Here is a 56793-nt window from a genome sequence, read left to right on the forward strand (position 1 = left end):
GGCAGGGTGACCCCGGTGATGTACCGGGCTTCGTCCGACGCCAGGAACAGCACCGCATTGCTGATGTCCTCGGGCGTGACCCACGGGATCGGCAGCATGTGGAAGGTCTGGCAGATCGGCGCCAGATCGTCGGGTCCGGGATTCTCCAGATCCGGCCGGAACATGCGGTAGGTCTTCTCGTTCATCAGCATCGGGCTGTTGACGTGGGTCGGATGCACGGAGTTCACCCGGATCGAATGCGGGCCCAGCTCGACCGCGAAGCTGCGCATCAGGCCGACCACGCCGTGCTTGGCCGCGACATAGTGCCCCGTGAACGGGTAGGCCTTCGACCCGGCCACCGAACTGGTCAGGATGATCGAACCGCCGCGCCCACCCGCGAGCATGTGGGGCACACCGGCTTTCACCGTCTTCCACACCCCGCTCAGGTTGACGTCGATCATCTCCTGCCAGAGGTCCTCGTCCATCCGGTCCAGCTTCACCCCGGTGGTGCCGATGCCCGCGTTGGCCGCGATGATGTCGAGCCGGCCCAGCTGCTCGACGCCGCTGTCGACCGCTGTCTTGAGTGCGCTGAAATCGCGCACGTCGACCTCGGCGGTGACGATGCGTCGGCCCAGGTTCTTGACCAGATCGGCGGTCTCGGCGAGGTCCTCGGCCGTGGCGCCCGATGCCGGTGACCGGTCGAAGGTCGCGCAGATGTCCACGGCGATGATGTCGGCGCCCTCGGCTGCCAGCCGCACGGCATGGCTGCGCCCCTGCCCGCGTGCCGCCCCGGTGATCAGTGCAACCTTGCCGTCGACCCGTCCTGTCATTGCCCACCTTCGTTGCCGGGGCAGGTGCCACCGCACTGCCGAGATTGGGCGATCGCCCAATAATTACACTCAGGCCATGTCTAGCAGTCGTCGCCGCGCATGGTCAAGGGTGCGATGAGTACGCAAAAGGCCCCTTCCGGACGCGATTCGACCACCCGACGAGCGCTGATCCGGGCCACCGCCCAGGTCATGCTCGAAGAGGGATACGCCGCGGCGACGTCGCGGCGGGTGGCCGCGAAGGCCGGGGTCAAGCCCGCACTCGTGCACTACTACTTCCCCAGCATGGACGACCTGTTCGTGGCGGTGTTGCAGGCCGGCGCCGAGACGAACCTGAGCACCCAGCAGGAGGCGTTCGCCGAGGACTCCCCGCTGCACGCGCTGTGGGAACTCAACAGCGCGCAGGGTGCGGCGCTGTGGATGGAGTTCATGGCGCTGGCCAACCACCGCAAGGCCATCCGCAGCGAGATCGCCGGCTACGCCGACCGGTTCCGTGACCTTGAGGAGTCGGCGATGGCCTCGGCGCTGCGGGCCCACGGCGTCGACACCGACGAGTTCCCACCCGTGGTGATGTCGATGATCGTGGCGAGCCTGGCGCGCATCCTGGTGCTCGAGCAGGGCCTGGGCATCAGCCGCGGCCACAGGCAGGCACAGGATTTCGTGCGGCGATATCTGGACCGGTTCGAACTCCCCCCGGGTGGCCCGGCATGACCCTTCTGCATGAGTTGATCTCGGCGGCGGCCGCCGGTGCGCCTCAGCGCCGGGCCGTGGTGACCGACGACGGCACCACCGCGACATTCGCCGAGTTCGATCGCCAGATCCGTGGTGTCGCAGGCTGGGTGGCCGCCCGGACCGCCCCGGGCGACCGGGTCGCCGTGGTCGCCGACAACAGCGCGGCCTACGCCCAGCTGTATTACGCCGTACCGCGCAGTGGACGCGTACTGACGCTGATCAATCAGCGTCTCAGCCCGGCCGAGCAAGCCGCGCAGTTGGCCACCGCCGCGCCCGCCCTGTTGCTCGGCGACGAGCGCTATCTGTCGGCCCTGGCGGGCACCGGCGCTCCCGTCGAGCAGGCAATCGCGTTCGAAGACGAGCGGTGGCGGACCGCCCCCGCGGCCGATCTCCCCTGCCCTGAGGTCACGAACCCCGACGATCCGGCCTGGCTGTTGTTCACCAGCGGATCCACCGGTATTCCGAAAGCTGTTGTGCACAGCCACCGTTCGATCCTCACAGCGGTATGGGGGTCGGTCGAGGGCCGCTCCGTGCAGCCCGGCGGGGTGTATCTGCTGCCGTTCCCGATGTGTCACATCGCCGGATACAACATGCTGGTCCAGCATGCGGTCGCCGCCACCGTCGTGCTGTGCGCACAGTTCCGCCCGGAGGGTTTCGCACAGCTCGTCCGCATGCACGGGGTGACCTCGTGCTCGCTGGCGCCGACGATGCTGCACTCGCTGCTCGGCCATCTGAGCCGCACCGGGACCGAGTTGCCGAGCCTCCGGGCGATCGCCTACGGATCGGCCGCGATGCCGCTGGATCTGCTGCGCCGGGCCATCGAGATACTCGGGGTGGACTTCCACCAGGGCTACGGGATGACCGAAACCGGTGGGAACATCACGTTTCTCGGTCCCGACGACCATCGGGCCGGAGCCGCGGGGCGACCCGAGTTGCTCACGAGCGCCGGCTATCCGCACCGGGACGTCGAGATCGGGATCGCCGGCCCCACCGGCGGACTGCTGCCGTCCGGACAGGTCGGCGAGATCGTGGTGCGCGGCGCGCAGGTGACCCCCGGATACTGGCCCGACGGTGTGACTACCGAAGACGGTTGGCTGCACACCGGCGACATGGGCCGCACCGACGCCGACGGCCGACTGTTCGTGGTCGACCGGCTCAAGGACATCATCGTCACCGGCGGCGAGAACGTGTCGTCACGGGAAGTCGAGGATGTGTTGTCGGGCCACCCCGCGGTAGACCAGGTGGCCGTGGTCGCCGTCCCCGACGACTACTGGGGCGAGGCGGTGTGCGCGGTCATCGTCCTGGTGCAGGGACACCGACCTACTGCCGACGAGCTCGTCGACCACGTCCGGACAGAGATCGCGGGTTTCAAACGACCGCGGGTGGTGCTGTTCACCGACGCGCTACCGCTGACCGGCAACGGGAAGGTCGCCAAGGACCAGGTTCGCACCTTCGCTCGCGCTGCCGTGGACCGGCGCGGCGCCCAGGACGCGTAACAGATCGGGCCGCTGCCCAACCTCTGGCGCCCTGTCACTCGGGACGGTCGTGGCCTACCCCTCGAACGGCCCCGACACAGCGGACAATACGCCCGGTACGCGTGTTATCCAGGTTTTCTGAGAAATGCCCCGTCAAATTTAATGACCCGTCAACATATTCGCCGTTGGCGGGCCCCCGGCAGTGCTAGCGTTCCGCGTTATCTGAGATCGCATAGGGGGTCCCAAATTGACTGCCACAAATCCTGACTGGACCAAACCGGCTGCGATGGCCATCCCGCCGGAGGGGTACTTCGAACTCGAGGAGGGCCGCTACGGGCCCACCTACCCGAGAACTCCTGCCTGCCACGGCTTTTCCATCATCGCGAAGGTAAAAGAAGGCCGTGAAGAGGTGGTGCGCGCATACGGCAAGCAGATCGAGGAGGCGATCGCAGCCAGCCCGGACGTGCTGGCGCCGCTGCGGCTGCATTATTTGCGTTGGGTACTTTTCGACGTCGGCTCGGGACTGCATTTCCAATATCAGGGCATCTTCGACACCGACTTCGACAAGTACACCGAGGACGCGGTGCAATTGTTCAGCGCCACCGGCATCACCACCGTGTTCACCAATCTGGAGGGGTTCCCCGAGGACTGGAAGGAGAACCCCCAGGCATTCATCGAGTTCGTCCGGGCCCATCAGGTCCCGAGCTTCCTGGAGTACGGCGAATACCCGTACGTGACTGCCGACGAGATCAAGAAAGCACTGCGGCTCAAGGCCGCCTTCTCCACCATGCTCGATCAGATGCAGTAGCCGGCCGTGCTCGAGTTCGACGAGATCCAGCACATCCTGCTGACCCGTACCCCGGCCATCACCGGGCGCTACGAGTTCCTGACCTTCGACACCCCGGAAGGCGGCCGGGCCTGGCTCACCGAGCTGCTGGACAAGGTGCAGTCTGCGTCGGACGCGATGTCCACCATGGACGAATCCGACCGGTGGGTGACGCTGGCGTTCACCTGGACCGGACTGCGGGCACTCGGTGTCGGTGAGGAGTCGTTGGCCACGTTCCCGGATGCGTTCCGGCAAGGCATGGCGCAGCGTGCCACGATCCTTGGCGATACCGGCGAGGCGGCTCCCGAACACTGGTTGGGCGGTCTGGCCGGGGAGGATCTGCATGCGATCGCCATCCTGTTCTCCCGTACCGACGAGCAGTTCCACCGCTCCATCGAGGAGCACGACAAACTCCTGGACCGAACCGCCGGGGTGCGGAGCCTGTCCTATCTGGACCTGAACGCAACCCCGCCGTTCAACTATGCCCACGACCACTTCGGGTTCCGTGACCGGTTGTCCCAGCCGGTCATGAAGGGTACCGGGGAGGAGCCGACGCCGGGTTCAGGTGACCCGCTGGAGCCCGGTGAGTTCATCCTCGGCTATCCCGATGAGGATGGATCTATCCCCAATCTGCCGGAACCGGAAGTGCTTTCACGCAACGGCAGTTACATGGCCTACCGCCGGCTCGAGGAGCACGTCGGGTTGTTTCGGGACTACCTTCGCGAGCGGTCGGATTCGCCGGAGGCCGAGGAGCTGCTGGCCGCGAAGTTCATGGGCCGGTGGCGCAGCGGCGCTCCCCTGGTGCTGGCACCCGAGCACGATGATCCCGAGCTGGGCGCAGATCCCATGCGCAACAACGATTTCAACTACAGGGAGATGGACCCCTTCGGCTATGCCTGCCCGCTGGGGTCGCATGCGCGCCGGCTCAACCCACGGGACACCGCGCACTACATGAACCGGCGCCGGATGATCCGGCGCGGCGCCACGTACGGTCCGGCCCTGCCCGACGGTGCACCCGATGACGGAGCGGATCGCGGCATCGCCGCGTTCATCATCTGCGCCGACCTGGTGCGCCAGTTCGAATTCGCGCAGAACGTCTGGATCAACGACAAGACGTTCCACGAACTGGGCAATGAGCACGACCCGATCTGCGGCACCCAGGACGGAACCCTGGACTTCACCATCCCCAAGCGGCCGATACGCAAGGTGCACAAGGGAATTCCGGCGTTCACCACACTCCGGGGTGGCGCCTACTTCTTCCTGCCGGGCATGTCGGCGCTACGGTTTCTGGCCACCGCGGGTGGGGAGGCAGCCTCATGACCGGTGCCCGCACCTACAACCAGACGCATGTTCCGCGCCGGCACGACGGACGCCGCCGGATCAGCATCTACTGGACGTGGAGCTACCCGTGGGAAGCCCAGCGCGATCCGGCGGCCATGGAGAACCGGTTCTCCACGATGACCGAGGTCCGCAATGTGCTGTGGCCGGCTTACGAGACACCGGAATACGATGCCGCCGCCTTCCTGCAGGGCATCGCCGGCACGCTGGAGTTGTTCCACCGTTCGACGCTGGCTTTCCAGGAGTTGGCCGGTGACGTCACCGGGCATCCGGTGGCAGTGTTCCAGCGGATCGATCAGGCCGGATACCGCCTTCCGATCGATGAGCGGGTGCTCGACGATTGCGACACCCTGATGGTGTTCGGCCTCGACCACATCCTGTCCGAACAAGAGGCCGACCCGGCCGAGGTCGCGGCGATCCGCCGCTGGCTGCAGCGTGAGGGCACCTGCCTGCTCCTGGCGCCGCATCACGATGTCGGTGACACCGACGACTACGCCCGGCGCCAGGTGGAGTACCTGCATCACGGCGATCCGCTGGTGCCGCGGCAACAGCGCTTCGGGCAGTACACCCGCTCGCTGATGGCGGCGCTGGACGTCCCGGTGCACAACGTCTGGGGATTGCGCCCGGCAGTCGTGGAAGGCACCACCGAGATCGCGCCGTTGACGGCACTTCGCGATCTGGACTCCCCCGGACTGCTTGCCGATGTCACCACCTTCAACTTTCACCCGCACCTGCCGCATTACGAACTGACCGCGCCGGAAGGCGCTGCGCTGCGGGTGCTGGGGCGCCAACTGGTCGACCCCAACCGGCCGCATCCGTTCACCGAGGCGGGCAACTCCGAGTTCAACGCGCTGATCTGGATGCCGCCGGCGGCCGGCCGGGCCGGCGACATCGTGCTGGTCGATTCCACCAATTTCACGACGTTGTTCGGCGGCACCGACAGCCTCAGGCATTTCTGGAACAACCTGGCGACCATGCCGTGATTCGGGCGGCGGCTCCCCGCTAGGGCATCGCGCCGAGGAACCACAGGTCCGCTGGTGCGGGTGCGGGTGCGGGTGCGGGTGCCGGTGCGGGCAGTGGCACTGACGCGGGGCCGGGCGCCGGGTCTGTCGCAAGGTGCGGCTCGACCGCTGGTGGCCCGACGATCGGCCCGGTGACCGTCGCCGGGATGTGCTGCACCGGAGCGGCGCTCACTGGAACGGCAACCGGGACCGGCTGCTGGAGCTGCCTCGGGTCGACCGGCACCTGCGCGACGACCGGCACCGCCCCATGCGCCACCGGAATCGCTTGGGGTGCAGCGTTTTCCGCCGCAGCGACAGGCTGGACGGCCACCGCGGGCGGGGCGATTTCCGCCGACAGCGTCGACACCAACGGTTCGGCCGGTTCGGTGATCGGTGTCCGGGCGGCCCGCTCAGCCACGGGCTGCTCGTCGGGCAGCGCCACCGATCGTGCTGCCTCGCGCGGAGTGATCACGGTGACGAGCTGCGGTTCTGCGGCCGCAGAAATGTCAGCATCGTCGGTGGCCGGGACCGGTACCGGTTCGACGTACTGCGATCCCACTGTGAGCAGCCCCGTGGCAACCGCCGCTGCCGTGGCGGCCAGGGCGCGCGCGGCGGCGTACCTGCGGGGCGCCGGAGGCCGGACCGCGACCGGCCTGGGCGCCCTGACAACCGCGTTTGTCGCGACGGCCAGTGCTGCGGACCGCGCGGCCCGCAGCTGCGTGTCCGTCCCGGGGTCGTCTGCGTCGGTGGTGTCGGACGAATCGGGGACGAGCCGCACATCGTGGAATCCCGCGGCGGCAAGCAGGTCGAGGAGTTGGACCACGTGATCGTCGGCGACCGGGCCGACGGCCGAGACACCGATCGCGGCCACATCCTGACCGCTGGAGGCGGCGATCGCCTGGGCACTGCGGGCTGCGGCGGCAGCCCGGGCGGTCAGCTGGTCGGCGGAGTCGACATCGAACGCGTCGTCATCGAGCAGGGTCGCGTCCGCGCAGCGGCCGTCGACGAGTGCCCAGGCGATGCCGTGTGGAGTCACCGACAGCCCCAGCACTGCCTTCACCCTGCGACCTCGATTCCCCTCGTGCGGCCGACACCCGACCGCGACGAGCGTAAGTCGCCCCGCCTGCATCGGCATCTCGTAGGAGGGATCGGTAACCGCTTGGGCACCGAGAATTCATCTGGGTCAGATCGCGGGCTCTCCGGCCACGCCGGCGATCAGCAGCCGGTGTGCTGCCGGGTCGCCGTTGAGCAGGCGGCTGGACCGCCGGGTGATCTGCCAGTGCCCTTCTTTGCGGGCCAGTTCGAAGTGATTGGCCGTCGCCCGCCACACCACATATTCACTGGACCCCTCGGGGGTCTCGCGGCGGACGAGCACCAGCGACTCACACACGGCCACCGCGGTGTCGGCGTCGACGGTGACGACGGCGGGGCCGAGAAAGTGACTGCAGCCGGTGGCCACCAGGGCGCGGTGGGATTCCGAGCTGACCATCGCGTGGACGTCTGCCCGGCTGGCCATCGCCCAGCCTTCGACCTCATAGCGACCGTCGGTCGCCCACAGCGCTGCGGTTCCGTCGGCGTCGGCGGCGTCCACGTGCGGGCCGTATGACGCGATCAACCGGGCGATGTCGCGTTCGTCCTCGAGGCGGCGCAGTCGCGCCTCGAGCGCAGCCACCTCGGATGTCATTGCGGCGCCCGCTGATTGATCAGGTTGCGGATGGCGGCATCGGACTTGAGCACCACCTGAGCCCGGTCCGGCGCACTGTTCATCTCGGCGCGTTTGGCGTTGCCGCCTGCCACGTGAACCGGCCCCGCACCGAGGTGGTCCAGCCCTTCCCGGGCCACCTCGGCCGGATCGTTGATCCGCATTCCGGGTGCCTCGAAGTTGAGACCGGCGCGCTCCATCGCCGGGGTGCGGGTCACGCCGAGCACCAGCTCCAGCACGTCGACGTTGTACTCGCGCAACTCCAGCCACAGGCTCTCGGCGAACAGCCGGCCGTACGCCTTCACCCCGCCGTAGACGGTGTGCCGCATCGACCCCGCGTAGCCCGCCAGTGAACCCACCAGCAGGATGCCGCCCCGGCCTCGCGCGGCCATCGGCCGGCCGAAGTGCTGGACCAGCTCCATCATCCTGGTGATGTTGAGGTCGACGACCTTCTGGAAATCGGCCAGCGGCGCGTCCAGGAAACGTTCGCTGCAGGTGTTGGCGCCGGCGTTGTAGATCAGCAAGCCGACCTCCAGGTCGGCGGTCGCATCGGCGATCTCGGAGACCGACGCATCGTCCACCAGATCCACCGCCATCGTGCGCACCCGCACGCCCAGATCCCGGCAGCGCTGCGCGGTGGCTTCCAAGGGGCCTGGCTTACGCGCCAGAAGCACCAGGTTGAACCCGTCTTCGGCGAGCATACGAGCGAACTCTGCGCCGACCCCCTCGGAGCCGCCGGCGATAACAGCCCACGGGCCGTATTTGGGAAGGTCGGTCATGTCTCGGATGCTATCTTTGGCCGCCGAACTGCCCCACGGTCGGGCGGCAAGGAGGCGATCATCGGCACATACGCGGTTACCGGGTCCGCATCCGGCATGGGATTGCAGGCCGCCGAACGGCTGCGAGACCTCGGGCACACCGTGATCGGCGTGGACCTCAAGTCCGGTGAGGTGGTGGCCGATCTGTCCACCCCGCAGGGGCGCCGGGCAGCGGCCGATGGCGTGCTGGCGGCGTGCGACGGGGTGCTCGACGGGGCGGTGCTGGCCGCCGGGCTGGGCCCCGGACCCGGCGCTGACCGGAACCGGTTGATCGCCGAGGTCAACTTCCTCGGCGTGGTGGAGTTGCTGGATGCCGTGCGTCCCGCGCTGGCCGCCGCTGACCGAGCCAAAGTCGTTGTGATTTCGAGTAATTCGACGACAACCGTCCCGATCGTTCCACGCCGGACGATTCGGGCTCTGTTGGCGCGTGACACCGACAAGGCGGTGCGCTCGTTGCGACTGTTGGGTCGCAACGGGTCGGCCCTCATGTACGCGGCCTCGAAGATCGCCGTGAGCCGCTGGCTGCGGACCACTGCGGTCAGCACAGGGTGGGCCGGTGCCGGGATCCGGCTCAACGCGCTGGCTCCGGGGGCGATCCTGACCCCGCTGCTCGAGGCCCAACTTGCGGATCCGCGCGAAGGTGCCGCCGTGCGGCGGTTCCCGGTGCCGGTCGGCGGCTACGGCGACGCCGGCCACCTGGCCGACTGGATCTGCTTCATGCTGTCGGACTCGGCCGATTTCCTCTGCGGCAGTGTGGTGTTCGTGGACGGAGGCTCCGACGCGTTCTTCCGCCCTCGGGACTGGCCGACGTCCGTGCCGGCGCGCGGTCTGCCGCAGTACCTGTGGCGGTTCGCCCGCGGCGTAAGACATGAGTGAGACCGGCCCGGCGCCGCTGGTCGCCGTGCCGCCAAGGAAAGCCGGTGGGCACGGGCCGCGACGGGCGTGGGCGGCGGTCGCGCTGCTGACACTCGTCGGGACCCTCAACTACGTCGACCGGTTCCTGCCTTCGGTGCTGGCCGAGCCCATCAAACACGACCTCGCCCTGTCGGACACCGCGATCGGGGTGATCAACGGCTTCGGCTTCCTCATCGTGTACGCGGTGCTGGGCATCGCGGTGGCCCGGGTCGCCGACCGCGGAACGTACGGCGCGGTGGTCGCTACCTGCCTGACGCTGTGGGGCACCATGACCATGCTCGGCGGTGCCGTGCAGTCCGGATTTCAGCTCGCGCTTACGCGGGTGGGTGTCGCGGTCGGCGAGGCGGGCAGCACCCCGGCCGCGCACGCATACGTGGCCCGCAACTTCGCCCAGGACCGCCGGGCCGCGCCGCTGGCGGTGATCACGCTCGCGATCCCGCTGGCCAGCGGCGCCAGCCTGATCGGTGGCGGACTGTTGGCCGAAAACCTGGGCTGGCGAACGGCTTTCGTGGTGATGGGCGGGCTCAGCGTGGTGTTCGCACCGTTGGTGTTGCTGGTGGTCGGCTCACGTCAGGCGCTGCCGGATGCGACACCCCGGGAACAGGTCGCGACGGTCAAGTGGTGGGCACTGCTGCACAAACGCAGCTTCCTGTCACTGGTCGGCGGCACGGCGTTCATCGCGGCGGCCGGCTACTCGCTGACCACCTTCTCCCCCGCCTTCCTGATGCGAACCCGCTCCATGTCGCTCAGTGAGGTCGGGCTGGAATACGGCCTGGCCACCGGACTGGCCGGGGTGTTCGGGCTGGTGATCGTGGGCCGATTGGCCGACCGGCTGGCCGTGCGCGACCCGCGCTGGCTGCTGTGGATCGTGGTGCTGACCACGGCCCTGCTGCTTCCCGCCTCGGTGTTGGCGTTCACCGTCGAAAGCCGCCTGGCCTGCGTGTGGTTCCTGGCCCTCAGCTACGTCATCGGCACCGCGTACATGGCGCCGTCGATCGCCGCCATCCACCGTCTGGTGCTGCCCGAGCAGCGGGCCACCGCATCGGCGATCTTCTTGTTCTTCAATGCCACCCTGGGCGCTGTCGGCCCGTTCGTCACCGGCCTCATCAGTGACACGCTGACCCCCGATCTGGGCGCCCACGCGCTGGGCCGGGCACTGCTCATCCTGGTGCCGGTGCTGCAGCTGCTGGCCATGGGCTGCTATCTCATGGGAACGCGGTGGTACCGCAGCGACATCGTCGAGGCGGGTTCTTAGATCGACCTAGCCCGCAGCCGGGCCGGTCGCACGCTCCCGGCGGCGGGTGGCGCCCCACAGCCCCACCGCGATGCCGACCACCGCACCTCCGAGGCCGATGACCTGCTGCGACCGCGGCAGCTGGTCGTGTACCGCCATCCCGCCGAGCAGGTCGGCGGCGTCGGCGCCGCCGGAGGCCAGGAACCACCCGCGGGTGTTCTTGCCCCGCAGTCCCGCCGCCAGCAGCAGGCCGCCGATCAGCGCATCGCGATATCCCATCGACCGCCACATCAGCTGCGCGGTCGCATCTGGTGTTTCCCTTCCGCCCCATAACCGGTCGGCCCGCTTCGGGTCGACGAGAAACGAGACGCCCGACGCGAATCGGATGGCACCAGCGGCCAGCGCGGCCCGGTCGATCGACATGGCGTGCAGCCTAGAACCTCGAGCCACGGTGGGTGGCGGTCCTGAGAAATCTCCCAACCGGCTCCGGTGTCACGACTTGCCAGCAATGATTGGGGTACCCGAGTTCAGGAGCGCACCCATGGCCACCATCGAAGCCAACGCACAGACCAACTCGTCGTTCCAGGAGGATGTCGAGGCCACCCAGGTCTACATCGACAGTCCTCGGTTCGCAGGCATCACCCGGCTGTACTCAGCACGTCAGGTCGCCGAGCAACGCGGCACGATCCCGTCGGACTATCCGGTGGCCCGTGAGGCCGCCACGGCGTTCTTTCTCTACCTTCGCGATCTGTTCGCCCAGAAGATGAGCATCACAACGTTCGGGCCCTATTCACCGGGTCAGGCAGTGGTGATGAAACGGATGGGGATCAGAGGGATCTACCTCGGTGGATGGGCCACCTCGGCCAAGGGGTCGATCAGTGAGGATCCCGGGCCCGACCTGGCCAGCTACCCGCTGAGCCAGGTGCCCGACGAAGCGGCCGGGCTGGTGCGGGCGCTGCTGACCGCAGACCGCAATCAGCAGTATCTGCGGCTGCGGATGACCCCCGAACAGCTCGCGGCCACCCCGGCGGTCGACTACCGGCCGTTCATCATCGCCGACGCGGACACCGGTCACGGTGGCGATCCGCATGTGCGTAATCTGATCCGCCGCTTTGTCGAGTCCGGGGTGCCGGGTTATCACATCGAGGATCAGCGTCCCGGCACCAAGAAGTGCGGACACCAGGGCGGCAAGGTGTTGGTGCCCTCGGATGAGCAGATCAAAAGGCTCAACACCGCGCGATTCCAGCTGGACATCATGCGGGTGCCAGGCATCATCGTCGCGCGGACCGACGCCGAGGCCGCCAATCTGATCGACAGCCGCGCCGACGAGCGCGATCAGCCGTTCCTGCTGGGGGCGACGAACCTGTCGGTGCCCACCTACAAGTCGTGTTTCCTGGCGATGATGCGCCGGTTCTACGACCTCGGTGTCACCGACCTCAATGGCCATCTGCTCTATGCGCTGCCTGCCGGCGAGTACGCGACCGCCGAGGCCTGGCTGGAACGCGAAGGCATCATGAGCACCATCGCCGAGGCCGTCAAGGGCCACCGCGCCGGACATTCGGTGGATGCCATGTTCGACAAGGTCGAGTCGGCGTTCGTCGAGGCGTGGCAGGCCGACGCCGGTCTGAACACCTACGGCGAGGCAGTTGCCGAACTTCTGGAGTACCGCGCGAAAGAAGGTGAGCCTGTCGCGATGAGTGCCGCGGACTGGCGTGCCTTCGCCGCGCGGGCGTCCTTGTACACGGCGCAGGAGAAGGCCCACGAATTGGGCGCCGACGTGGCCTGGGACTGTGAACGGGTCAAGACCCCCGAGGGCTACTACCAGGTTCGCGGCGGCATCCCGTACGCGATCGCGAAGTCGTTGGCGGCCGCGCCGTTCGCCGACATCCTATGGATGGAGACCAAGACCGCAGATCTGGCCGATGCCAAGCAGTTCGCCGATGCGATCCACGCCGAGTTCCCCGACCAGATGATGGCCTACAACCTCTCACCGTCGTTCAACTGGGACACCACCGGGATGACCGATGACGAGATGCGTGCCTTCCCAGCCGAACTCGGCAAGATGGGATTCGTCTTCAACTTCATCACCTATGGCGGCCACCAGGTCGACGGCGTGGCGTGCGAGGAGTTCGCGACGTCCCTGCAACAGGAGGGCATGTTGGCGCTGGCCCGGCTGCAGCGCAAGATGCGTCTGGTCGAATCTCCTTACCGCACACCGCAAACACTGGTCGGTGGCCCACGCAGCGATGCGGCGCTGGCCGCCTCGTCGGGTCGCACCGCCACCACCAAGGCGATGGGCGCCGGCTCCACGCAACACCAGCATCTGGTGCAGACCGAGGTACCCAAGAAGCTGCTCGAGGAGTGGCTGGCGATGTGGGGCGACTACTACAAGATCGGCGAGAATCTGCGCGTGCAGCTCCGGCCGCGCCGGGCCGGGTCGGACGTACTCGATCTCGGCATCTACGGCAACGGTGACGAACCGCTCGCCAACGTCGTCGTCGACCCGATCAAGGATCGGCACGGCCGCAACATCCTGACGGTCCGCGACCAGAACACCTTCGCCGAGAAGCTGCGCAAGAAGCGCCTGATGGATCTGATCCACGTGTGGCTGATCCATCGGTTCAAGCCGGAGATCGTCTACTACGTGACGCCCACCGAGGACAACGTCTATCAGACCGAGAAGATGAAGGCCCACGGCATCTTCAGCGATGTGTACCAGGAGGTCGGCGAGATCATCGTCGCCGATGTGAACCAGGCCCGCATCGACGAACTGCTGGCACCTGATCGCGAGGCACTGGGACGGTTGATCCGCAAGGAGGACTGATTGGTTCGCGGGTTCGCAGAATCCGACGCACGGTTGACAACAGACCGGTGCAGCCCACATTGAGGACCAACGTCCCTGTTGGCAGCGGCGGCGCCGGTACATACTGACGACAGCCACACTCGTTCAGGAGGGCCGCAGACATGACCGAAGCACCTCAACCCCGAACCGACGAATCCGTCAGCCGGCCCAACCGGCTCGGCCAAGCGGCTGCCGTGGTGGGCATCGTCGCCGGCATCCTCTTCATCGTTGCCGTCATCTTCTTCAGCGGACTGATGATCGGTGCGGGCCAGGGCTATCACCACGGCGGTTACCGCGGCATGTCCGGTGATCGGCCCACGAGTTCCTGCCCGATGATGGATCACGACGACATGATGGGTCCGGGCGGCATGATGGGTCCCGGCCATAATTCACCGATGATGCCGAGCCCCGCCCCCACACCGCGACCCTGATATCTGCCACCGACGCCCGCCTGCCGGTTGGACCGGAGGCGGCGTCGGAGCCCGCCGTGAAAAGCGCCTAGGGGTTGTCTTTTTCGGGTGGGTGGAAGAGGTCTTCGGGGTGCCAGTAGTGGTTGACGCGGTCTTGACCGGTGTCCAGTAGTGGGGGTGGGATCCATTCGACGCGGCCGTCGTCGCGGATGCTGGTGCGCCAGCCCTTGTCGTGGACGAGGCGGTTGCTTTTCGGGCAGGCCAGGGCGAGGTCGGTGATGTCGGTGCGCCCGCCTTGGCTGAAATCGGCTTTGGCGTGGTGGACTTGGCTACGGTCGGTGGGGCAGGTGCAGCCCGGCCGGGTGCAGCCCCGGTCGCGGTTGTGCAGGACGAGGCGTTGGGCGGGGCTCGCGATGCGCTTGCTGCGACCCAGATACAGCGGCACTTGGCGATGATTCTCGTAGACCACGAGGTAGTGGTGAGCGTGGGCGGCCATCCGGATCACATCGCTGATCGGTAACCGGGTGCCGGAGGTGGTGGTGCCGATACCGGCGGCCGATTCGAGTTCACGCAGGGTGGTGGATACCACGATCGTGACCGGTAATCCGTTGTGCTGGCCCAGTTCTCCTGACGACAGCACGCTTCGGCCGATGGCGACCAGGGCGTCGTGGTTGCGTTGGGCGGCGGTACGGGTATCGGCCGCGATCGCCTCTGCGCTGGGAGTGCCGGTGGTGCAGGGGTGTTCATCGGCGGGGTTGCACATGCCGGGAGCGCCGTAGCGACTGAGGATCGGGTCGAGGGTGGCGCGGGCTTCGGGCGTGAGCCGGCCACGGATTTCGCTCGTACCGTCGGCGTTTTGGGGCCCGATGATGATTTCCCCGTGGCTTTCGGGTTGTTCGTCACTGGGTGCGTCGCCGTCTTGATTGAGCAGGAAGGCGATGCGGTCGGCGCACTGTTTCAGAGTTTCCGGGCTGTTGCCGGCGGCGATGCGTGCCAGGTCGGCGTCGATCTGGGCGTGGGTGGCGGCATCCAGCGGCACGGGGGGCTTGGCGAAGAACTTTCGGATGATCGCGACGTGGTCGGTGTTGATGTCACCGGCAGCCTGGGCGGCGGCAGTGGCCGGCAATACCGGCGCCATGGACTGTCCGGTGACGGTGGTGCGTGGGCCCAGGTTGGCGGCTTCGGTGATGCGGCGTTTGGCTTCTCTGTTGCTGATGCGTAGCCGGACGGCCAGGACGTCGGCCCAGCTTTTCGCACCGATCTCGCCAGGGGTGGTCCGGGTTTGGATTTCGGTCAACAGGCGGTGGTCCACCGCAGGCGCGGACCGGACCTGATGTTCGCGGCGCGACTGCAGCTCGAGAAGCTCAGGCAGGCTCAACGTCTGATAGTTGAGGGCGGCCACTTTCGCGCAGACGGCGTCGTACTCGGCGTAGGCAGCCAGCACCGTCTCCCGATCAGAGACGATGTTCGAATGCATGTTCGAATTCTATCGCCGATCGCCGACTCCCAGAGAAGTTATCCACAGCGCGCGATCCATCCACAGATCGTGCCGCACAGGGCAATTAGGGCTTGACAGCCCGGCCCGCACTGGCCCGCGCAGCGATGGCCGCGAGGACAAATCCGCCGAGCGCAGACCAGCCCAGCACACCGTCGAGGCCGTTCTTGGCCATCAGGGTCAACGCGGCGCCCGCGACACACAACAGCACGCCGGTAACCACCGACTGGGCGCCGCTGATCTGGACCCGGTCGTCCCACCACGGCAGCGGGCGGTGCTCCAGCGGTGACAGCAGCCGGAAGGCCGCCGCCATGAGAACGGCGAAAACCACTGCGCGCAAGGCCAGATGGGCCCAGAAGCCCGGGGCGTGCGGGTCGAACGCATCCAGGCCGAGGGCATGCAGACTGAACGCGGCGATCGCGATCACCGGGATGTGCCACAGGTACAGCGTCATGGCTCCCCCGTTGCCCGTCGCCACCACGTACCAGACGCGCGGGCGCGCGGCCCAGCGCCGGATCGGGTTCGCAGCGGCGATGAACAGGCATGGCATCCACGTGCAGTGCAGTGCCAGCAGAAGGGTCGGCGGTGACACGTTCGATACGCGCTCGGTTCCGGTGACGACGAGGGACACGTCGTAAATGCCGGTGAGAGCGAGGATCACCTGCGCGGTGAAGGCGAGGACCGCGATCGCGATCGCCCGCCGCGCGCAGATCAGGTGGCGCGCGTAGGCCACCCCGATCACCACGGGAATCAGCCAGACGATGATCAGGTTGGCGGTGCCCGCCTCGGGGGTGCCGGCCGCGAAGCGGATGGCATCCACCACTCCGGACGCGACGATCAGTCCGGCAACCACCAATGCCAGTGCCCGGCCCGTGTGCAGGCGCATCAGTGCCGGGACGAAGGCGAGCACCATCAGGTAGACACCCAGGAACCACAGCAGGGCCACGCATTCGCGCCCGAGCGCAGCGGCGGACTCGGCCCCCATCGTCGCGTGCACCACGACCAGGACCACCGACCACACCGCCAGGTACCAGAACACCGGCCGGCAGAGGCGCTGGGCACGGGCGAGTAACCACGCGCCCCACGAGCGGCCGGAATGCCAGCTGTAGGCACCCGCGGCCCCACCGGCCAGGAAGAACAGCGGCATCACCTGCAGCACCCAGGTGATCGGGGCCAGTGCGGGCAACGCGCCGAGGATGTTGCCGACCCGTACGCCCCCGGAATCGATGGTGGCCAGCAGCAGGGCGCAGTGCCCGAAGATGACCACGAGCAGGGCGCCCAGGCGCGCGACGTCTACCGCGCGGTCGCGGTCGGGTTTGGCGTTGCGGGTCACGGCGTCTGCCGACGGCACCACATCGGGACTTGGCATGGGTTCAGTCTGCCGGGCGGTGGGCCGGGTAGGGATGCGTAGTCCTACCTTGTTTTCCGAGTTTTAGTCGGTTTCCGGGACGCCGTGTTCGTGGCCACAACGCCAGGGTCGCCGCAAGCAGCAACGCCGAAGGCACGGCCCACACCACAAACCACGGCGACCGCCCCGAGCCCGCATTCACCGCCACCTCACCCGCGGGTACTGTGCGCGCCCAGACGATGAACGCATCACCTACCGGGAGCGCACCGAACAAGTACCGCGTGGTGCGAAAACCCACCGGCACCCCGATCAGCTCGACCTGCCGATTCAGCCGACCGGCCAGGTCCCGGTCGCCATTGGCTCGCGCTGCCGCCAACCCGACCGCCGACGCACTCAGGCTCACCCCGAAGATCAACGGACCGCTGTCGACATCGGCGTCGCCGCCCGTACCGGACGGATACTCCAGAATGCCGACCAAGCCGGCCTTGCTGGTGACGAACCGGTCCGAAAATCGCTGCCACTGATCACCTTTGACCCCTACCACGGCATCGACCGCGGGCCAGAACGTCTGAATGATGGCCTGGGAAGACCCCCGTGGTCCCGTCAAGGCGCCGGCCCGGTCATCGACCTGATGCGGCAGCAGGCCCGTGTCCGGATCGGCGGCAGCCAGTGCCCGCTTCCGCCAGTCGGCGAGATCCTCGTGCCATGGCAGCTCGAGCAGCGAGATCGCCTGAGCGAGCGCTCCCGCTGCCACAACCGAATCACATGGCCAGTATTGGCCCGGATAGCTGGCCGGGAACGGTGAATCCGATTGCCTCAGAGCTGAATGCACGACGTGAGCGCGCTCCCGCACCGCTGCACGGTCCGCATCAGAGTCCGAAGCCCGCGCGATCGCGACAGCCAGAGCAAGTGACCAGCCCGCCGCGAAGATCCCGTGTTCCGGGACCATTCCGCTGCCGAAAACCGCCACGGATTCCGGGGTTTCGATGGCGGCAAGCCGAGTCCGGGCTCGGGTGAGATACCCGGCGGACCGAGGGTCCGCCCCGAGCTGCGCGGCGACCTGGGCCTCGGCGAGACCGGTCAGCACCCTGGTGAAGTACTCGCCCTCCGGGAACAGGCCCTGCATCTGGGTGTCGCGACCGGATGCCAGGGCTGCGTCGAGGAATCCGAGTTGACGTTCAGCGCGGTCAGGCAGTGGGCCGAACCCGATGTAGAGCACATGGACCAGGGACGCCAATCCGAGCACAACTACCAGCGTCGCGGCCACCATCCGCGCCCGAGTGAGCATCCCGGCAGTTTAGGAGCCGCAGGTCAGCACGGGCGTCCGGAGACCGCCCTGGAGCTAGACCCCGACGATCGGCCTGGCGAGCTCCGACCGCGCCCGCCTCTCCACGAGCAGCGGCACGAACTCGCGAATGGGACTGGACTGGAAGCGCTCCTGGGCGCGGTGGACGCATCCCGTGATGTCCTCGTCGGATGCGTCTGGATAGGCCGCGCCAAGGCGGATCAGCAGTTCGGCGATCATGATTTCTTCGCTGATCCTCACCATGGCTTCAGAATCCGCTGGACGTGCCCCATAGTCAAGATCTGGGGAAGTGAGCGGAATGAAGACACAGGTGGCACGATCCGTAACGTGAATCACTCCGCCGACACTGCGCAGGCGCAGTCCCTTCTGGGTGAGTTGTGGCGCCACGTGGAGGACGTATCGACACGCCTGGAGAAGGCGGAGCGGCGCAAGCGCCGATCGTCGGCATGTGATCGCCGCGAGGTCAGCAAGTTGCGTGCCGATCTGTACGAGACGCATCACCTGATCGACGCCATTCACCGGAGGTTCCCCGAAACCTGCCCGCACCGCCTGCACGCAGAAACCGCACCGGGCGGGTCCTGACGGCCGGAATTCAGCCAACTCAGGGTGCCGTGGAGACAGACATCAGGTTGCCGGACGCGGTTCCCGTCCCGTCGGACCAGCGAGCGCAGTAAATTGCTGCCGTGGGGAAACGACGGTTGGCCGACGGCAGGGGCCGGTTGCTGGCGCTCGCGGTCTCGGTCACCGTTGCGGCGGGCATGGTCTACGTCCAGAACACCGAGGCGAAGTGCTGCGCGGAGGTCCCCGCAGCGACGCCGCCCGCAGGCCGGCAACAGCCGGTGCCGGCGGCTCCGCAAGCCGCGTTGGTGGCGGCCAGCGCGCCCGTAGTGGCCCGCGACTTCCAGTTCTCCCTACCGAAGGGCCCGGCACCCGAGGGCGGCCTACAGGTCAAGACCATCTGGGTGGCCCGCGCCATCGCGGTGATGTTCCCCGAGATCACCACCATCGGCGGGTATCGGCAGGATGCGCTGAAATGGCATCCCAACGGTCTGGCGATCGACGTGATGATCCCGAACTATCACTCCAAGGAAGGCATCGAACTCGGTAACCAGATCGCCGGTTTCGCCCTGGCCAATGCCAAGCGCTGGGGCGTGCTTCACGTGATCTGGCGGCAGGGCCTCTATCCGGGGATCGGCGCGCCGCATTGGACCGCCGACTACGGGAACGAGACCCTCAACCACTTCGACCACGTGCACATCGCCACCGACGGCGGCGGCTACCCCACGGGCCACGAAACCTATTTCATCGGCTCCATGGCCCGCTAAGCCCCCCAGTCAGGCTGCGCTGCTCACGTGCACTGCCGACTCGCCGATGTTGGCCGCGCTGTCACCGATGATGGTCTGCAGCAAGGCTTGTTGCTCCCGTCGGCCTCGCGTGACGGCGCGATCCATGCCACCGGGCAGCGCCATCGCCCCCACACTGCGGATCAGATTGACCGGCAGCTTCACCACCGGATACCACGGCGGCATGTAGGCGGGCAGGCCCAGAACGCGCATCGCGCCAGGCCCGAGGAATGCGCTGGTGATCGACAGGTGCTGCGCCCATGCCAGGCGGCGACGCAGGCCCCGGATGCCGCGGTAGTGCCACGACAGCGGGTCGGCGGCCATCGGCACCGAGAGCTGCTGCGTGGTCTCATCGGGGACGGCCAGTGCGGTGGACGTGTGGTGCAGCACGCGGATGCTCTCGCGGAAGCTACGGGGCAACCATTCGTCCTCGACGCCGATCAGCCAGCCGACATAGCGGGTCAAGTGCGCGATGGCGTCGAGTTCGCCTGGCGCAGGCAGGATTCCCATGGCGAGCGAGGCCACCGGCGGCGCCACGAGCGCACCCACCAGCGTCGCGGCCATGTCGGTCTGATTGACGGGTAGACCCCATTCATCGGCGCGCCAGTCCGGCAACTCTGCCACGTGCCGGCGCACGAATGCGTGGATCAACCGCACGTGCAGGGTGGACCGGTATCCGACTCCGAGTGGGTCGAGACCGCCGTCGGAGATGACGTCCATCGCCCACTGCATCGTCTCGGCGAAACGCTTGTTGGAACCTTTCTCCAGGGCTCCCGTGCGCAGCAGGGTCTTGTTGAATCCGGAGAACTGGTAACCACCGAGCAGAGACACGTCCCGCGCGATCGACATGCCGTCGGAACCGCCTCGAAGCAGTGCCCGCTGTCCTTTGCGCAATTTGTCCCGGTCCACCCACGCCGGGGCCGTCTCCACACCGATCAAGAACTCGCGCAACGGTTCCGGCGCGTCGGGCACATTGTCGATTCCTTCGGCGAGCGCCTTCTCGAACAACGGCCGCATCTGCGTCATCCCCGCTGACGACATCCACGCGACCAGGCGGTCCATCGGCTCGTCCCCGACGGTCAGCCGCTCGCCGAGCCGCCGCCACTGCTGTGCGTCGGGGTTGCGAACGCCGAGCATCATCGCGAACGTCCGCATTGCACCGGGAACGGCAAGTGGCCGTTCGGGATGGCGAGCCGGGATGTTCAACGGTGACCTCCTGGGCAGAACGGACCGAAACGATTGACTACGTCCGTAGTCAGAATTTAGGCGCCGGGTAGGGTGCTGTCAATGAAGCGCGTACAGGTGGTGCGCGGCTACGGCGGCGTCAGTGCGGCCGACCGCCGCACAGAACGACGAGGCAAGCTGCTCGCCGCCGGCCGCCAGATCTGGGGCGAATCGGGGATCACCGAGGTGACCGTGCGCGCCGTCTGCACCGCCGCCGGGCTGACCTCGCGCTACTTCTACGAACAGTTCGAGAGCCGAGACGCATTGCTGTTCGCCATTTCCGACGACGTGCGGGACCAGCTGCTCACCGCGCTGGTGAACGCAGGCGTCGGCGACCCGGGCACGCTGACCGACAAGCTGCGGTCAGCGCTCACCGCGTTCCTCGACATCATCGCCGCCGACCCGCACATCCACCGCATCGCCACCGGCGATGTGAGCAGCGTTGCGGGGCTGACCGAACACCGCACACACATTCTGGGGATGATCACCGGTCTGATCGTCCAGCACGCGCCGGATGTTCTGCCTGCGGTGTCACCGAGCCCTGCCGAATTGCGCCGCGGCGCACAGTTCATGGTCGGTGGCGTGAACCAGATCATCGAAGCCTGGCTTGCAGATCCGACCGAGAGCACCGAGGATCTCGCGGCCGAATGCGCCGACCTGTGCGTCGCGGTCGTGCGAGGGGTCACCCGGTCGGGCGAGTAGTTCACCCGCCTGGTGTGGCCGTCACATCCGGGCAGAAGTTGTGCAGAGCGGCGGTCACCACGAGCGTGGCCTTCTCGAACGGGTAGGCCGACCGGGCCTCGGCGATCTGCATCGCCAGATCATCGGGCCGCATCGCCGGATCTTCGTGGGCGGTCACACACGCCTGCCGGCCGAGCTGCAGCACAACGTCCCGATTGTCATCGGAGACCGGCAAGCCCAACGAGGACACCTCCGCGAGATAGCCCTCATCGTCGGCGAAAGCCGCCGGGGCCGACGCGAGCCCAGCTGCAACCGCCAGCACGGAGATCATCAGCGCCTTCATGCTCGCCACAATGACAGATCTCCGCCAGGATCCCGCGGACGCGCGCCGTCGGCGCAGCCCGGAGCTCACCGCGCCGACCTCACATCCAGCTCGGCGGCCTGATCGAATTCGCCACGTCGACAAGCCGGTAGCGATGACGCCGCCGTGGCGAGTGCCTGGCCAACTCCCGCAGCACCTCCTCGATGCCGACGCGCAGACCCCGTTGGTCGAAGGCGTGGTCGAGTATCGGGTCGCCGGTGGAGGTCGCACCGCCGGACCGGAGCCAGTCGAGGGCGACGCCGAGGACGAACGCGCGAATCTGCAGAACGCGCGGTTCGGTCTCGGGTAGACCACCCACGCGCCGTGCGGCATCGCGCAAGTCTGCCTCGGTGATCTCCGCGCTTGTGCGCCCGTCGAGCAGCATCACCACCGACGTCAGTTGGGCCTCGCCGTAGTGGCGTGAGGTCACCGGCACCTGATCGAGCACATCGATCGCTCCGGTCCGGTCGGCCTGCCCGGCGAGAAGTCGGGCCAGGCCGAACGCGGCGCTGACCATCGCGTGGTCGGTGCGCCACAACGTCCGGTAAGACCGTTCCGCCAACTGCCGCAAGCGTTCCGCCCTCGGCGCGTCCGCGGTGGCGAGCAGCAGTTCGGCAGTCGCAGCCGTTGCCAGCTTGGGCGCCGCCTCACCCGGAAGCAGGGCGACGACCCGCTCGAAACATGGCAGGGCCGCCCCCAGATCGCCGGTCTGCAGGCCGGCGATCCCATCGGCCCAGTCCTCCCGCCATTCGTCGTCGGCTTCCTCGACCGGTACCGGCTCCGGCAGGGCATGTGCGACATCGCGAGCGTCCAGCGCAACGGTGCGCCGGCGGCCGTCGACGAACACATCGGTGCCCTGCAACGCCAGATCGGCGCCGAATGTGGAGCGTGGCACGCTGAAGAGCGTCGACGTCCGGGGACTCGGCGAGCCCGTCTGCTCGGCGAGGATTTCGTGCAGTACGCCCCGGCACTGGTCGGCCATGTCGTCGACGGACGAGAACCGTTGCGCCGGACGGGGATTTGTCGCGCGGGCCAGCAACTGATAGAAGGACTCATACCGCTCGAACAGGGGCGCCTCGTCGCGGGCGGGCAACGCCTCGGCGTAGCGATCGTTGGGCAGTTCGACGGTCAGCTTGGCCAGCGTACGGCCCACCGTGTAGACATCGGTGGCGATGGACGGTCCAGTCCTGACGATCTCGGGCGCCTGAAATCCCTTGGTGCCGTAGATATATCCGAAATCCCCGACGCCCGATACTGCACCCATGTCGATCAACTCGATGTTGTCCTCGGTGAGCATGATGTTGTCGGGCTTGAGGTCGTTGTAGACAAGGCCGAGTGAGTGCAGATAAGACAGCGACGGCATGACGTCGAGCAGGTAGCCGAGCGCCTGCTCCACCGGCATCATCTGTGTGGTTGCCCCTGACACCGCCTGCTGCTTCGCCAGGATGGCTTCCAGTGTGGTCCCGCCGATGTACTCCATCACGATGTAGCCGACCGGACGCCCATCGAACCCCGGGTGTTCGACGAAGTTGTAGATCTTGACGATACCGGGGTGGTTCACCATCGCGAGGAACTGGCGTTCGGCGACGACGATCGCCTGCGCCTGTTGCGCTTCGGGCTGGAGCAGCCCCTTGAGCACCACCCACCGATCGCTGACATTGCGGTCGACCGCCAGGTAGATCCAGCCGACACCGCCGTGGGCGATGCAGCCCTGGACCTCGTACTGGCCCGCCACGAGCTCGCCGGTCTCCAGTTGCGGTGAGAACGAGAACAGTGCGCCGCAATGCGGGCACACCCCTTCGCACGGCCCGGGTTTACCGGCACTCCCCCGGCCCACCGGTCGCCCGCAGCCGCTGCACTCCCGTTTGGACTCGGCGACAACGGGATTGGTGAGGATCGCACCGGCCGGCTCGATATCCTCCCGAACCGGGATCTCGACCAGGCCATCCCCGATCCGACGGCGCCCGGTACGCAACCGCGGACGGGTGCCCTCGACCTTGACCGGTGACGATTCGGTCACCAGGACGGCCCGCGTTCCCTCTTGTCCCGCCATGTCAGTCCCGGTACCTCGGCGGCGGCGGACTCGGCGGCGGGCCGAGCACGGTGAGCCATCTCCGGTACAGCGCCAACCATGTCCCGTCCCGGCGGATCCGTTCCAGGCTCGCGTTGACGGCCCGCACAAGATCCTGGCGGGACTTGTTCATACCGATGCCGTAGGGCTCGTCCTCCAGACTGGGACCGACGAGGTGCAGGTACGGATCCTGCACAGCCATCCCGGCCAGAATGGAGTCGTCGGTACTGACCGCATCTGCCTGCCCCTGCTGCAGCGCCACCAGGCAATCGTCCCAATTCTGAACCGCCAGCAGGATCGCCGCCGGCGCCACCCGGGCGACCGTCGCCAGCGATGTCGTGTCCACCTGCGAACACACCCGTTTCCCGGCCAGGTCAGCCGGCCCCCGTATCGGCGAGTCCTTGGGCACGAGCAGCCGTTGGTGTGCATCGAAATACACCGTGGAGAAAGCTATCTGATCGGCACGAGCGCAGGTGATCGTCATCGCCTTCACGACAATGTCGACGGAGCCATCCTGCAAGGCCGTGATCCGCTCGGGCGATGTCAGCAGGCGGAACTCCACCATGCCGGGATCACCGAGCAGGTCGCGAGCCACCTCGCGAGCGATATCGACATCGAAACCGGTCAGTTCACCCGACACCGGATCGCGAAAACTCATCAGATTGGTGCTCTGGTCGATACCGACCACCAGCCGGCCCCGCTGCCGGATCGCCTGCACTGCCGGTCCGGACACTGCTGACGGGCGCAAACTCGCTGTGGCATCGCAACTCTCGACCGGCACACCATGAACCCCCGACGCGACAACGGCGCCGCTCGGCGTCGGCAGCGTGGTGAGCGAGGCCGGCACCTGGACAAGCGGTTGCGTCGTGGAACATGCCACCGCCACGGTCGCGGCGAGGACGAGGAATCCGGCTACGGCCCGCATCAGTGGTACTCGCTCAGTCTCGGCGCGACACCCGCGGCAACGGCAAGCGCAGCCAGCACACTGATGGCCGCAGCGCCGGCGGGCAGCGCATTCAGCGCGGCGTACGCACGGGTGATCCCGTCACGCTGCCGGTCCCGCAATCGGGCAATGTCGTCTCCCAACGTCTGATCCAGCCGGGTGAACTGCGCCGTCGCCCCTTGCGGACTGTCGCCCCGCGCAATCGCCACGGCGCCCGGATAGTCACCGCTGCCCAGCTTGCCGCGGATCTCCGTATGCGCGGCTTTCCAGCCCTGCAGCGCATCCTGCGCCCCGTTGACCGCATGCCTGTCGAGGATCCGGCCGACCTGCGTGGTCCGCTCCTCGAATCGGACGTCGGAGAGCGTGTCGGAGCCGCGTTTGAGCAGCCCGAGGATTTCGTCCGCGCGGGCCTGCTGCACCAGGATCCGGGCGGTCACCGCCGATTCCAGCGGTTCACCTCCCTCGGTGCGGGCACCGTTTACGGCGTGCGTCACAACGAGTCCCGCCACCGTCAGCCACACTGCGAGCACCGTCATCAACACCGATGCCAGCACCAGGCCGGGGTTGAGGCGACGATGGCTGCGCCTGGCGAGGAAGACCTGCGCGAATACCAACAACCCCACCGCAAGCGCGGCTCCCACGATCAATGCGGGCGGCGCGGCCGCCGCCCGTCCCGATGCGGTGACGGCCTCGGCCTGCGTCCGGTACAGCTGCTCGGCATCCGGAAGCATGGACTGTTGCAGCAGCGTGGACGATTCGCTGAGGTACGCGACGCCGATCGGGCGACCGTCGCGATTGCCCGCACGGGCGGTCGCCACCATGCCGGTGTACACCGCCAACTGGTTGGACAGGTCGGTGAGCAACGTCAGCGAGTGGGTGTCGTTGGGCGACACCCCATTTGATGCGGTTACCAGGCCGGCTGACGCCTCTCCGACAGCGGCGTCGTAGCGATCACGGATATCGCGCGGTTCGACACCGCCGGCCAGAAACGCGGTGGCCGCGGTCGTATTGGCGGACGAAAGTGCGCTGTAGATCCGTTGCGCGGCATCGGCCAGCGGCTCGGTGTGCAAGCGCAGAGTCTCAAGCTCGCGTTGCCGATTGGCCGCCGTCACCGATGCCGCCACGCCCACGGTGAGCACCGCCGCGATCAGAATGACGGCCAGCACCGCTATCCGGCCGGGTGTGGCTCGCAGGAAGTCGACGACCGGGCGGTCCTGTTCCTCGGCATCGGCCAGCACGGACTCGTCGAGCGTGAGTGCCTGCCGACTCTCCAACTCACCGCTGTGCACTCGACATCACCTCGTCGCAGGCTGGCCCGGACCAGCGATACCGGACTCGATCGAACGCCGACGAATGCACGGTAGCCCCCGCAAACGCGCTACGTGGGCTTTATTACGCGGCTACCACGCTCTCGGCTGCCATCACCTCCGCGGCAGCGCGCTCACCTGACCGGACCGCACCATCGATCCAGCCGCACATGATGGCCGAACTCTCCGTACCGGCCCAGTGGATCCGTCCGCACGGGGCCCGCAACGCGGGCCCGAACTCGGTGAGCACACCGGGCGGGGCGTGACTGATCATTCCGCCACCCGAATACCGTTCGACCGTCCAGTTCTGCTCGTGGTAGCTCACCGGTGATGCGGCCTGCGGACCGAACCGGTCGATCAACTCACCGATCACCACGGCTTTGCGCTCGGCCGCGTCGAGCAGCCCGAGCCGACGGGCGGCGGGCCCTTCGGTGATGACGCACATGATTCCCGGCGTACCGGTGTCGGTACAGGCGTCGATGGTCAGCGTCGCAGGGCTGCCGGGCGCGGCGGACTGGCCGCACAGCCCGTCGGCGCGCCAGAATGCCGATTCGTATACGACCGAGATCTTGAAGACCGCGCCGCTGGGCATCCGCTGATGAAGAAACATGCGGTCCACGGGAAGCGTTGGCTCATAGATGATCTGGCTCGCCACCGCCAAAGGGACGGCGACGATCGCCTGCCGCGCTCGTACGGTCATGTCCTCGGCGTGGACCGTCACGTAGTCGTCGTCGTGCGAGATAAGGTGCACCGGTTGCGAAAGGTGCAGCGCGCCACCCAGTTCGGCTGCCATCGGCCCGTAGACGGCACCCATGCCCCCGTGCACCCGCGCATCCTGGGCACCGCCCTTGTTGGAGATGACGAAGACCGGCCCGCCGCCTGATCCCATCTGGTGAAGGGCCCACAACAATGACACCTCAGATCCTGCCGAGGTGTAGATGCCGGCGAGCGCCATGTCGAGCATCTCGCGCGCATGCTTGGAGCGCATGTGACGGTTGATCCACTCCCCCAAGCTGATCCGGTCCCACTCGACCGCCCTCTTCGCTTCCCACGGGGCGTCGAACGGAATGGTCCTGCACATGAGCTCCACCTCGAGCAATCCGGCGCCGAGGTTGGCGATCGCCCAGGGGCTCATCGCCCAGGGAATCGTGCCGGAATAGCGGTGCTGTTTGCCGTCGAGGATCATCATGGCGTCGCCGTCGACGTACTCCTTGTACTCTTCGACGCCGAACTCGGCCATCAGGGCTTTGATCCGGTCCTGCCCAGGTCCGATCCAGGCACCGCCGCGGTCGATCCACGTTCCGTCATCGAGCACCTCGGTGAAGGTCCGGCCACCGACCCGATCACGAGCCTCGAGCAGGGCCACGGAGTGACCCGCCTGCTTGAGCCGCAACGCCGCGGTCAGGCCGGCAAAGCCCGCGCCCACTACGCAACAATCGACGTCTTTCATGGGTCGCCCCTCCCGTTTTTTACGGGCCAGATTCGCTCAAATTACGCCGTCGTCAACCGCTCCGTGGGCACTGTGGACCGACCGGTGTGGTAAATGCCATAAATTTTGCCCACCCGGGCACAGGTCACCCCGATCGAGTCGACTTCGGCCGGCCTCGAACATCGCGCCCGCCCCCTGATATCCGTACCGGATGTCGGGTGTGCGATGATTTCTGACCTGCCGATTCGCCGGGGTGCGCCCATTGTTCACCGCGCGTTCGCCGGGCACCCGCGCCCGTCAAGCCTCGGTTGACGCCGGACCGCGAAAATGGTTGCCATCGACAGCACCAGACAACTTCGTGATTCCGGGGATCGTTCACCCCGCCGGTAGGGTCCGGTCCTCGTGGGTAGAGACCAGTTGAAAAAGGATCGGTGCCGCCGATCTGCAGTCATGGCTGCGGTCGTCGTGCCTGCCGCCGCACTCCTCGTCGTCGGCGCAGACACCGCGCCGGCCCCCCAGAGCAACGCCGAGGCGGTAGCCGCCCCCGTCGTCGCGCCGGCCGCCGCGCCCGCAGCACCGGCCGTACCCGCCGAGCGCCCCGTACGACGGAACATGCGGTTCCCACTGCCCGCCGGCCGGGCCTCGGAGAAGGGCCTGCAGGTCGAGACCATCCTGGCCGCCCGGTCCGTCAGCGCGCGATTCCCGCAGATTCTGGACATCGGCGGAGTCCGGGCCGATTCCATGAAGTGGCATCCCAATGGTCAGGCGATCGACGTGATGATCCCGAACTACGGCACCCCGGAAGGTAAAGCGCTCGGCGACCGGATCGTGGCCTATGCCCTCGACAATGCCGATCGGTTCGGCGTGAACCACGTGATCTTCCGCCAGCAGATCTACTCCCGCGACAGGGCTCCCCGAATGATGTCGGACCGCGGCGGGATCACCGCCAACCACTACGACCACGTGCACATCGCCACCAACGGCGGCGGTTTCCCCACCGGGCACGAAACGTACCTGACCTAATTCAGGCCGTAGCGGTTCCCTTACGGCTGCCTCCCCACCGGCAGCAGCGTGCTTCATCGACCCCGTTCACAGGCGACGCACAGCATTATTCCCGAGCCACATGGTTGTGGTGTCCGGCCCCGTGCCATACCGTGTCAACCTAGTTGATTAGTAGTCCTAGGGGAAAACTCCCACGGTCCGCGCCTGCCACCGCGCATTGAAAGGGTCACGGATGCAGCGGTTTTCGATCGGACGCCGGCTGATCCGACGCTGGATGTATCTGGTGGCGGTGGTGGTGATCGCGCTGGCCGGTTTCCTGGTGTTCCGCCTGCATGGCATCTTCGCATCCGAGGACGTCACGTCGACCCCCAGCGGCTCCGGCAACGACATCGTTCCGTTCAACCCCAAGCACGTGGTCCTGGAGGTTTTCGGGCCTCCCGGCACGGTGGCAACCATCACCTACCTGGACGTCAACGCCCAACCCCAGCGCGCCGACGCCGTCACGCTGCCCTGGACCTACGACACGACCACCACCCAGCCCGCCGTCGCGGTAAACGTTTCCGCGCAGGGCGACAGTGACTCGATCGGCTGCCGGATCAAGATCGACGACGTGATCAAGGACGAGAGAACAGTGAACACCGTGAACGCCTTCACCTACTGTCTGGACAAATCCGGATGAGCAGCCAGCGGGTTCCGGATCTGATCCGGCGGTTCTCGGTGCTCATCGCACTGTTCTGGCTGGGCCTGGCGGTGGTGACGAATGTTTTTGTGCCGCAGCTGGAGACCGTCGCCGAGTCGCACAACGTGTCGCTGAGCCCGCAGGATGCGCCGTCGCTGCAGGCCGCAAAGCGGATCGGCAAGGTGTTCGACGAGTTCGATTCCGACAGTTCGGCAATGATCGTCCTGGAGGGCGATCAGCCGCTCGGCGCCGACGCGCACCATTACTACGACGGCTTGGTTCAAAAGCTCCGGCAGGACACCAAGCACGTCCAGCACATCCAAGATTTCTGGGGCGATCCGCTCACGGCGGCCGGCTCGCAGAGCGCCGACGGCAAGGCAGCGCTGGTGCAGGTGTACCTCGCCGGCAACCAGGGCGAGTCGTTGGCGAATGAGTCCGTCGATTCGGTGCGTCGCATCGTCGATGAGACGCCGTCGCCGCCCGGCGTCCGGGCCTACGTCACCGGCGCCGCTCCCCTGGTCACCGATCAGTTCGAGGTGGGCCGCCACGGCACCCTGAAAACCACGCTGATCACCCTCAGCGTGATCGCCGTGATGCTGTTCTCGCTGTATCGCCGTCTCACCACAGTGTTTCTCGTCCTCTTCACCGTGATGATCGAGCTGACAGCATCCCGCGGCGTCGTCGCCGTGCTCGCGAACGCGGGCATCATCGAGCTGTCGACATACTCGACCAATCTGCTGACGCTCTTGGTCATCGCGGCCGGAACCGACTATGCCATCTTCATTCTCGGCCGTTTTCACGAAGCGCGTCACGCCGGTCAGGACCGCGTCTCGGCGTTCAACACGATGTATCACGGAACCGCGCACATCATCCTGGGTTCGGGCCTGACGATCGCCGGTGCGGTGTTGTGCCTGACGTTCACCCGGCTCCCCTACTTCAACAGTCTTGGCGTGCCTGCCGGAATCGGTGTCCTCGTCGCCGTGGTCGCGGCACTGACCCTGGCCCCGGCGCTGCTGGTGATCGGCCGGCACTTCGGCCTGTTCGAGCCGTCCCGTCCGATGCGCACCCGCGGGTGGCGACGCATCGGTACCGCCGTGGTCCGCTGGCCCGGGCCCATCCTGGTGGTGACGATCGCCATCGCGCTGATCGGTCTGCTCGCCCTGCCGAGATACTCCACGAGCTACGACGCCCGGCCCTACATGCCGGCCGGCGCCCCGGCCAATATCGGTTATGCGGCAGCGGAACGTCATTTCTCGCAGGCCCGGCTGAATCCCGAACTGCTGATGGTCGAAACCGACCATGACCTACGCAATCCCACCGACATGATCCTGCTGGAGCGCGTCGCCAAGGCGGTCTTTCACACCGACGGCATCGCTCAGGTGCAGTCGATCACCCGCCCGCTCGGCACGCCGCTGGACCACACGTCGATTCCGTTTCAGATAAGCGCGAGCAGTGCGGCCCAGATCAACAATCTGCCTTTCCAGCAGGCCCGCACCAACGATCTGCTCAAACAGGTGGGCGTGATCAACAACTCGATCGAAATTCTGCGGCAGCAGTATGCGCTTCAACAGCAGTCCAGCGCCATCACCGACGAGCAGAGCAAGGCGTTCCAACAGACGGTCGCCACGACCAAGAACCTGCGCGACAAGATCGCCGACTTCGATGACCAGTTCCGCCCGCTGCGCAATTACTTCTATTGGGAGCCACACTGTTTCGACATCCCGATGTGCGCGGCACTGCGGTCGGTATTCGACGCCCTCGACGGCATCGACGCGCTGACCGAACAGCTGGGCAACGTCTCGGGCAGTATCGCCAAGCTGGATGCGCTGCAGCCGAAGTTGCTGGCGCTGATTCCGCCTCAGATCGCCAGCCAACAAACCAACCGTGACCTGACGATGACGAACTACGCCACCAATTCGGGACTCAACGACCAGAGTGCGGCGGCATTGCAGAACGCCACCGCCTTGGGCCAGGCATACGACGCATCGAAGACCGACGACTCGTTCTACCTGCCGCCGGAGGCGTTCACCAACCCTGAATTCCAGCGTGGACTCAAGCTTTTCCTGTCACCGGACGGCAAAGCCGCCCGCATGATCATCACCCACGAGGGCGATCCCGCTACGCCCGAAGGCATTTCGCACATCGACGCCATCAGGCATGCCGCGCAGGATGCCGTCAAGGGCACTCCCCTGGCCGGGTCCAGGATCTACCTGGCCGGTACTGCCGCCACCTACAAGGACATCCAGGACGGCGCCAGGTACGACCTGATGATCGCGGCAATCGCGGCACTCAGCCTGATCCTTCTGGTGATGATGTTCATCACCCGCAGCATCGTCGCCGCGATCGTCATCGTGGGCACTGTGGCACTGTCCTTGGGCGCGTCATTCGGGCTGTCCGTGCTGATCTGGCAGGACATTCTCGGGATCGACTTGTACTGGATCGTTCTCGCGCTGGCCGTCATCCTGCTGCTGGCCGTGGGGTCGGACTACAACCTGCTGCTGGTGTCCCGGTTCAAGGAAGAGATCGGCGCCGGCCTGAACACCGGCATCATCCGGGCGATGGCCGGCTCCGGTGCCGTGGTGACTTCCGCCGGTCTGGTGTTCGCGGCCACCATGGCCTCGTTCGTGTTCGCCGACTTGCGGATCCTCGGTCAGATCGGCACCACGATCGCCCTCGGTCTGTTGTTCGACACGCTGATCGTGCGCTCGTTCATGACGCCGGCGATCGCCACCCTGCTCGGGCGCTGGTTCTGGTGGCCGCTGCGGGTGCGTCCCCGCCCCGCGAGCCAGATGCTTCAGCCCTACGGATCGCGTTCGGCGGTACGTCAGCTCCTGCTGTGGGAGGACGGAGACCCGATCGCTGGGTCGTCACGCCCCAACAAGGCCTGAGCCGGAACTGTCCGAGAGACTGAAATAGCTTGTCCTTCACCGAAACTGCACTCAGGGACAGAAATTGTGCCGATTCTGACCCTGAGTACAGTCTCGGCGACGATCCGGACGTCCGGTTCAGGTGCCTACCTGCGCCACCGGTTCAGAGACCAGCGTCGGCGCTGACGGCAGCTTTCCCTTCAACGCCGCGACCCGGCGCAGCTGCGCGGCGATGTTCATCGACGTCAGCATCGGGATCCCCCCGATGAACGTCCGGAACGAGGGGTTGCCGCCGTGGACGTGGAGTTCGTACAGACAGCCGACCACGTAGAAGAATCCCATGCTGAACAGGACGGCGGGCATCGCGTACGCCAGCGGGGATCTCGCGTCATTCACCAGTTCGGTCGCGTAGTCGAACTCGTCCTGGGACATCGGCTCGCGCTTGCGCAGTTTGGCCAGCACCGCCTTGTGCGCGCCCACCTTTTCGCCGAGCGATGCGGGGGTGCGGCGCTCCAACCGGCCGATGTACACGAAGACGCACGCGGCGAACGTCGCTGCCATCACGCCGGCAAGAATCGTGAGATCACCCCAGACGCCGAGATCCACGTGGCCGCTCCTCTGCTTGCTGCCCGGACGTCGCCATCGGCCCGAAATGCGACAGCGCCGGATTACCTAGAGCCGCTAACAACGCTACCGCAGGTTCGACTCGCGCAGACAGCGGAAACAGGCCTTTCGCAGGAAAGTCGGCCGGGTGCTACTCGGTGTCGTCGAAGGCTTCGAGGCGCTGGCCCACCCGAGCCAGCGCCTCGTCGAAGATCTCGACCTTGTCGCCGCGCTTCTCGTTGGCCGGTTGGGCGGCGCCACGGGCGCCCTCGGCCTCAACTCGGGCCGCACCCTGTCGCCGCAACAGGCTGAAGTTCTTCTCACGTACTTGTCTGAGCCGGCTCTGCAGGTCCTTCAGCGACTTCTCGTCCATGCGTGCCAGAGCCTCGGGATGGCTCTCGGCGATCAACGAGCTTTCCTGCTGGGTCAGGTTCACGTGGTTGCTCACCATTGATTCATAGCGCGCCCCGGCTACACGGGGAAGGGATTAGCCATGTGAGGCAACACTAGGCCGTGGAATTGCAGATCTTCGGCGCGCCGGAACCGGCATCGGACGCAACCGGCGCGATGATGCAGATGTGGTTGATGATGCGAATGTGACAAACGTCGTGCCGGCGCCCCAGACATCCGGGCCGGAGCCTGACGAGGGGCGGGTTGAACCACAGACGGTTGCCGGCTCGCAGTCGCAGCAGCAGCGCGTGTGGTCGATGCCCAAGCCCGCGGTGACGCGCAAGCAGGCCGACGAGGTGGGACGAATCGCGCGCAATGCCGCCACGGCGGTGATCCGGTTCGTCGCCGACATTGCTCGATATGGCGCCCAGGCCGTGAGGCAGTTGTCCCGCGCGATCGAGGCGGTGCCGCCGACCGTCCGCCTGCTGACCCTGGTGGGTGTGACGATGCTGCTGGGCATCGTCGGCGCAATCGCACTGCAGAATTCACTCGGCCTGGCCTGCATCGTCGTGGTGGTCCCGGTGTGCTCGATCACCCTCGGCGCGCTCGGACACCGTTGGTACAACGGACTCGGCATCCAGCCCGTGGCGCGCGAGGAAAACCCGGCCGCCGCAACCTCGGCGCCGGAGCTGCAGCGTTCGGTCGAATATGTCGACAAGAAGCTCACCGTCGCCCTCAACGCATTCAGCGCTGACCGTCAGCAACACGCGATGATCGCGCTGTTCCAGGCCAAGACGGCCATCGAACTCACCCTCGGGACGGAGCCGGACGCGGCGAGCGACATCGACGCGCTGCTGCCTGCGGAAGACCACGATCCACGGCCGCGCATCAGGGCAGGCTCCGCGCCCAAATCCTTGCGAGAAAGCAATTCCCTGGCGGCGTCATGACCGACGGGCACACCCTCTCCGGCCAGGTCGCGCTGATCGAGGACGACTACACATTGGTCATCAATCGCGGCGCCCAGGCAGGTGTCGTGCCCGGCATGATCTTTGCCGTGCACTCCGAGTCGGGTCAGGTGATCACCGATCCCGAATCCGGCCGGGAATTGGGCAGACTCACGCGCGAGAAGCTTCGAGTGCGAGTGTTCGATGTACAGCCATTGTTCTCCCGCGCACACACATTCGCCAGGACCGATGACTTCTACGGACTGTTTCAGGCGACGGCCGTGGTCACGGTAGACGTCGGCGACAGCCTTGAACTGGTGGTAGACGAAACCGGGTCCCGTCGGGCTGCTGCGTCCGGGTAGCGCGCGAGTTGCCTCCCTGCGGGCATCCCAAAACCCCTACGGCCACGGCAGGAGAGTGGGATCGTGCAGACATGCGATCAACAGAGATCGTCACCGCGTTCTGGAACGACGTCTGGAACGCCCACGAAGCCGATGCCGTCAGCCGGTTCGCCGCCGCAGACATCGTCATCGAAGCAGGCGGTCAGAAAATCTCGGGGCTGGACAACGTCAAACACTGGGTGCAGCAGTTCCTCGACCACGTCAACGACTTGCACGTCAACGCACTCGAAACCTTTCAAAACGAGGATGGCACCCGCGTGACCTCCCGGTGGGTACTGACGGGGACCAATAACGGCATTCTTGGCACCGAACCCGACGGTAAACCGATCGCCTTGACCGGCACAGCCGTCTGGTCCGTGGCCGACGGCAAGCTACAGCACGGTTGGGTCGAACAGGCCTCATTCGAGCTGTACCACCTGTTGCTCTCGAAGTAGCGCGCTGTGCGGGCACGACTCGGGCGGCGTGCGATGGCAGCGAGCGCGCTCGCGCTGTCCGCCATCATCGGCGCGCCGAGCGCCTCGGCCGAACCGATCGCGACCTGCACCAGCGACGTTGTCGATGGCGTCGAGGTCGATTACTGCGTCGGCAACCCGAACGCGAACACGGACACCGTAACCGGGGTGCCGGGCGTCAACGTCGACTTCGAATTCGGCTTGGGAATCAACCTGGGCTTCTGAGCTGCCCAACTCACCTCGCGCGACGATCGAACGATTTACGACGTTGACCCGAACCCACCTCGGAGCAAGCCGCTCGCGATTCAACGGAGCTGCACACCGCGTCCGCGGATCGGAGTGTTTCGAATCATCCCGATTTTTGCCCGTATCAACGACGTTGGTTTTCGCTAGCGTCTAGCGATCGTCGCAATGCGGGAGGAACACGGTTGAGATCAAGACACACGGGCAGGTGCCTTTGATGTGTTGCGTGGCTGGCGCAGAGGTCCTGCCGGACCCCCACTAGATGGAACGCCGCCTCAATTCCTCGCCTTTGTTCACCGTTTGAAAACTCGACCCATCGATGCGGCAGTCCCCCTCACCACAGGGATCCCAAAGCTCTATGTCACTCCCCAAATCTCAACCACGAGAGGCGTATTAACACGCATGTTGAATCGTTTCGCCACCCTGGCTGCCGTCTGCATGTTGGCACCCGTAGCGTTGGCGCCCCTCGCGTCGGCCGACCCGCCCCCGCCGCCGCCGGACCCCGCAGCGCCCGTTGCCGCGCCGGCCGGTCCGTCGCCGGACACCGGCGCCGTGCCGTCCTCACCCCCAGGAGTCCTGGACACCCCCGACGGCTGGCACGTGAGCGTGGCCGGCTCCAACGAGACCCTGCTGCCGGTCGCACCACTGACCACCGCGGTGTCCTCACGCGAATACCTCGTCGGCGGCACCTTCACCGGGAAAGTCTCCGGCGGCGGCAAGACCAAGCTCACCGGCGGCACGCTGGAAGCCGGCGCCCAGATCGGTTGCGGCATCATCACCGATGAGACCGAAATCAACCCCGGCGCCAGCTTCACCCCGGGTCTCAGGATTCCGTTCACTGGCTCGGCCAGCGACGGCAGCCTGGGTACCGGTATCAGCTTGCAGGGCAAGGTCTATCTCAAGCCGGGCACCGTCACCATCGTCCCGATCGACAAGAAGTCGTTCAAAGGCACCGGAACCCGCGTGACCATCACCGGCGTGCGGATCAAGTTCGACCAGTGCGCAGGCCAGTCGTTCATTCGCACCTACGCGACCCTGACCAGCTCCACCGACAACACCGACGACGTCATCACCTACCTCGGCGTCACCAAAGCCGTCTGACCGTGACGATGATTCGCCCCGCTGACCACGCTGATCCCTCGGATTCGAAACCCATGAGAGGCACAAGTTCCCGCATGATGAATCGCTTCGCCACCTTGGCCGCCGTTTGCCTCTTGGCCCCAGTTGCGTTGGCGCCCTTGGCGTTAGCCGACCCACCACCCCCACCGCCGGAACCCGCAGCGCCGGCGGTCGATGCCGGGCCGCCGCCAGACAACGGACTGGTCGCCTCCGCCGAACCAGGTGTCGTCACCACCCCCGACGGCTGGAAACTCACCGTTTCCGCCAAAGACGAGAGCCAGCTGCCGGTCGCACCACTGACCACCGCCGCCTCCTCCCGCGAATACCTCGTCGCCGGCACCTTCACCGGCACCGTCACCGGCGGCGGGTCCACCTCGCTGACCGGCGGCACACTCGACACCGGCTACCAGATCGGCTGCGGTATCGAACTCGGCCAGGTCCGCCTCGTCGGGTCGATCGGTCTGAGCACCTCGGGCTCCACCCTGGCCGGCATCATCCCGACCGGCGTGAGCATGCCGATGTCGGGCACCGTGGAGATCCACCCCAAGCCCGGCACCGTCACCAACATCTCGGTGAACAAGAAGTCGTTCAAGGCCGCCCCGGTGCGCGTCACCCTCAAAGACGTTCACATCAAGGTCGACGGCTGCGTCGGTCAGTCCTTCCTGCGCTCCTACGCCACCCTGACCAGCTCCACCACCGACACCGACGATGTGGTCGCCTACTACGGCATCACCAAGTCGGTCTGACAGGCTGATGTGAAAGCGAAACACGAAGGCATGAGCGAGAACCCGTCCGGCGCGTCGACCGTCAAGAACGCGATGGCCAACCTCGCCACAGCTGGTGATCAGCTCCGCAGGCGTCGCGAAGTACCCGACCCCGATGGGTCTCCGTAGACATACCAAAGCTCGCGCCGGCCGCGGCATCGTCACGGCGTTCTGGGATGACGTCTGGAACGCCCATGAAGCCGATGCCATCTGCCGGTTCGCCGCGGACGACTTCGTTATCGAACAGTGCCGACGGTCCAGACGTGTTGTCAGCTGGCGAGAACCAGAACAGCTCCGCGTGTCATTACATTGCTTCGGCCCACGCGATATGGCCGTCGAGGCCAAGCTTTTTCGCCATGTCGAGGTGGCGGGCCCGCAGGTCCGCGTAAGCCGTGGCATCCCCGCGAGCCCGCGCGAGACGCGCACGGAGCCTCAAAAGCCAGATGTCGCGCATCACAAAATGCTGTTCAGCTGGTGCGGCCGCTACCCGGTCGATTGCTGCCTCGGCCTCAGCTACATCACCATCGCGTCCGCGATCAAGCAGTGTCTCGACCAGTACATCGGTTGCAACGATGCCCCACCCCTGCAGCCATCCGTCCGGGAACAAGTGATCGACGGCGGTACGCATGAGCGACATCGCCTCATCACACTGTCCATGCCGCGCCATCTCACGGGCGGCGTAGACGTTGACGATCGGTAGATCACCCAGGTTGTGGCTCCCGCTTACGAACATTTCGCGGACTTCCGTCAGTAGCTGCCGTCCGCGGTCGCGCTCCGCAGCCGTCGGGCGATGCATCAACGCAAGGCCCAACGTCCACCGGGCGAAGGCCAACGCTAGGTCATCACTGGATCGTTCGGCGATCCGCAATGCATCTTCGATCTCGCACATCGTGCGATCGTCGGGCCTCAACGCGCCGAAGGGAATGCCCGGGAGGTAGATGTAGGTGATCACCGTGGTGTAGGACATGGGGTCGGCGCTGCGGGCGATGTCCAGACTGTGTTGCAGGACGTCGCGCCAACCCGTAAGGCCCAGGCAATACCGGGCGAAAGCCAGCGACGTGTATGCAAGGGCTAGCGGTGATCCGAAGATGAAGTTGCCTTTCGACGGATCACCGTCGGCCAGGTCGATAACCTGCTGTGACCAGCGCAGTACGTCGCTGACCTCGGCGCACTCCATCTTGACGTAGATCGCGGGCCAAGATAGCCCCACTGTCAACGTCGCGTCGCCGATTGACTCGATAAGGGTCATGGCTTCGGATGCCAGCTGCGACGCGTCACGTATCCGGTCCTGAAACGCCAGATCGATCACCAGTCCTGCCATGGCGATGGCCAGCGACGCTTTGTCTCCGGCGGCACTGCACAGCTTGTGCAATTCATCAAAGCGGTCGCCTGCCACGTTGGCATGGACGCGATACGCGGTTCCGCACAACATGGTGCGAGGAGCGATACGCATCGCCGCTCGGTACGGATCGTCGACCGGTAGCGCGTCGGCGATCTCTACGGCTCGCTCCCAGCTTTGCCGCGCCGCGCCGATGTCACGGTTGGTCGCCCAGGTTGCTGCCCGCATGTGCCAGCCGTAGGCGGTCTGCAGATCACCGCTGGCCTGTAGGTGTTCGGCGATCAGCGCTGCATTCTCATCGGCCGCTGCCGGGTCCCGGGATTCGATCGCGGCTGCGACTCGCCGATGCAGCTCTGCTCGATCGGATTTCAGCTGAGCCTCGTAGGCCACCATGCGAATCAGCGGATGGTGGAACACATACTTGGGTTTCCGGGTGAAGCTGACCTGATCGATGAGCTGAGCGGCCAGAAGATCGTCGACGACAGCTTCGACGCCCAGCGCAGTGAGCAGGTCCGGGCCAAACCGCGAGCCAATGACCGCTGCCGCGCCGAGCGTGCGCTTGGCTTTTGGATTCAATCGGTCCACGCGAGCGGCGATGGCGGCCTGCAACGTGGCAGGCACACTGATCTCTCCACCCGTTGCGGTCGATACGTATACGCCGGTCTGTCCCAGCAGCACGCCCCGCTCGGCCAGTTCGCGCACGATTTCCCCGGCGAAAAATGGGTTGCCGGCCGCCCGCTCGCCGATCTTTTGGCCGATCTCGCCTACGGAGGGGTCCTGGCCGATCAACTCGAAGACCAGCTCCATGGTTTCTGAATCACTTAGCGGTGCAAGGGCGACGGTCTGGGCCCCAGCCACGCGGCTCAAGACGCCGTGGTATTCGGGTCGGTAGGTAACCAGCACCAGCGAGGGGGTCTGCGGGATCACAGTGAGGAACTCGGCCAGCATCGATTCGCTGACCTCATCGATCCAGTGGGCGTCTTCGATGACGTAGACCGTTGCGGCCTGGCGGGCCAGGGATGCACCATTGACCAACGCAGTCAACCGCCTGCGCCGCGCGTCCGGGTCGATGTTCGGTAGCTCGATGTCGGGATCAGCGATACCTAGCAGGTCCTCGAAGAGCGTCAGGTCCTCGGGGTCGGCGTCGCGAACTCGCGTACGAATATGGGCGCGGGCCACGTGTGCGGCAAGACCCTCAACCCCGGTGGCGGCGCGCAATAGTCGGGCCACCACACGAAACGGAACGTCAGTGGCGTGCGATTCGCAGAATGTGGTGAACACCTCCACGTTGCGGCTTCGAGCTATCGCGGCAACGTCGCGTACTAAACGGCTCTTACCGATGCCAGGTGAGCCCACCACGCCGACCACACAGCCATGGCCTTCGATGGCGCGGTCCAACAGACCTTCGACGGTGGACATCTCCCATTGCCGTCCAACGAGATTCGACTCAGTTCGCCGGACAATGTGACGGCCCTCCGGCACGCCCAGGAGACGTTGGGCACGCGCTGGTCGATCGGTGCCTTTGATGTCGACACGCTCAACTTCACTGACGGTCGCCGCGCCGTCGACCAACCGCGCGGTGGACGCGCTGAGCATCACTCCGCCGGGCGGGGCCACCGATTCCATTCGTTGCGCCATCCCGACTTGCTCACCGATCGTGGTGTAACCGAATGGTCCTCGACCAAGTTCACCGGCGATCACCTCGCCAGAGTTCAGGCCCACTCGCAGAGCCAGTTCCACGCCGTCGCGGACGTCAATGTCGACGGCGAGCCTCTTCGCCTCCTCCTGGATGCCCAGCGCCGCGAGACAGGCACGAAGAGCGTGATCCTCCAGTGCGACCGGCGCACCGAACACGGCCATGAGGCCATCGCCGGTGAACTTGTCCACCGTGCCGCCGAAACGCTGCACGACAGCTGTCGCGCTGTTGACCAAGTTGGTCATGATCTCGCGCAATCGCTCCGCCCCGACTGCTGCCGCGATGTCCATCGAGTGCACCACGTCGGCGAACAGCACGGTGACCTGCTTGTACTCGGCCGGTGGCGAATCGGCCGAGACGGCTGCACCGCACTCGCTGCAGAACTTGGCCTTCTCGTTCAGCGCAGTGCCGCACGATCCGCAGGACCGCTCTGCGGTGGTCACCTCACGGACCTGACTCCGTTTCGATCACCTCAGTATCGTGTCACCACCGGTCAGACTTGTCTTCCGTGATTCCGATACGGACGTGCACTTTGTTCGCAATCACCCAACGCGTGTGGTTCCGGCTGGCTTCGCATGTTCGGGTTGAAGAGCCCTTGCCGTAGTCGACAGCGCACGGTCAATGACGTCTGCGCCAAGCCGCCGAAAAACTGCCGAAAGGGAACCCTCCGCATGAGCGAAAGTGCCTTTGATCTGTGTCGGGCTGACAGGAGCCGCCGGCGCGACCGCCTCGTACCTCGGCGGGCGCTTCGGCTCCCGGCATCACGTCCCCCGAACATGAAAAAACTCGCTCGGCTTCCGCCGGCGAGTTTATTTTCATGGTCGGGCTGACAGGATTTGAACCTGCGACCACTTGACCCCCAGTCAAGTGCGCTACCAAGCTGCGCCACAGCCCGCTTGCTTCCGGCTTGCACCGGCAGCGAGTCGAAAGCTTACCGTAGCCGTCCACCCTTCTTCTAATCCGCCCCACCGGTCACACGGTGAGGCTCACTGCGCCGCGGGTTCGGCGATCGCCGTCTCGGCCTCGTCGACGGCGATCTCCGGTGGCAGCCCCTTGAAACCGTGACTCGTCACGGCCAGCACGACGATGCCGACACCCAGCCAGCACAACCCGAGGATGATCGCCCGGTGGTCGAGCTGCAGCAGCAGGTACGACGTGATGACCGCACCGATCGCCGGCGCGACGACGTACAGCAGCGGGTTGTGTACCTCGCCTGCGGCGCGGCGACGGAAGTAGTAGACGACCACCGACACGTTCACAAGGGTGAACGCCACGAATGCCCCGAAGTTGATGAATGACGTCGAGGTCGCCACATCGAGGAACATCGCCAGTAGGCCCACCGTGCCGACCATGACGAGGTTCGCCGCCGGGGTACGGAACTTGGCGCTGAGGGTGCCGAAAACCGACCGTGGCAGGGTGCCGTCGCGGCCCATCGCGAACAGCAGACGCGAGGCCGAGGCCTGCGCGGCGATGCCGGACGCGAACTGAGCGAGGATCAGGCCCGCCAGGAACACCGCTCCGAACAGGTTGCCGCCGATCTGCTTGGCGATCTCCAGTGCCGCCGACGACGAATCGCTGAACTCCCCACCGGGATGCACCAATTGGGTGGTGTAGGCGACGATCAGGAATATCGAACCGCCGATCAACGCGATGAGCATGATGGCGCGCGGCATGTTCTTGCGCGGGTCGATGGCTTCTTCGGTGAACGTGGTGACCGCGTCGAAACCCAGGAAGCAGTAGGCGGCGATCGCGGCACCGGCCGTCACTCCCCCGATGCCGGCGCCGACTCCGGTGAACGGGCTGGCACTGACCAGCCCACCGGCACCACCGCTGCGGAACACCGAGGCGACCGACAGCGCCACGAACAACACGATGACGAGCAACTGGAACGCCATCAGCACGTAGTTGGCCTTGTCGGCGACCTTGATGCCGACGACGTTGAGCACGGTGGTGATCGCGATGAACCCGAGCACCCACACCCAGCCGGGCACCCCGGGGAACTGAGCCTCCAGGTAGGCCGCCCCGATCAGCCAGATCACCATGGGCAGGAACAGATAGTCGAGCAGCACCGCCCAGCCGGTGAGGAATCCGATGCGCGGATCGATCGTGCGACGCACGTAGGTGTAGGCCGATCCGGACACCGGGTAGGCCGCCGCCATCCGGCCATAGCTGGACGCCGTGAACAGCATGGCCACCAACGCGATCAGGTACGCCGACGCCGACGCCCCGGCTGTCGCGGCCGCGACCACGCCGAAGATGCCGAGCACGATCAGCGGCGTCATGTACGCCAGACCGAACAGCACCAGTGAGCGCAGCCCTAGGGCACGCACCAAAGTCGTTTGCCCGCTTGATGTGCCTGTCATTGCGGTGCCTTTCAGTCGGCGTTGACGGTCGAGGCTGACCAGCGCTGCGGATCGATCCGCCCGTCGTACAGCGGCAGTGCTATCGGGCGGTCGGACGGCCCGAACTGATCCCACATCCGGTTGGTCCCGGCGGTGCCGCGCTCGCGTACCGCGGCGACGACCCCGAAGTCGATGTGCTGGTAGAGCACCCCGGGCGTCTCGTCTGAACTCTCCTGCAGTACAGCACCTTCCGGGTCGACGATGATGCTGCGCCCCATCCCGACCGGGCCCGCACAGTTGACGCTCACCGTGAATACCTGGTTCACAATCGAATTGGCGCGTGCGAGCACCAGCTCCTGATGCCGGTCGGCGGTGGTGGTCTTGACGACGTTGACGATCACGTCGGCACCCATCCAGGCGAGATGGCGACTCACCTCGGGGAACCAGGCGTCGTAGCAGATCGACAAGCCGAGCCGGCCCACGTCGGGGATATCGGCGGTGACGAAATGTACACCCGGCGTGTACTTCTCGAACGGCCGCCACGGGAAGATCTTGCGGTAGAACGCCGCCAGGTGTCCGTCGGGCGCGAAAACCGGTGCGGTGTTGAAGAATTCACCGTTTTCTCCCAGCTCACAGACGGAACCGGGTACGAGCCAGGCGTCAGCGGCGCGGGCAACCTCGCCGAGCGCCGCGATCAGCGGACCGTCCAGCGGCTCGGCTGCCGCGGCCAGTAATCCGGTGTCGTCGGTGCCGAAGAGGTGGATCTCCGGATACACGATCAGCGCGGGGCCTGCCACGTCCGACCGAACCCGCAGCACGTCGGCCGCGAACTGCGCGACGGTGTCGTCCCGGCCGAATATCGGCAGACCCGCCAAGTCCAGAGGCGCCGCCTGAACGGCAGCGACCGTGATGGATCCGGACACCCGGGACCTCCGAAAAGTTAATAGCCCAAATTGAGCGAATTTAGCGAGATATTAGTTCAGCATGAACGAATAGCGCAATAGCTCCCGTACCCTGAGTGCCATGACGTTGCAGGTCGGTGACGCGCACCCGGCGTTGAGCGCCCCAGCGGTCGCGGGCATCACCCGACTCAGTGCGGCCGATACGGTTCGGGCGCGCCTTGAACTGGCCATGGAGTTGGACCTGATGGCCACCGGGGAACGGCTGCCCGCCGAACCCGACATCGCCGAAGCCCTCGACGTCAGCGTCGCCACCGTCCGCCGGGCCCTGCAGTCAATGGCCGACGAGGGTTTGGTGATCCGTCGGCGCGGCCGGGCCGGCGGGACATTCGTCGCCCACAGCGGTGCCCGCGTCACGCCCGACGCCGATCGTCCGTCAGCCGCGTTCCGCGCCGACGCCGCCGAGGTGCGCCGCCTGATCGACCTGCGCGCACTGGCTGAGGACGCGCTCAGCGCCGCCGCGGCGCACACCGCAACCGACGAGGAACTCGATGCACTCGCGGCCATCGTCGCAGAGGCGGCCGCGACCACCGACTGGACCGGCTTCCACAGCGCCGATCAGCGCTTCCACGAATCAGTCGCCGCGGCAAGCGGTCTCGACTGGGCAATGAACACGTACTGCGACGTGCTGCACGGGCTGTACCGCTACTTCATCCCGTACCCGATCGGTTACCTACACCAGTCCAATCGCGAACACGCGCAACTGGTGGAGGCGCTACGCCGACGCGACAGCCGAGCGGCATCCGAGATCGCCCGCAATCACGTACTGTCGCTCCACAAGACGATGTACGTCGGTTTACCGCAGCGTGCAAACGGGTCCGGCTAGCCCCGTCCCACCGGCTCTCCGACAGTGGCGACCACCGAATCGGCGACATCCCGCGGCGACCTCGAGGTCTGCCAAGCCCGGACCAACAGCGCCGCCCACGCCACCACGATCGCCGCGTAGATCCCTGTCGACCACGGCCAGTGCACGCCGAAGTAGTGCACCAGCTTCTGACTGTTGGTCAGCAGGATGACGCCACCGACGGCCGCACCGAGCAGCGCCGGGTTGACCCGGCTCACCAACCAGGCGGCGAATGGTGCGGCAATCACTCCGCCGACCATGAGCCCGAGCACCACGGGCCAGTTCTCCAGGAATTCCTGGCGGAGCCCGACCAGGAAGCCGATCGACGCCGACACCGATACCAGAAATTCCGAGGCACTCACCGAACCGATCACGGTCCGCGGGGCCGTCTTACCCTGCGACAGCAGGGTGCTGGTGGTCACCGGACCCCAGCCGCCCCCACCCGATGCGTCGATGAAGCCGCCGAACAGGCCCAGTGGGGCGAGAAACTTCGCGCTGTGACTGGTGCCGTGCTCCCCCAGGTTCAGCGGAGCGCCCAACGAGAAACGCAACAGCACGTAGATACCGATACCCAACAAGATTGCCGCCATGAGCGGTGCCGCGGATTCCGTCGACAACGATGACAGCACCGTGGCACCTGCGAACGCACCTACCGCGCCCGGAATCCCGAGCTTGGCCACCAGCGGCCAATCGATGTTCTTGAAACGCCAGTGCGACACCGCTGACGCCAGCGTCGTCCCCACCTCGGCCAGGTGCACCGCGGCACTGGCCTGCGCCGAAGCCACCCCGCTGAGCACCAGCATGGTCGTGGCCGTGACACCGAACGCCATGCCGAGAGCACCATCGACCAACTGGGCTCCGAGGCCGACGAGCGTGAAGATCAGAAGCGAACGCATGGGTTCGGCTGCTTTCGATTGTGGTCGCCGGGCGACCTGATGACTAACGGGCGCGGATCAGATGCGCGCGCGACACCATTCGTCGAAAGCCATCAACCGGCGCGACGGCCAGAACGGCTCGAGAGCAGCAAGGGCAGAAGGTGCAGTGCGGTATGCACGTTCAGCCACCGGTCGCCCCTCTCCCTCGTCGTCAGACAGACTGGGCAAGCCTACAAGAGTCCAGGGGGAAACCCGCCGACGGGCTCACACCGTCAACAGTCGGTACAGCCCGATCAGGCCCACCACCACGATGACCGCGCGCAATGCGTTCGGCGACAGCCGGCGGCCGTAGTGGGCCCCGAGGAAGCCACCGATCAGCGAACCGACTGCGATCAGACCCGCCGCTTCCCAGCTGATCCGGTCGAATGCGACGAGCGTGTAAGCGAGCGCGGCCACGATATTGACCAGCAACGACAACAGGTTCTTGGCGGCGTTCATGCGCTGCATGGACTCCGGCAGCAGCGCACCCATCACCGCGATCAGCAGGATCCCCTGGGCTGCGGTGAAGTATCCGCCGTAGACACCAACGGCGAACGTGCCGATCACCAGCACAACCATGCGCTGCGGGCTGACATGGTCTGCCGACTGACCCGAGGCCTCGGCGCGCTGCCGCACCCAGGCTTGGATCCGCGGGCCGACCACCACCAGCACCAGCGCCAGGATGAGCAGGATCGGCACCACCGTGACGAACACTTTTTCCGGCAGGTGCAGCAGCAGCCAGGAGCCCAGCCCGGCACCGATCAGCGATCCGGGAATCTGCCAGCGCAGCCGCTTCCACTGCCCGCGCAGTTCTCGCCGGTAACCCCAGGTGCCCGACACCCCGCCGGCGACCAGACCGACGGCATTCGACATCGTCGACGTGACCGGCGGAATCCCCAGCGCCACCAGCGTGGGGAAAGTGATCAGCGTGCCGGACCCGACGATGGCGTTGATCGCTCCCGCGCCGACACCGGCCAGTGCGATCAGGATCATGTGGGTGACAGACACTCGGGCCACCCTATCGGCCCGACTCGTGTACGGCGCGTCACGCTGGGCGTAACCCAGCGTGCACAGATCGCTAGCGCTTCTTCGGTGCTCCGCGCTTCTCGCGGACCCGGACATTGATCCGCACCGGGCTGCCCTCGAAACCGAACTGCTCACGCAGGCGTCGCTCCAGGAACCGGCGGTAACCGGCCTCCAGGAACCCGGAGGTGAACAGCACGAAGGTCGGGGGCCGGGTGGCCGCCTGGGTGGCGAACAGGATCTTGGGCTGCTTGCCACCGCGCACCGGCGGCGGCGTCGCGGAGACGATCTCTTTCAGGAAGTTGTTGAGCTGTCCCGTCGAGATCCGCTTGTCCCAGGACGCCAGTGAGGTCTCCAGCGCCGGCACCAGCTTCTGCACCGCCCGGCCGGTCATGGCCGAGATGTTGACCCGCGGCGCCCACTGCACCTGCACCAGTTCGCGGTCGATCTCTTTGTCCAGCAGGTACCGCCGGTCCTCGTCGACCAGGTCCCATTTGTTGAACGCGATGACCAGTGCACGCCCGGCCTCGATCACCATCGACAGCACCCGCAGGTCCTGCTCGGTCAGCGGCTGGGAGGCATCGATCAGCATGATCGCCACTTCGGCCGCATCGATCGCGCCGTGGGTGCGTACCGAGGCGTAGAACTCGTGGCCGCTGGCCTGGCCGACCTTGCGACGCAGACCGGCGGTGTCGACGAAACGCCAAGTCTTGCCGCCCAATTCGATCAGCGAGTCGACGGGATCGACCGTGGTGCCCGCGACGTCGTGCACCACCGAGCGCTCGTCGCCGGCCAGCCGGTTCAGCAGCGAGCTCTTGCCGACATTCGGCTTGCCCACCAGCGCCACGCGGCGGGGGCCGCCGGCACCGCTGCCACCGACCTCCGAAACCTCGGGCAGCTTCTCCATCACCGTGTCGAGGAGATCGGCCACGCCCCGGCCGTGCATGGCACTGATCGCGTGCGGTTCGCCGATGCCCAGCGACCACAGTGCCGCGGCATCGGACTCGCCCCGCTGCGTGTCAACCTTGTTGGCGGCCAGGAAGACCGGCTTGCCCGACTTGCGCAGCATCCGGGCCGCCGCCTCGTCGGCCGAGGTGGCACCGACGACCGCGTCGACCACGAGGATGATCGCGTCGGCGGTGCGCATCGCCACCAGAGCCTGATCGGCCACCAGCTGCTGCAGCCCCTTGGCGTCGGGTTCCCATCCTCCGGTGTCCTGCACCATGAACCGGCGGTTCAGCCAGTTCGCGTCGTAGGACACCCGGTCGCGGGTCACCCCGGGGATGTCCTGCACGACGGCTTCACGACGCCCCAGGATCCGGTTCACCAGAGTCGATTTCCCGACGTTGGGCCGGCCGACGACGGCGACGACGGGAGGTGGCGCGGCGGCCTCCTCCAGAACCTCGGCGACCTCGTCGCTGAGCTCCCAGTCGCTTTCGTCCGACCAGGTGCCGTCTCCGCCCGAGTCGCTCATCGTCGCACCCCCGCATGCTGGGTCACCAGGTCGAGAAGGTGTGCCACGACCTGTGTTTGGTCCATCTCGCTGGTGTCTACCACCAGCGCGTCCTCGGCCGCCCGCAACGGCGATACGGCCCGCGTGGAATCCAGGTGGTCGCGCCGCTGCACGTCGGCGAGCACCGTCTCGTAGTCATCGGGCAGTCCGCTCGCAACGTTCTGGGCGTTGCGGCGCCGTGCGCGCTCCTCGGCCGACGCGGTGAGGAAGATCTTGACGTCGGCCTTGGGCAGCACCACGGTCCCGATGTCGCGGCCCTCGACCACCACACGCCCACCCGCTGATGCCAACTCACGCTGCAGATCGACCAGCCGGGCACGCACCCCGGGCACCGCCGACACCGCCGACACCGCTCGGGTCACCTCGTCGCCACGGATTTCGTCCGAGACGTCCTCGCCGGCGAGGTACGCGCGGTCCTCTCCGGGATCCGAACCCACGCCGATCACCGCGCCGGACGCCACCGCGTCGATCGCCTCGGCATCGTCCAGGTCGGCCCCGGCGCGCAGCACCGCCAAGGTGACGATGCGGTACATCGCGCCGGTATCCAGGTAGCTGGCCCCCAGGGCCTGCGCCAAACCTCTTGAAACCGAAGACTTTCCGGTCCCTGCCGGCCCGTCGACCGCCACCACCAGAGATCCGCTCACATTCCCACCGCCTGATAAAGCTCGCCGATTTCCTTGCGGCTGAGCGCTCTGATACTGCCCGGTCGCTGCTCGCCGAGCGCCACCGAAGCGATGTCGGTGCGGACCAGTTCCTGCACCGGGAAATCCACTGCGGCCAGCATCCGCCGCACGATGCGGTTCCGGCCCTCATGCAGGGTGACCTTCACCAGGGTCTTGCCCGGAACGGTGTCCACCACCGCGAAGTCATCGACATGCGCGGGGCCGTCGTCCAGTTCGACACCGGCACGCAGCTTTTTACCGAGTCCGCGCGGCACCGTGCCGATCACCGTCGCCACATAGGTTTTGGGGATCTCGTACGAGGGGTGCATCAACCGGTGGGCGAGCTCCCCGTCGTTGGTCAGCAGCAGCAGCCCCTCGGTGTCAGCATCGAGCCGACCCACGTGGAACAGCTTCTTGTTACCCCGAACCCGGTGCTCCACCAGGTCCCCCACGCACGGGCGGCCCTTCTCGTCGGACATCGTGGACATCATGCCGCGCGGCTTGTTGATCGCCAGATACACCAAGGTGTCGTCGAGAATGACGCGCGAACCGTCCACCCGGATGTCGGCGACCGCCGGGTCGACACGGGTGCCGAGCTCGGTCACCAGCCGGCCGTCCACCTCGACGCGACCGTCGGTGATCATCCGCTCGGCCACCCGACGGGACGCAATTCCCGCCTGGGACAACACTTTTTGCAGCCTTACGCCTTCTTCAGCCATGTCAGTCCTTGTCCACGTCGAAGCCCAGCGGCTGATTGCTGCCGGATGAGCCCCCGTTGAGTTTGGCGAAACGCGGCTCGTCACCGAGTGATTCGCTCAGGTCGTCGATCACATCGACGTCGGGCAGCAGAGGCGCGAGGTCCGGCAGATCGGACAGCGAGGACAACCCCAGCCGTTCCAGGAACAGCTCGGTGGTGGCGAACGCCGCCGCGCCGGAGTCTGGGTCGGTGCCCGCCTCGGTGATCAGGCCGCGGGCCACCAGTGTCCGTATCACCGCGTCCACGTTGACGCCGCGCACCGCACTCACCCGCGCCCGGGTCACCGGTTGGCGATAGGCCACCACGGCCAGAGTCTCCAGTGCGGCCCGGGTCAGCTTCGACCTGGCACCGTCGAGCAGCAGACGTTCGACGTACGGGGCGTAGCGTGCCCGGGTGTACATCCGCCACCCCCCTGCGGCCTCGCGCAGGTCGATGCCGCTGTCCCGGGCGGCGAAGTCATCGGCCATCAGACGCAGCTTGGCCATCACCCGGTAGGCGGGCTGTTCGGTCGCCGAGGCCAGCGCATCGACCGTCACCGGCGTGTCCACTACCAGCAACAACGCTTCGAGCACGGCACCCAGTTCACCGTCCTCAAGCTCGGGAACCGTCGCCACATCGATGCCCAGATCATCTCCGACCGGGATCGCATCACCCGGGGCATCTTCGGACTGCACTCCGGAATCGGAGATCTCGTCAGTCATTGTTCTCGCTATTCTTCCGCATCAGCGGTTGCCAGATGTTCGCTGGTCGGCCGATCTCCGGTCCACGAAACCTGGAGCACTCCAAGCGGTTCTGGTTGCTCGAATGCTACCGCCCTGGCCCGGAACAGTTCGAGCAGCGCCAGGAAGCGGCCGACGATCTGGATTCCGTCCGTGCACTCTGCCACGAGTTCGGAGAAAGTTGCCCATTCGCCGATCCCCCGCTGTTCGAGCAGGGCGATGATCCGGTGGGCCTGTTCGGGCACCGACACCTTGGGCGCGTGAATGTGGTCGATGCCGACCGTCGGCACCGGACGCGGGGTGAGGGCAGCGGCCGCGATCTCGGCGAACTTCGGCGCGTCGACACCGAGCATCACCTCGGGCAGCAGGTCGGAGAACCGGTCCTCCAGCGACACTGCGCGCGGGTAGCTGCGCAGCGCCGCGGCCTCGAGTTCGGCGAACATCAACGCGACGTGTTTGAACGCGCGGTACTGCAGCAGCCGGGCGAACAAGAGGTCGCGGACCTCGAGGAGGGCGAGATCCTCCTCGTCGTGAACCTCACCAGAGGGCAGCAGCCGGGCGGCCTTCAGATCCAGCAACGTGGCTGCGATCACCAGGAACGTCGTGGTCTCGTCCAGTTCGAGACGGGCCCCGATCTCCTTGGTGTAGGCGATGAAATCATCGGTGACCTGGTGCAACGCCACCTCGGTGACGTCGAGGCGGTGCGCGAAGATCAGCTGCAACAGCAGGTCGAACGGCCCCTCGAAGTTGGTGAGCCGAACCTGGAAGCGGTTCTGCTGATCACCGGCAGTCGGCTCATCCCCGGCCGCGGGATCCGCTTCGGCACCATCGGTAGTCGGGGTGTTCAGGACATCGTTCACGCGCCGAACCGGTCGATGACTTCGCGTGCCAGCGATCGGTAGGCCAACGCGCCGCCCGATTTCGGCGCCCACGTGGTGATGGGCTCGCCGGCCACACTGGTCTCCGGGAACCGCACGGTCCGGGTGATCACGGTGTCGAACACCAGATCGCCGAACCGCTCCACGACGCGGGCCATGACCTCACGCGCGTTGACCGTGCGCGGGTCGTAACGCGTCACCAGGATGCCGCTGATCGACAATTTCGGGTTGAGCCGGTCGTGCACCTTGGCCACGGTGTCGGTCAGCAGGGCCAGCCCGCGCAGCGAGAAATACTCGCATTCAGTGGGGATGATCACACCATCGGCACAGGCCAGACCGTTGACCGTGAGCAGGCCCAGCGACGGCTGGCAGTCGATCAGCACGTAGTCGTAGCGATCGAGGATCGGGTACAGGGCCCGGGCCAGTGACTGCTCCCGGCCCACCTCGTTGACCAGCTGGATCTCGGCGGCCGACAGGTCGATGTTGCTGGGCACCAGGTCCATGCCGCTGACCCGGGTCTTGATCACGACGTCGTCGATCGACACCCGAGGTTCGATCAGCAGGTTGTGCACCGTGTGCTCGAGTTCGTAGTGCGGGACCCCGAGGCCCGCCGACAGCGCGCCCTGCGGGTCCAGGTCGACCAGCAGGACCCGGCGGCCGTACTCGGCCAGGCTGGCGCCCAGATTGATGGTCGAAGTGGTCTTGCCAACCCCGCCCTTCTGATTGCACATCGCGATGACCTTGGCCGGGCCGTGCGTAGAACGGGGCCGCGGTTCGGGAATGTCGCGCGGTGGCCGCCCGGTCAGCCCGAGTTCGGGTGAGCTGTGCTCGAACAGTCCGTCGTGCCCGCCGTCGTCGTTCATGCCTGACCGCCACCGGTCAGGCATCCCGCAGTCTTGGCGCACATCCCGGCAAGTTTAACGTCGCTGCGCAGCCAGGACGGGCAGACCCGCGGGCAATCTGGCGCATATGGTGTGCGTCATGAGTCTCAAACAGCGGCTACCGCTGTTGCGGTGGTCGTTCATCCGGATGGGAATCGGCGCCAGACACTTCGCGCGCACCGGGCAGTGGGGCGATGGCCGGGAGGCCGCCGCCGCCGATTACGTCGTGGCCAACGCCCGCGCGGGCGACCTCGACGACGTCATCGCCACCATCGACAAGTTCGCCTACGAGAAGTCATTTCTGATCAACGTGGGCGACGAGAAGGGGGCGCTGCTCGACGCCGCGGTGATCCGGGCCAATCCCCGGCTGGCCCTGGAGTTGGGCACGTATTGCGGATACGGGGCGATGCGCATCGCCCGCGCCGCCCCGGTGGCCCGGGTGTTCTCGGTCGAGTTCTCCGCCACCAACGCCGACATCGCGCGGCGCATCTGGGCCCACGCGGGAGTGGCTGACCGGATCACCTGCGTGGTCGGGACCATCGGCGACGGCGGACGCACGCTCGATGCGCTGGCGGCCGATGGGTTCGACACCGGCGGGCTGGATTTCGTGTTTCTCGATCACGACAAGAACGCCTACCTGACCGATCTGCAGAGCCTGCTGGATCGCGGCTGGCTGCACCGGGGCTCGATCGTGGTCGCCGACAACGTGAAGCTACCGGGAGCACCGAAGTACCTGGCTTACATGCAGGAGCAGCAGGGTTCACTCTGGGATACGAAACATCACAAGACGCATGCCGAGTACCAGACCCTGCTGCCCGATCTGGTGCTCGAGTCGGAGTACCGGGGCGGTTAACGCGCTCGGGGGTGCGCACCCGCCCAGACCTCGCGCAGCGTGTGCACGGTGACCATGGTGTAGATCTGCGTGGTGGTCACCGAGGCGTGGCCGAGCAGTTCCTGCACGACGCGCACGTCGGCGCCGCCGTCGAGCAAGTGGGTCGCGAACGAGTGCCGCAACGTGTGCGGCGAGACTGCCGACGTGATCCCGGCCCGCTCGGCCGCATCCTGCAACACCTGCCAGGCGCTCTGCCGCGACAGCCGCCCACCGCGGGCGTTGAGGAAGATCCCCGGGGTGCCGCGGCCCCGCCGGGCCAGATCCGGACGCCCCCGCACCAGGTAGGCGTCGAGTGCGCTGACGGCGGGCCGGCCGATGGGCACGAGCCGTTGTTTGCCGCCCTTGCCGCGCAGCAGCACCGAGCGCGCGTGGGTGTCGATGTCGTCGACGTCGAGTCCCACGGCCTCCGAGATTCGCGCCCCGGTGGAGTACAGCAACTCCAGCAGCGCCCGGTTGCGTAGCGTCAGCGGACCGTCGGCCTCGCTGTCCCCGCCGGCGGCCTCGAGCAACGCGAGGACCTCGTCGAGGGTGAGACTCTTGGGCAGCCGCCGGCTGGGCGTGGGTGGTTTCACCCCGCGGGCGACATCGAGTTCGGTCATGCCCTCGGCTGTGGCGAACCGGTGCAGCCCGCGGACCGCGACCACCGCCCTGGCCGCCGAAACCGCCGACAGCGCAGCCACTCCCGCGTCGGGGTCCCCGCGGCGCAGAGCGATCAGGAAGTCGCTGACATCGGCCTCGGTCACCTTGGCCAGATCGGCGATTCCACGTTGGGTCAGGTGTTCGGCGTAGCGGCGCAGGTCCCGCCGGTACGAACTCAAGGTGTTGGCCGCCACGCCCCGCTCGATCGTCAAGTGATCGAGGTAGCCCTGAACCTGGCTGTCCAGCACGGTCTTCAGGGGCGGTGGCGGAGTCCTCATAACAGGCCTTTTCGCCGCCTGAACGCTGTCGGCTGGTCGATCCACTCCGCCTCGACCGGCCGTAGGGCCTCCGCACCGGTCATCGCGTGCGCCGCCAGAATGCCTGCCACCGCGATACCGTTCACGATCTCGCCGGAGAACACCTGCCGCACGGCTTCTTTCAGCGGCACCCGCTCGACCGCCATGTCGGCTTCCTCGTGCTCGGCCTCGGGACGTCCGATGTCGGACAGCCCGGTGGCCAGAAAGATCCGCACGCTCTCGTCGGAGAACCCGGGCGTCGAATCGAGATCCACGAGCACCCGCCACTGCTCGGCGGCCAGGCCGACCTCTTCGGCGAGTTCGCGGGCCGCGGTCACCTCGGGTCGTTCCCCGCCGAGGTCGAGCAGGCCGGCGGGCAGTTCCCAGAGCCGACGGCCCAGCGGATGGCGGTACTGGTACACCAGTACCACGTTGCCGTCCTCGTCGAGGGCCACCACGGCCACCGCACCGTAGTGCTCTACAACCTCGCGCCGGGCCGAACCACCGCCCGGCATGCTGACCTCGTCCGCGCGCAGCGCGAAAATGCTTCCGACATAAACGGTTTCACTGGACAGAGTCTCGAACTCGTGTTCAGCCAAGTGAAGCGGCTTCGGTGTCGTCGACAGGGCTTTCGCCGGCCACCACTTCCCCGGACTCCCCGGCCTCCTCGGCGAAGGTTTCGGGAAGGTCCATGCCGGGCAACCGCTCCTCGGCCTTGTAGTTCAGCGCCGCGCCGATGAACGCCGCGAACAGCGGATGCGGCCGCGTCGGCCGGCTCTTGAGCTCGGGATGCGCCTGGGTCCCGACCAGGAACGGATGGATCTTCGAGTCGTACTCCACGAACTCCACCAGATGCCCGTCGGGTGAGGTGCCGCTGAAGCGCAGCCCGCTCTCGGCGATCCGGTCGCGGTAGGCGTTGTTCACCTCATAGCGGTGCCGGTGACGCTCGGACACCTCGGTGGCCTGGTATGCCTCCGCCACAATCGATCCCGCTTCCAGCACGGCCGGATACGCACCCAGCCGCATGGTGCCGCCCAGGTCAGCCTCGCCGGCAACGGCGTCCTTCTGATCGGCCATCGTGGAAATCACCGGATCCGGTGTCTTCGGATCGAACTCGGCCGAGTTGGCCCCGGCGATACCGACAGTCCGGGCCGCCTCGATCACGATGCACTGCAATCCCAGACACAAACCCAGGACCGGCAGGCCGCGCTTGCGGGCGAAGGAGATGGCACCGAGCTTGCCCTCGATGCCGCGGATGCCGAACCCGCCGGGAATGAGCACGCCGTCGACATCGGACAGAGCGGCCACCGCACCGGCATCGGTCTCGCAGTCATCGGAGGCCACCCACCGGATCTCCACCTTGGCGCGGTGTTTGAAGCCGCCGGCACGCAGCGCCTCGGCCACCGACAGGTAGGCATCCGAGAGGTCGATGTACTTGCCCACCAGGGCAATTCGGACCGTCTCCTGCGGCTCGTGAACCCGCCGGAGCAGATCGTCCCACTCCGACCAGTCCACATCGCGGAACGGCAGGTTCAGCCGGCGCACCACGTACGCGTCGAGTTCCTCACGGTGCAGCACCTTGGGGATGTCGTAGATGGAAGGCGCGTCCGGAGTGGAGATCACACCGTCGATGTCGACGTCGCACATGAGCGCGATCTTGTTCTTGAGCGGTTCGGGGACGTCACGATCACACCGCAGGATCAGGGCATCTGGGGTGATGCCGATGCTGCGCAGCGCGGCCACCGAGTGCTGGGTCGGCTTGGTCTTCAGCTCACCGGACGGGGCCAGGTAGGGCACCAGCGACACGTGCAGGAAGAAGCAGTTGTCCCGGCCGACTTCATGGCGCACCTGACGGGCGGCCTCCAGGAACGGCAACGACTCGATATCGCCCACCGTGCCGCCGATTTCGGTGATCACCACGTCGGGGCGCTGTCCGGACGAATCAGGCTCGGCCATGGCCAGGATCCGGCTCTTGATCTCGTCTGTGATGTGGGGAATCACCTGCACGGTGTCGCCCAGGTACTCGCCGCGGCGTTCCTTGGCGATGACTGTGGAGTACACCTGACCGGTCGTCACGTTGGCCGACTGGGAGAGGTTGCGATCCAGGAACCGCTCGTAATGGCCGACGTCGAGGTCGGTCTCGGCGCCGTCCTCGGTGACGAATACCTCACCGTGCTGGAACGGGTTCATGGTGCCCGGATCGACATTCAGGTAGGGGTCGAGTTTCTGCATGGTTACCTGCAGCCCCCGCGCGGTGAGCAGCTGACCAAGGCTCGAGGCGGTCAAGCCCTTACCGAGTGAAGATGCCACACCACCGGTCACGAAGAGGTGTTTGGTGGCAGTGTTCGGGTGCTTGCGTAAGGCGGGCAAAAGCATCCTCCGTGACGACTGGCAGGGGATCTCGAAACTAGCTGTGGCCTGCCGACCCACGGAATCTCACCTTAACACCGACGCCGACAAGCCGCCGCTGGCGCGCCGCGTATGTGAGGGGCAGTTGGATGGTCGCGGCTCGCTACTGCGGCACGGTCACCGACGTCGCGCCCTGCCCGGTTCCGTATTTGCCCGGCTTGCCACCGCCGACAAGGTCGCCGAGTGCCAGCACGGCGGTGATCTGCCCGGCGCTGGAATCGGCGTCGTCCACCGTGCTGACCATGCCGGTCAGGCCGGCATCTGACCTGGTCACGGCCACTGGACCGGTTCCGGAAGCTGACCCCGAGCGTCCCGCGAGCACCGTCCCGGTGCCGTGCGGTGCCAACCCGGCGGCGAACCGGGCCATGGTTGCGCCCCGGTTTCCGCCATCCTCGCCGAGTCCACCTCCGGTCACGATCAGCGCCGTGTTGGCCGCACCGATGTGCGGATCGTCATAGGTCAGGAACCCGGTGTCGCGCAGCGCGGCGAGCACAGTTTGGCGCTGGGTGTCGTCCACGGGCGCCGCTGCCGGGTTCTTGTCGATCAGCAACGTGATGCCCAGTAGGTCGCCGGCTTGCGAGCCCTGATCCACCGCTGCGGTGCTCAGCTGTCTACCGGCCGGCACGATCGGTGAATTGACCACCGAGAGCAGTTTGTCGGCCGAATTCGCGTCGACGAATTCCTGGGTGAGGGCGACCTTGCCGGTCACCGTGCCACCCGCGTCGCGCACGAACCGCGAGACGGCGTCGACATCGCCATCGACGGCATCCGGCGTGCGGAACACCACCACCGACTTGTCCCTCAAGGCGTCACGCACCATCCGCGGCGCCATCTGCGCGTCGAATTCACCTGCGGCATTCAGTTTTTCGTTCAGCGCGTTCTTGCCGTCGGTGAGGGTGTCGATCTGGTGCTGCAGTTCCTTCTTGTCGTCACGAAGACCCGACAGCACGGTGTTCGAC

56 protein-coding genes and 1 tRNA gene (1 of these 57 cut by a window edge) are annotated in these 56793 nt (G+C 66.5%); 24 read left to right on the plus strand and 33 right to left on the minus strand.

Annotation, left to right across the window (positions count from 1 at the left end):
• Positions 1–809: mycofactocin-coupled SDR family oxidoreductase (locus ACWEFV_RS21935; protein WP_450071705.1), on the minus strand; the 809-nt coding region annotated here is incomplete at its 3' end.
• 114 nt (positions 810–923) lie between these two features.
• Here ACWEFV_RS21935 and ACWEFV_RS21940 point away from each other — a divergent pair.
• The 5 genes from ACWEFV_RS21940 to ACWEFV_RS21960 all read left to right on the plus strand — a co-directional run bounded on the left by ACWEFV_RS21940 (position 924) and on the right by ACWEFV_RS21960 (position 6160).
• Entirely contained in the window at positions 924–1517 is a 594-nt protein-coding gene (locus ACWEFV_RS21940) for a TetR/AcrR family transcriptional regulator (protein WP_135455196.1), read from the plus strand.
• On the plus strand, positions 1514–3034 hold the full coding sequence (locus ACWEFV_RS21945; RefSeq protein WP_450071706.1) for an AMP-binding protein: 1521 nt from the start codon (positions 1514–1516) through the stop codon (positions 3032–3034). The genes ACWEFV_RS21940 and ACWEFV_RS21945 overlap by 4 nt, the downstream gene beginning before the upstream one ends.
• 265 nt (positions 3035–3299) lie before the next feature.
• Positions 3300–3821, plus strand: coding sequence for a hypothetical protein (locus ACWEFV_RS21950; protein ID WP_135460087.1), 522 nt, complete (start codon positions 3300–3302; stop codon positions 3819–3821).
• Positions 3822–3827: 6 nt separating this feature from the next.
• Positions 3828–5159 carry a Dyp-type peroxidase gene (locus ACWEFV_RS21955; RefSeq protein ID WP_450071707.1) on the plus strand — a complete coding sequence of 444 codons (1332 nt, stop codon included), beginning with the start codon at positions 3828–3830 and terminating at the stop codon, positions 5157–5159.
• Complete coding sequence (locus ACWEFV_RS21960; protein WP_450071708.1) at positions 5156–6160, plus strand: hypothetical protein; 1005 nt, start codon at positions 5156–5158, stop codon at positions 6158–6160. The genes ACWEFV_RS21955 and ACWEFV_RS21960 overlap by 4 nt, the downstream gene beginning before the upstream one ends.
• 19 nt (positions 6161–6179) lie before the next feature.
• Here ACWEFV_RS21960 and ACWEFV_RS21965 read toward each other — a convergent pair whose 3' ends face one another.
• The 3 genes from ACWEFV_RS21965 to ACWEFV_RS21975 form a co-directional block, all read right to left on the minus strand.
• The gene (locus ACWEFV_RS21965) at positions 6180–7238 is read right to left on the minus strand and encodes a hypothetical protein (protein ID WP_450071709.1); all 1059 of its coding nucleotides are present in this window, start codon (positions 7236–7238) and stop codon (positions 6180–6182) included.
• Positions 7239–7361: 123 nt separating this feature from the next.
• The gene (locus ACWEFV_RS21970; protein WP_450071710.1) at positions 7362–7862 is read right to left on the minus strand and encodes a nuclear transport factor 2 family protein; all 501 of its coding nucleotides are present in this window, start codon (positions 7860–7862) and stop codon (positions 7362–7364) included.
• The gene (locus tag ACWEFV_RS21975; protein WP_450071711.1) at positions 7859–8659 is read right to left on the minus strand and encodes an SDR family NAD(P)-dependent oxidoreductase; all 801 of its coding nucleotides are present in this window, start codon (positions 8657–8659) and stop codon (positions 7859–7861) included. Before ACWEFV_RS21975 ends, ACWEFV_RS21970 begins: the two co-directional genes overlap by 4 nt.
• Before the next feature lie 60 nt (positions 8660–8719).
• Here ACWEFV_RS21975 and ACWEFV_RS21980 point away from each other — a divergent pair, with 60 nt between their 5' ends.
• Positions 8720–9574, plus strand: coding sequence for an SDR family oxidoreductase (locus ACWEFV_RS21980; protein WP_210115664.1), 855 nt, complete (start codon positions 8720–8722; stop codon positions 9572–9574).
• Positions 9567–10868 (plus strand): spinster family MFS transporter, encoded by a 1302-nt coding sequence (locus ACWEFV_RS21985; protein ID WP_450071712.1) that lies wholly within the window; start codon positions 9567–9569, stop codon positions 10866–10868. The genes ACWEFV_RS21980 and ACWEFV_RS21985 overlap by 8 nt, the downstream gene beginning before the upstream one ends.
• Before the next feature lie 6 nt (positions 10869–10874).
• On the opposite strand, the gene ACWEFV_RS21990 is transcribed toward ACWEFV_RS21985, so the two are convergent.
• Positions 10875–11270 carry a DUF4267 domain-containing protein gene (locus ACWEFV_RS21990; protein WP_450071713.1) on the minus strand — a complete coding sequence of 132 codons (396 nt, stop codon included), beginning with the start codon at positions 11268–11270 and terminating at the stop codon, positions 10875–10877.
• 118 nt (positions 11271–11388) lie between these two features.
• On the opposite strand from ACWEFV_RS21990, the gene aceA reads away from it, so the two are divergent.
• Together aceA and ACWEFV_RS22000 are read left to right on the plus strand one after the other, a co-directional pair.
• Positions 11389–13671 carry an isocitrate lyase ICL2 gene (gene aceA / locus ACWEFV_RS21995; RefSeq protein WP_135455214.1) on the plus strand — a complete coding sequence of 761 codons (2283 nt, stop codon included), beginning with the start codon at positions 11389–11391 and terminating at the stop codon, positions 13669–13671.
• A 140-nt stretch (positions 13672–13811) separates the two neighbouring features.
• Positions 13812–14120, plus strand: coding sequence for a hypothetical protein (locus ACWEFV_RS22000; protein ID WP_450071714.1), 309 nt, complete (start codon positions 13812–13814; stop codon positions 14118–14120).
• Positions 14121–14187: 67 nt separating this feature from the next.
• Here ACWEFV_RS22000 and ACWEFV_RS22005 read toward each other — a convergent pair whose 3' ends face one another.
• The 4 genes from ACWEFV_RS22005 to ACWEFV_RS22020 all read right to left on the minus strand — a co-directional run bounded on the left by ACWEFV_RS22005 (position 14188) and on the right by ACWEFV_RS22020 (position 18491).
• A complete protein-coding gene (locus ACWEFV_RS22005) occupies positions 14188–15576 on the minus strand; it encodes an HNH endonuclease signature motif containing protein (RefSeq protein ID WP_450071715.1) in 1389 nt (462 codons plus the stop codon).
• Between the two features lie 85 nt (positions 15577–15661).
• Entirely contained in the window at positions 15662–16963 is a 1302-nt protein-coding gene (locus ACWEFV_RS22010; protein WP_450071716.1) for an acyltransferase family protein, read from the minus strand.
• 4 nt (positions 16964–16967) lie between these two features.
• Positions 16968–18230 carry a hypothetical protein gene (locus ACWEFV_RS22015; RefSeq protein WP_450071717.1) on the minus strand — a complete coding sequence of 421 codons (1263 nt, stop codon included), beginning with the start codon at positions 18228–18230 and terminating at the stop codon, positions 16968–16970.
• Between the two features lie 54 nt (positions 18231–18284).
• Positions 18285–18491: a three-helix bundle dimerization domain-containing protein gene (locus ACWEFV_RS22020; RefSeq protein WP_450071718.1), complete on the minus strand. Its 207-nt coding sequence runs from the start codon at positions 18489–18491 to the stop codon at positions 18285–18287.
• Between the two features lie 84 nt (positions 18492–18575).
• Between ACWEFV_RS22020 and ACWEFV_RS22025 the strand changes: the two genes are divergently transcribed.
• Together ACWEFV_RS22025 and ACWEFV_RS22030 are read left to right on the plus strand one after the other, a co-directional pair.
• The gene (locus ACWEFV_RS22025) at positions 18576–18830 is read left to right on the plus strand and encodes a hypothetical protein (protein ID WP_450071719.1); all 255 of its coding nucleotides are present in this window, start codon (positions 18576–18578) and stop codon (positions 18828–18830) included.
• Between the two features lie 92 nt (positions 18831–18922).
• Entirely contained in the window at positions 18923–19573 is a 651-nt protein-coding gene (locus ACWEFV_RS22030; RefSeq protein WP_450071756.1) for a glycoside hydrolase, read from the plus strand.
• Positions 19574–19582: 9 nt separating this feature from the next.
• On the opposite strand, the gene ACWEFV_RS22035 is transcribed toward ACWEFV_RS22030, so the two are convergent.
• Positions 19583–20746: an oxygenase MpaB family protein gene (locus ACWEFV_RS22035; RefSeq protein WP_450071757.1), complete on the minus strand. Its 1164-nt coding sequence runs from the start codon at positions 20744–20746 to the stop codon at positions 19583–19585.
• Positions 20747–20878: 132 nt separating this feature from the next.
• Between ACWEFV_RS22035 and ACWEFV_RS22040 the strand changes: the two genes are divergently transcribed.
• Complete coding sequence (locus ACWEFV_RS22040) at positions 20879–21517, plus strand: TetR/AcrR family transcriptional regulator (RefSeq protein WP_450071720.1); 639 nt, start codon at positions 20879–20881, stop codon at positions 21515–21517.
• Position 21518: 1 nt separating this feature from the next.
• On the opposite strand, the gene ACWEFV_RS22045 is transcribed toward ACWEFV_RS22040, so the two are convergent.
• The 5 genes from ACWEFV_RS22045 to ACWEFV_RS22065 form a co-directional block, all read right to left on the minus strand.
• On the minus strand, positions 21519–21839 hold the full coding sequence (locus ACWEFV_RS22045) for a DUF732 domain-containing protein (RefSeq protein WP_450071721.1): 321 nt from the start codon (positions 21837–21839) through the stop codon (positions 21519–21521).
• Between the two features lie 79 nt (positions 21840–21918).
• Positions 21919–23910, minus strand: a complete 1992-nt coding sequence (locus ACWEFV_RS22050) for a tetratricopeptide repeat protein (RefSeq protein WP_450071722.1) — start codon at positions 23908–23910, stop codon at positions 21919–21921.
• A 1-nt stretch (position 23911) separates the two neighbouring features.
• Positions 23912–24853 (minus strand): glutamate ABC transporter substrate-binding protein, encoded by a 942-nt coding sequence (locus ACWEFV_RS22055; protein WP_450071723.1) that lies wholly within the window; start codon positions 24851–24853, stop codon positions 23912–23914.
• Positions 24853–26160, minus strand: a complete 1308-nt coding sequence (locus ACWEFV_RS22060) for a hypothetical protein (protein WP_450071724.1) — start codon at positions 26158–26160, stop codon at positions 24853–24855. The genes ACWEFV_RS22055 and ACWEFV_RS22060 overlap by 1 nt, the downstream gene beginning before the upstream one ends.
• Positions 26161–26263: 103 nt before the next feature.
• Positions 26264–27628 carry a flavin monoamine oxidase family protein gene (locus ACWEFV_RS22065; RefSeq protein ID WP_450071725.1) on the minus strand — a complete coding sequence of 455 codons (1365 nt, stop codon included), beginning with the start codon at positions 27626–27628 and terminating at the stop codon, positions 26264–26266.
• Between the two features lie 429 nt (positions 27629–28057).
• Here ACWEFV_RS22065 and ACWEFV_RS22070 point away from each other — a divergent pair, with 429 nt between their 5' ends.
• The 3 genes from ACWEFV_RS22070 (at position 28058) to ACWEFV_RS22080 (ending at position 32176) form a co-directional block, all read left to right on the plus strand.
• Positions 28058–28630 carry a hypothetical protein gene (locus ACWEFV_RS22070; protein ID WP_135455241.1) on the plus strand — a complete coding sequence of 191 codons (573 nt, stop codon included), beginning with the start codon at positions 28058–28060 and terminating at the stop codon, positions 28628–28630.
• A gap of 211 nt (positions 28631–28841) precedes the next feature.
• Positions 28842–29288, plus strand: coding sequence for an MmpS family transport accessory protein (locus ACWEFV_RS22075; protein ID WP_450071726.1), 447 nt, complete (start codon positions 28842–28844; stop codon positions 29286–29288).
• Positions 29285–32176: an MMPL/RND family transporter gene (locus ACWEFV_RS22080; RefSeq protein WP_450071727.1), complete on the plus strand. Its 2892-nt coding sequence runs from the start codon at positions 29285–29287 to the stop codon at positions 32174–32176. The genes ACWEFV_RS22075 and ACWEFV_RS22080 overlap by 4 nt, the downstream gene beginning before the upstream one ends.
• Before the next feature lie 117 nt (positions 32177–32293).
• Here ACWEFV_RS22080 and ACWEFV_RS22085 read toward each other — a convergent pair whose 3' ends face one another.
• Entirely contained in the window at positions 32294–32761 is a 468-nt protein-coding gene (locus tag ACWEFV_RS22085; RefSeq protein WP_450071728.1) for a hypothetical protein, read from the minus strand.
• A gap of 148 nt (positions 32762–32909) precedes the next feature.
• Entirely contained in the window at positions 32910–33209 is a 300-nt protein-coding gene (locus ACWEFV_RS22090) for a hypothetical protein (protein ID WP_135455262.1), read from the minus strand.
• A gap of 145 nt (positions 33210–33354) precedes the next feature.
• On the opposite strand from ACWEFV_RS22090, the gene ACWEFV_RS22095 reads away from it, so the two are divergent.
• From ACWEFV_RS22095 to ACWEFV_RS22120, 6 genes are all read left to right on the plus strand, one after another.
• Positions 33355–34095 carry a hypothetical protein gene (locus ACWEFV_RS22095; RefSeq protein ID WP_450071729.1) on the plus strand — a complete coding sequence of 247 codons (741 nt, stop codon included), beginning with the start codon at positions 33355–33357 and terminating at the stop codon, positions 34093–34095.
• Positions 34092–34454: a hypothetical protein gene (locus ACWEFV_RS22100; protein WP_450071730.1), complete on the plus strand. Its 363-nt coding sequence runs from the start codon at positions 34092–34094 to the stop codon at positions 34452–34454. Before ACWEFV_RS22095 ends, ACWEFV_RS22100 begins: the two co-directional genes overlap by 4 nt.
• A 71-nt stretch (positions 34455–34525) precedes the next feature.
• The gene (locus tag ACWEFV_RS22105) at positions 34526–34927 is read left to right on the plus strand and encodes an ester cyclase (protein ID WP_450071731.1); all 402 of its coding nucleotides are present in this window, start codon (positions 34526–34528) and stop codon (positions 34925–34927) included.
• 33 nt (positions 34928–34960) lie between these two features.
• Positions 34961–35170 carry a hypothetical protein gene (locus tag ACWEFV_RS22110; protein ID WP_450071732.1) on the plus strand — a complete coding sequence of 70 codons (210 nt, stop codon included), beginning with the start codon at positions 34961–34963 and terminating at the stop codon, positions 35168–35170.
• Positions 35171–35590: 420 nt separating this feature from the next.
• Positions 35591–36289 (plus strand): MspA family porin, encoded by a 699-nt coding sequence (locus ACWEFV_RS22115; protein ID WP_450071733.1) that lies wholly within the window; start codon positions 35591–35593, stop codon positions 36287–36289.
• A 74-nt stretch (positions 36290–36363) separates the two neighbouring features.
• The gene (locus ACWEFV_RS22120) at positions 36364–37053 is read left to right on the plus strand and encodes an MspA family porin (protein ID WP_450071734.1); all 690 of its coding nucleotides are present in this window, start codon (positions 36364–36366) and stop codon (positions 37051–37053) included.
• Between the two features lie 322 nt (positions 37054–37375).
• Here the strand turns inward: ACWEFV_RS22120 and ACWEFV_RS22125 are convergent, their stop codons facing one another.
• Positions 37376–40396, minus strand: coding sequence for an ATP-binding protein (locus tag ACWEFV_RS22125; RefSeq protein WP_450071758.1), 3021 nt, complete (start codon positions 40394–40396; stop codon positions 37376–37378).
• On the opposite strand from ACWEFV_RS22125, the gene ACWEFV_RS22130 reads away from it, so the two are divergent.
• Positions 40350–40562 (plus strand): hypothetical protein, encoded by a 213-nt coding sequence (locus ACWEFV_RS22130; protein ID WP_450071762.1) that lies wholly within the window; start codon positions 40350–40352, stop codon positions 40560–40562. The genes ACWEFV_RS22125 and ACWEFV_RS22130 overlap by 47 nt on opposite strands.
• Positions 40563–40924: 362 nt before the next feature.
• Here ACWEFV_RS22130 and ACWEFV_RS22135 read toward each other — a convergent pair.
• The 3 genes from ACWEFV_RS22135 to ACWEFV_RS22145 form a co-directional block, all read right to left on the minus strand.
• Positions 40925–41001 (minus strand) — tRNA-Pro (locus ACWEFV_RS22135).
• Between the two features lie 91 nt (positions 41002–41092).
• Positions 41093–42469, minus strand: a complete 1377-nt coding sequence (locus ACWEFV_RS22140; RefSeq protein WP_450071735.1) for an APC family permease — start codon at positions 42467–42469, stop codon at positions 41093–41095.
• 11 nt (positions 42470–42480) lie between these two features.
• Complete coding sequence (locus ACWEFV_RS22145) at positions 42481–43371, minus strand: carbon-nitrogen hydrolase family protein (RefSeq protein WP_450071736.1); 891 nt, start codon at positions 43369–43371, stop codon at positions 42481–42483.
• Positions 43372–43471: 100 nt separating this feature from the next.
• Between ACWEFV_RS22145 and ACWEFV_RS22150 the strand changes: the two genes are divergently transcribed.
• Positions 43472–44233: a FadR/GntR family transcriptional regulator gene (locus tag ACWEFV_RS22150; RefSeq protein ID WP_450071737.1), complete on the plus strand. Its 762-nt coding sequence runs from the start codon at positions 43472–43474 to the stop codon at positions 44231–44233.
• Here ACWEFV_RS22150 and ACWEFV_RS22155 read toward each other — a convergent pair.
• From ACWEFV_RS22155 to ACWEFV_RS22190, 8 genes are all read right to left on the minus strand, one after another.
• The gene (locus ACWEFV_RS22155; protein WP_450071738.1) at positions 44230–45147 is read right to left on the minus strand and encodes a sulfite exporter TauE/SafE family protein; all 918 of its coding nucleotides are present in this window, start codon (positions 45145–45147) and stop codon (positions 44230–44232) included. The genes ACWEFV_RS22150 and ACWEFV_RS22155 overlap by 4 nt on opposite strands.
• Before the next feature lie 243 nt (positions 45148–45390).
• On the minus strand, positions 45391–46158 hold the full coding sequence (locus ACWEFV_RS22160; RefSeq protein WP_450071759.1) for a sulfite exporter TauE/SafE family protein: 768 nt from the start codon (positions 46156–46158) through the stop codon (positions 45391–45393).
• An 85-nt stretch (positions 46159–46243) separates the two neighbouring features.
• The gene (gene der, locus ACWEFV_RS22165; RefSeq protein WP_135455288.1) at positions 46244–47662 is read right to left on the minus strand and encodes a ribosome biogenesis GTPase Der; all 1419 of its coding nucleotides are present in this window, start codon (positions 47660–47662) and stop codon (positions 46244–46246) included.
• The gene (gene cmk / locus ACWEFV_RS22170; protein WP_450071739.1) at positions 47659–48345 is read right to left on the minus strand and encodes a (d)CMP kinase; all 687 of its coding nucleotides are present in this window, start codon (positions 48343–48345) and stop codon (positions 47659–47661) included. Before cmk ends, der begins: the two co-directional genes overlap by 4 nt.
• Positions 48342–49082 (minus strand): pseudouridine synthase, encoded by a 741-nt coding sequence (locus tag ACWEFV_RS22175; RefSeq protein ID WP_135455292.1) that lies wholly within the window; start codon positions 49080–49082, stop codon positions 48342–48344. Before ACWEFV_RS22175 ends, cmk begins: the two co-directional genes overlap by 4 nt.
• Before the next feature lies 1 nt (position 49083).
• Positions 49084–49821 (minus strand): SMC-Scp complex subunit ScpB, encoded by a 738-nt coding sequence (scpB, locus tag ACWEFV_RS22180; RefSeq protein ID WP_135455294.1) that lies wholly within the window; start codon positions 49819–49821, stop codon positions 49084–49086.
• 8 nt (positions 49822–49829) lie between these two features.
• On the minus strand, positions 49830–50699 hold the full coding sequence (locus tag ACWEFV_RS22185) for a segregation/condensation protein A (RefSeq protein ID WP_450071740.1): 870 nt from the start codon (positions 50697–50699) through the stop codon (positions 49830–49832).
• A complete protein-coding gene (locus ACWEFV_RS22190; protein ID WP_450071741.1) occupies positions 50696–51580 on the minus strand; it encodes a ParA family protein in 885 nt (294 codons plus the stop codon). The genes ACWEFV_RS22185 and ACWEFV_RS22190 overlap by 4 nt, the downstream gene beginning before the upstream one ends.
• 118 nt (positions 51581–51698) lie before the next feature.
• Here ACWEFV_RS22190 and ACWEFV_RS22195 point away from each other — a divergent pair, with 118 nt between their 5' ends.
• Positions 51699–52451 carry an O-methyltransferase gene (locus ACWEFV_RS22195; RefSeq protein WP_450071742.1) on the plus strand — a complete coding sequence of 251 codons (753 nt, stop codon included), beginning with the start codon at positions 51699–51701 and terminating at the stop codon, positions 52449–52451.
• Here the strand turns inward: ACWEFV_RS22195 and xerD are convergent.
• The 4 genes from xerD to ACWEFV_RS22215 all read right to left on the minus strand — a co-directional run.
• Positions 52448–53386 (minus strand): site-specific tyrosine recombinase XerD, encoded by a 939-nt coding sequence (gene xerD, locus ACWEFV_RS22200; protein ID WP_450071760.1) that lies wholly within the window; start codon positions 53384–53386, stop codon positions 52448–52450. The genes ACWEFV_RS22195 and xerD overlap by 4 nt on opposite strands.
• Positions 53387–53403: 17 nt before the next feature.
• A complete protein-coding gene (locus tag ACWEFV_RS22205) occupies positions 53404–54024 on the minus strand; it encodes an NUDIX domain-containing protein (RefSeq protein ID WP_450071743.1) in 621 nt (206 codons plus the stop codon).
• On the minus strand, positions 54017–55801 hold the full coding sequence (locus ACWEFV_RS22210; protein WP_450071744.1) for a CTP synthase: 1785 nt from the start codon (positions 55799–55801) through the stop codon (positions 54017–54019). Before ACWEFV_RS22210 ends, ACWEFV_RS22205 begins: the two co-directional genes overlap by 8 nt.
• A 136-nt stretch (positions 55802–55937) precedes the next feature.
• On the minus strand, positions 55938–56793 hold the 3' portion of the coding sequence (locus ACWEFV_RS22215) for a copper transporter (RefSeq protein ID WP_450071745.1). It continues 86 nt past the right edge of the window; the window shows 856 of its 942 coding nt (coding positions 87–942); its start codon lies beyond the right edge, outside the window; the stop codon is at positions 55938–55940.

The sequence above is a fragment of the Mycobacterium sp. NPDC004974 genome (assembly GCF_053600815.1).

Coding starts and splice junctions, on each gene's coding strand:
- ACWEFV_RS22075 (WP_450071726.1), top strand. CDS start 28,842: ATGCAGCGGTTTTCGATCGGACGCCGGCTGATCCGACGCTGGATGTAT.
- ACWEFV_RS22070 (WP_135455241.1), top strand. CDS start 28,058: ATGGCTGCGGTCGTCGTGCCTGCCGCCGCACTCCTCGTCGTCGGCGCA.
- ACWEFV_RS21950 (WP_135460087.1), top strand. CDS start 3,300: ATGGCCATCCCGCCGGAGGGGTACTTCGAACTCGAGGAGGGCCGCTAC.
- ACWEFV_RS22130 (WP_450071762.1), top strand. CDS start 40,350: ATGATCTCGCGCAATCGCTCCGCCCCGACTGCTGCCGCGATGTCCATC.
- ACWEFV_RS22055 (WP_450071723.1), bottom strand. CDS start 24,853: ATGCGGGCCGTAGCCGGATTCCTCGTCCTCGCCGCGACCGTGGCGGTG.
- ACWEFV_RS22155 (WP_450071738.1), bottom strand. CDS start 45,147: ATGCGTTCGCTTCTGATCTTCACGCTCGTCGGCCTCGGAGCCCAGTTG.
- ACWEFV_RS21990 (WP_450071713.1), bottom strand. CDS start 11,270: ATGTCGATCGACCGGGCCGCGCTGGCCGCTGGTGCCATCCGATTCGCG.
- ACWEFV_RS22080 (WP_450071727.1), top strand. CDS start 29,285: ATGAGCAGCCAGCGGGTTCCGGATCTGATCCGGCGGTTCTCGGTGCTC.
- ACWEFV_RS22005 (WP_450071715.1), bottom strand. CDS start 15,576: ATGCATTCGAACATCGTCTCTGATCGGGAGACGGTGCTGGCTGCCTAC.
- ACWEFV_RS22125 (WP_450071758.1), bottom strand. CDS start 40,396: ATGGACATCGCGGCAGCAGTCGGGGCGGAGCGATTGCGCGAGATCATG.
- aceA (WP_135455214.1), top strand. CDS start 11,389: ATGGCCACCATCGAAGCCAACGCACAGACCAACTCGTCGTTCCAGGAG.
- ACWEFV_RS22150 (WP_450071737.1), top strand. CDS start 43,472: ATGACGTTGCAGGTCGGTGACGCGCACCCGGCGTTGAGCGCCCCAGCG.
- ACWEFV_RS22040 (WP_450071720.1), top strand. CDS start 20,879: ATGAAGCGCGTACAGGTGGTGCGCGGCTACGGCGGCGTCAGTGCGGCC.
- ACWEFV_RS22050 (WP_450071722.1), bottom strand. CDS start 23,910: ATGGCGGGACAAGAGGGAACGCGGGCCGTCCTGGTGACCGAATCGTCA.
- ACWEFV_RS21940 (WP_135455196.1), top strand. CDS start 924: ATGAGTACGCAAAAGGCCCCTTCCGGACGCGATTCGACCACCCGACGA.
- der (WP_135455288.1), bottom strand. CDS start 47,662: ATGAGCGACTCGGGCGGAGACGGCACCTGGTCGGACGAAAGCGACTGG.
- ACWEFV_RS22115 (WP_450071733.1), top strand. CDS start 35,591: ATGTTGAATCGTTTCGCCACCCTGGCTGCCGTCTGCATGTTGGCACCC.
- ACWEFV_RS22195 (WP_450071742.1), top strand. CDS start 51,699: ATGAGTCTCAAACAGCGGCTACCGCTGTTGCGGTGGTCGTTCATCCGG.
- ACWEFV_RS21985 (WP_450071712.1), top strand. CDS start 9,567: ATGAGTGAGACCGGCCCGGCGCCGCTGGTCGCCGTGCCGCCAAGGAAA.
- ACWEFV_RS21945 (WP_450071706.1), top strand. CDS start 1,514: ATGACCCTTCTGCATGAGTTGATCTCGGCGGCGGCCGCCGGTGCGCCT.
- ACWEFV_RS22000 (WP_450071714.1), top strand. CDS start 13,812: ATGACCGAAGCACCTCAACCCCGAACCGACGAATCCGTCAGCCGGCCC.
- ACWEFV_RS22035 (WP_450071757.1), bottom strand. CDS start 20,746: ATGCGGACGTTCGCGATGATGCTCGGCGTTCGCAACCCCGACGCACAG.
- ACWEFV_RS22010 (WP_450071716.1), bottom strand. CDS start 16,963: ATGCCAAGTCCCGATGTGGTGCCGTCGGCAGACGCCGTGACCCGCAAC.
- ACWEFV_RS22175 (WP_135455292.1), bottom strand. CDS start 49,082: ATGGCTGAAGAAGGCGTAAGGCTGCAAAAAGTGTTGTCCCAGGCGGGA.
- ACWEFV_RS21970 (WP_450071710.1), bottom strand. CDS start 7,862: ATGACATCCGAGGTGGCTGCGCTCGAGGCGCGACTGCGCCGCCTCGAG.
- ACWEFV_RS22015 (WP_450071717.1), bottom strand. CDS start 18,230: ATGCTCACTCGGGCGCGGATGGTGGCCGCGACGCTGGTAGTTGTGCTC.
- ACWEFV_RS21960 (WP_450071708.1), top strand. CDS start 5,156: ATGACCGGTGCCCGCACCTACAACCAGACGCATGTTCCGCGCCGGCAC.
- ACWEFV_RS22110 (WP_450071732.1), top strand. CDS start 34,961: ATGGCAGCGAGCGCGCTCGCGCTGTCCGCCATCATCGGCGCGCCGAGC.
- ACWEFV_RS22160 (WP_450071759.1), bottom strand. CDS start 46,158: ATGATCCTGATCGCACTGGCCGGTGTCGGCGCGGGAGCGATCAACGCC.
- ACWEFV_RS22120 (WP_450071734.1), top strand. CDS start 36,364: ATGATGAATCGCTTCGCCACCTTGGCCGCCGTTTGCCTCTTGGCCCCA.
- ACWEFV_RS22090 (WP_135455262.1), bottom strand. CDS start 33,209: ATGGTGAGCAACCACGTGAACCTGACCCAGCAGGAAAGCTCGTTGATC.
- ACWEFV_RS22140 (WP_450071735.1), bottom strand. CDS start 42,469: ATGACAGGCACATCAAGCGGGCAAACGACTTTGGTGCGTGCCCTAGGG.
- ACWEFV_RS22065 (WP_450071725.1), bottom strand. CDS start 27,628: ATGAAAGACGTCGATTGTTGCGTAGTGGGCGCGGGCTTTGCCGGCCTG.
- ACWEFV_RS22020 (WP_450071718.1), bottom strand. CDS start 18,491: ATGGTGAGGATCAGCGAAGAAATCATGATCGCCGAACTGCTGATCCGC.
- ACWEFV_RS22105 (WP_450071731.1), top strand. CDS start 34,526: ATGCGATCAACAGAGATCGTCACCGCGTTCTGGAACGACGTCTGGAAC.
- scpB (WP_135455294.1), bottom strand. CDS start 49,821: ATGACTGACGAGATCTCCGATTCCGGAGTGCAGTCCGAAGATGCCCCG.
- ACWEFV_RS22100 (WP_450071730.1), top strand. CDS start 34,092: ATGACCGACGGGCACACCCTCTCCGGCCAGGTCGCGCTGATCGAGGAC.
- ACWEFV_RS22045 (WP_450071721.1), bottom strand. CDS start 21,839: ATGAAGGCGCTGATGATCTCCGTGCTGGCGGTTGCAGCTGGGCTCGCG.
- ACWEFV_RS22190 (WP_450071741.1), bottom strand. CDS start 51,580: ATGAACGACGACGGCGGGCACGACGGACTGTTCGAGCACAGCTCACCC.
- ACWEFV_RS22210 (WP_450071744.1), bottom strand. CDS start 55,801: ATGCTTTTGCCCGCCTTACGCAAGCACCCGAACACTGCCACCAAACAC.
- ACWEFV_RS21975 (WP_450071711.1), bottom strand. CDS start 8,659: ATGACCGACCTTCCCAAATACGGCCCGTGGGCTGTTATCGCCGGCGGC.